Origin of the sequence: Amphibacillus sediminis NBRC 103570 (assembly GCF_001552275.1) — a bacterium.
In the GTDB taxonomy this organism is placed as follows: domain Bacteria; phylum Bacillota; class Bacilli; order Bacillales; family Amphibacillaceae; genus Amphibacillus_B; species Amphibacillus_B sediminis.
In genome coordinates, this window is sequence record NZ_BCQW01000017.1 from 1 (window position 1) to 57,671 (window position 57,671).

Here is a 57,671-nt window from a genome sequence, read left to right on the forward strand (position 1 = left end):
CAATTTGGGAGTTCTAAAATCAGTTTGTGCCTCAAGCTCTGCCACGAAGTCATTAAAGATGTTTCGTACATCCTTTTCATTAACGCCAATTTCATCTGCAACGCTGGTGAAAGTCCTTCCAAGACTGGCTTCTTGAATCCAATTTTTAAGCCTATTAGTAACAGATCGATAGCCATCCATATCTGGTGAACTTTTAAAGAATGTTTCATTGCACTCTCGACATTTATAACGTTGGCGTTTCACATAAATACCAACACGTTTAGCGTGCATTGGCAAGTCATAGAACAGCTGTTTTTTCTATCCGTGTTTATATAAATTTGCAATAGTACCACATTTTTGACAGTGTGAGGGTGGGGAAGAATTATTTTCAACCAGAAATCGGTAATCATCCTCATTCTCCCACATATCCAAAATATTAAGTTTCTGGATGTTAAGCATATTGTCTAACATTTCTATTTCCTTTCTTTGCGTAACAACATACAAAAGCAGTCTAATAGCTTAGCCAATAATTCCCTGGTCAGTGAAGAATGTAATATTCATTCTAATGCTTCCTGTATATACTTATATAATTCGGCATCCATCCCAAACTGCAAACCATTATTAGGGTTTTCTGCATGGAATTTTTCAGTTTGTTTTCTTAAATCTTGGTCATGCCCTATGAATGAGTAAACAATGTCAGCCCATTTTTTTGCCAATGCTTGTACCTTACTACTCTTAGGCGGTGTTCCATTTTCTTTTTCCAATTGTATTCTTTCCAAAATCATTTTAAATTCTTGTTCTATTTCTTTTAAAATACCTTCATCATATTGATCATAATAATGTTTCATCATGTCTAATTGCTCTTTTGTAAAGTATTTTTCTTGATACATTTTCATTGCTCCTAATAGTTTTGTTAATTCCTCTACGGACATTATTTTTTTACTACGAATTGTTTTTAAAGCACTCTCTAATTCATATAGTAGATTTTGTTGAACTTTTATATCTCTTTTTATACGTGTTATTTGGGTTTCAATAATATTTGTGGCAAAACCTTTTTCTTTGTTCGTAATGACAGACTTTATATCATCTAAAGATAACCCAATTTGTTTTAATGCTAAGATCTGGTGTAGTTTTGACAAATCCGATTTTGTGTAAAGCCGGTGTCCAGACTCTGTATATTGTGAAGGAGAAAACAAATCAATTTGATCATAATATCTTAAAGTTCTTATCGTTAAGCCTGTTAATGATGCGATCTCTCCTACTTTCCAGTATTCTTTCATACAGTATTCACCCTTATAAAATGTATTAACATTTACTTCAAAAGTGCTTGGATTTCATTATAATTGAAGCAATATGTCCTTCCACAAATTTGACAAGTTGTATCAATAGCCTCTTGATTATAAATTGCTTGTTTTAATTCACCCTCACTTAAAGAATGCAGCATCCCGTAGAACATTTCTTTGGAGCATCCACAGAAAAATTGGATAGGGCTATATCCTATAACTTTAACATCCTTAAATAGCTCACTTAGCTTTTCTTCAATATTGTTTTTGCTATATTTATTCAAACTGGTAAAGAACTCTCGATTTATATTAACCGTGTGTTTTACTTCATCAATAAGGTCAGGCATAGCACCAGGAAGTAATTGAGCATATATAGCATTACTGAATCGAAAACAGCTGTCATTTCCAAATCTAATATTGGCTTCTATATATGTTTGAATTTGCTCACTCTGAATAAAATAATGTGAAATGTCACCATCAATGTTTTGGTATGGCATATCAGTTATGCCAGTAAATTGATTCATAGCCGATCCTTTTATCACACGAATAGTTCCTTTATGACCAATAAGGCGATCAAGCGATATTTTATTAATATAATCAGCAGGGGCTTTCAATAATTCTCCGTTGAGATAACCACGGACATTTCCTTTTGCATCTGCATCGGCAAAAACTTTATATTTGGGGTCACTCATTGTCATTTGGAGACTTATTCTTTGATTCCCTTTTAAAGCTCCTGTAATTATGCTTACTACTGAAATGGTTTTTCCTAATGTAAGTTTAAGAATATTGTTTGTTTCTTTGTTAAGGCTAAGAATTTCATTAATTAATTTTGTATTATCAACAAAAAACAAACGAACTTGATTGTCATAAATTAGTGTCTTAACAATTGTGTTTTCCATTTTACTTTTCCTTTCTATTATTCATTGCTAAGTACACTATAAAACATAACCTTACGTAAGGTTCAAGACCAAATAAAAATTTCATGTATCTTTGATTTCCACATGATTATCCGATTTAGGTATTTTTAACATCAAATTAGAATTGTTGTTTTCCACACGAAAATCCGAATACCCGATTTTAATAATATTAGGTATTTATAATATGAAAGCTAAAGAGCGATTTTTCTTAGAAAAATCGCTCTTACTTTTTTTATTCATTTCTGACCAAAGTTTAGAGGTTATTTTAAGTAGTTACCAATCGCAACTCTTATCATTGTGGACCACGCTCACCTCTCTAAAATGACAGTCTTCTTCTAACTTGACACCTTTAGATTAACTGATAAAGTGAAACTTCATTTAGGTGGTTTTTTTTCCATCTCCCTCTGAACGTCAGTTGAACCAATCGGGCCGTTACTGGCTGTTGGATCTCCCATTTAGCCATGACGTGGTCACTTATTTCTTGAAGTGGGAGTCTTACAAAAGCCCTTCGATGGGGCGAGTAATCGCAGCCCCAGCCAGTTACTCTGCGATAAAGTGAAACTTCGTTCAGAGGGGCGTTTCCCATCCCCCTTCTGAACGTTAGTTGATCCAATCGGGCCGTTACTGGCTGTTGGATCTCCCCCTTAGACATGACGTGGTCACTTATTTCTTGAAGTGGGAGTCTTATAGACAGTTACTCTGTGATAAATTGATTGACACGCTCCATCACTTCTTGTTCTATTAAGCTGAGCTTTTCTTTCGCTTCTTGCTCTGTCTGACCTTTAACTGCAAAATAGAACTTCACCTTTGGTTCTGTACCAGAGGGACGTACGCAGAACCACGAATGATCAGCTAAGAAATATTTCAAGACATTTGCTTTTGGAAGGGTAATCGCTTCACTAGAATCTGTGACCATATTAAAGCGTTCACTTGTTTGATAATCTTCGATCGTTACAACCTGTTGCCCTGCAACCGTAACTGGCGGATTTGTTTGAAAATCAGTGAGAAGCTCTTTAATCTGCTCAGCACCAGCTTTACCTTTTAAAGTTAACGACTGTAAAGACTCATAATAAAAACCGTATTTCTCAAATACCGCTTGTAGACCTTGATAAAGGGTCTTTCCTTGCCCTTTATAATAGGCTGCTACTTCTGCTGCAAGCATACTAGCTTGGACTGCATCCTTATCACGGACAAAATCCCCAACTAAATAACCGTAGCTTTCTTCATAGCCAAATAAGAAACGGTTTGCTCCGGTTTCTTCAAATTCTTTAATTTTTTCACCAATGAATTTAAAGCCCGTTAAAGTATCAATGGTTTCAAGTCCATGTGCACGAGCAATATCACGTCCAATTTCGCTTGTCACAATTGTTTTCAGTACCGTTGCATTACGGGCAAGGGTTCCGTTGGCTTTTTTCGTCTCAATTAAATAGTCAAGCATTAATGCACCGACCTGATTACCTGTTAGAACGCGATAATTACCTTGGTCATCCTTGGTAGCTACTCCGACACGGTCTGCGTCAGGATCTGTACCAATTAAAATATCAGCATTTGTTTGTTCACCTTGCTTAATTGCTAGTGCAAATGCTTCATGTTCTTCAGGGTTTGGAGAAGTGACCGTACGAAAGGTTGGATCAGGCTGTTCTTGCTCCGGTACAACATCGACATGCTTAAAGCCCATCCCCTTTAACGCTTTCCTAACAGGGACATTCCCCGTTCCATGTAAAGGCGTATAAATAATTTTCATTTGATCGGTGACAGCTTCTATAACAGATGGCTGTTGAACGATGGTCTTTAGTTTTTCTTGATAAGCCTGATCAACTTCTGCCCCAATCATTTCTATTAGGCCATCTGCTTTTAACTGTTCTTCGTCACCAACACTAACTTCTAACTCATTGTCAACTTGATTCACTTTAGCTATGATCTCTGCAGCCATTTGAAGTGGAACTTGCCCGCCATCATGATTATAGACTTTGAAGCCATTGTATTCGGGAGGATTATGGCTTGCAGTAACCATAATACCACTAAAGGCTTGTAGATATCTGACCGCAAATGATAATTCAGGTGTAGAGCGTAACGATTCAAAGACATAGGCTTTAATACCATGACCTGCCAATGTTTTAGCCGCCTCCATTGCGAACAATGGTGATTTAAAGCGGGAGTCATAAGCAATGGCTACACCACCTTGTTTAGCCGCTTGTCCTTGATCAAGAATATATTGAGCTAAGCCTTCTGCAGCCTTACGAATCGTATAAATATTCATCCGGTTGGAACCCGGACCCAATTCTCCTCGCATCCCGCCCGTGCCGAATTCTAAATTCTTATAAAAGCAATCCTCTAGCTTTTTAGGATCAGATGCTAGTTCTGTTAATTGTTCACGTAACTCTTGATCTAACTCAGCAAAGTTAGCCCATCTTTCATATGTACAACCCCAATTCATTTTATCGCCTCCACTTTAACACTATCGTTTCTTATCTTTAACATTATAACAAATTAATCGCTTTTAATGGATGAAAACAATAATTTTTTCAAATATAGGCTATAGAAGATTAACGAAACAACTTTCAATACAATAAAGTGAAACTTCGTTCAGTGGGGGGGCGACGCATAGGATGTGCTCGTGCAGACGTTGCAACACGACGTCGCGAACTTAGTCAGTTTCCTCTCTCCCACACCGGACGTTAGTTGAACCAATCAGGCCATTACTGGCTGTTGGATCTCCCACTTAGATATGACGTGTTCACTTATTTCTTGTAGGGGGAGTCTTACAGGTACAGACAGTTACACTGCGATAAACGGTGAGATGGCATTAAATAAGCCTTAGCGTATTTGTCTGCCCAGATTTTATCAGTTTTCACTCGATAAATTTTCCACTGGAAATATAGCGTCCATTGAAGGCTTTATCTTTATTCAGCTGGGGTTTTACCCACACTTATCTGAAGACAACTAGGCATGGATCTCACCACTTATCGAAGTGGGGACTTCTACTGAAAAAAGTTAAAACCAGACTAAGAAGTAGGGAATGTCACTTGTCGATGACATTCCCAATCTTAGTTTTTTATCCTAGCGTTCGTTTTAATATCCGGACACCATATCCCTCTATTTCTAGCTCACTATCTATTTCCTTCCCCCGGATGATATCAAAGTAATTTGGCTGATCAAGTAAAACCTTTTGTGATTGATTATTGAAGTTCAGCAAGAAGACAAAGTCATCGTGATCAGTGGAACGGATCTGTGCCGTTACACCAGTTGGCAAATCTTGTTCAATAACCTTCTTTAAGCCGATCTGTTTAGCTAACGCTCGATAAAAATCACGATTGAAATCAAGTTTTTGTCGAGCCGCCATATAGTAAGCTTTTCCTTTACCGAAGTGATTCACTGTTAATGCCGGACGTCCAGCATAGAAATCTGCCTGGTAGCTTGCTAATACTTCTGCGCCTTCTAAATGAATAAGATCACACAAATCACGTACTTGGTAAGAACCTGATAACCCAAGTTGGTTATTGGAAGTAAATTCAATCAGATTTGCTTCATGATCATAAAGGGCATCGATCTCCTCAGACCAAATACCAAGTGTTTGACGAAGCGGACCTGGAAAACCATTTAAAAAACATAAATCTGTTTCATTAACAATACCAGACCAGTATGTGGTGACAAAGGTTCCCCCCACTTCAACAAACTGCTCAATACGCTCACCCACACCTTCTCGTACCATATAAAGCATTGGAGCGATCACCAGCTTATAGCGTGAAAAGTCTCGGTCCATTCCAATGACATCCACGGGTATCCCTTGCTCCCAAAAGGCTTGGTAATGCTCTCTTACAGTTCGCTCATAATGTACACCTATATTTCTAGGTCCTTGAGCATCCTTGATCGCCCAGCGGTTTTCTGTATCAAAAATAATCGCAACTTCCGATTGCACCGACGCTCCTGGAAGATCTGATAACTTCGCTAATATCTCACCAACGTTTGCCACATCTTGAAATACCCGAGTATGTTCATGTCCAACATGATCAACTACGGCACCATGAAATTTTTCACTTGAACCACGACTTTTCCGCCATTGGAAATACTGAACAGAATCTGATCCATGCGCAACGGCTTGGAGCGAGGAAAGTGCGTGCATGCCCGGCTTTTTCAGTTTACTAATCGCTTGCCAATTGGTCAGACTTGGTGTACTCTCCATTAATAAGAACGGCTGTCCACCCTTGAGCGATCTAAACCAATCATGATTCATGGCCGTGCGAGCCGCAACCTCATACTCGTCCTCTGCCATATGCCATGTTGGATAGGAGTCCCATGACACAATATCCAAATGTGGCGCAAATTTTTCATAATCTAACCCTTCAAACAGTTCCATGAAATTCGCAATAACTGGAAGGTCTGGGTTGTGTGCCTTTAGTGGCTTAATTTCATGCTGAAAAAAGTCAATGGTTTGGTCGGTCACAAAACGTTTCCAATCTAGGTTTTGACCATGCACCATCATTTCACCATGAGGCGCAGGGGATTCGACCTGCGACCAACTTGTATACGTATGACTCCAAAAAGTCGTCCACCAAGCCTTATTTAACTGATCCAAGGTTTGATACTTGTTTTTGAGCCAGTTGCGAAACGCCTCCTGACAATATGGACAATGGCATTCCCCACCATACTCATTTGAAATATGCCAGCCAATTACTCCTGGGTGTTGACTATAGCGTTCTGCCAGCTTAGTATTAATGATTTCTGTTTTTTCACGATAGACAGGTGAAGTATAACAATGGTTATGGCGCATTCCATGTAAATTTCGCACCCGATTTTTTTCAATACGTAGTACTTCAGGATATTTTTCTGACATCCATGCTGGTCTAGCTCCTGTTGGTGTAGCTAAAAATACATAAATCCCCTCACCATAAAGTCGATCGATAACATGATCCAACCACTCAAACTGAAAGCGACCTTCTTCAGGTTCTAATTTAGCCCATGAAAAAATGCCAACCGACATCACATTACAATTTGCTAGCTTCATCAAACGTAAGTCTTCTTCAAAAACACTAGGATCATCAAGCCATTGTTCAGGATTATAATCAGCTCCATGTAATAACTTTGGGAGCTTATTCGTTACTGGTTTAAACATTCTTCTCATCCTCACATCATATGATTTAGATTCAAAATTCAATAAAATGTTAAGTATCACGAACCATTATGGGTTCATTCTTATAATACTCACGTTGCTAAAGGCATACGCCCCAAATCTTTAGCAATCTAAAAAACGAGCAAAACATTAGATAAAGTCTAACTTTTTAGACAACATTTTAAGATCCTCCCTTTATTAAATTAATTTAACTTAATAATAATTTAATTATAAAGCGATTACATAATAATGGCTACCTAAAATGAAACTTCGTTCAGTGGGGGGCGACGCATAAGATGTACTCGTGCAGACGTTGTGACACGAGGTCGCGAACTTTTGCTTTCAAACGAATCCCAACCTTTTATGATTAATCTATTAAATTTATTATAATTAATTCACTAAAAAGTTTAAAGAACCAGCCTTAGACATAGGTCGCCTTTAACTTATCTTTGACCATTTACTCTTATAAGGAAATTTTCTTAATTAGAAATTCTCGCTAACAAGCTAGTATTATCCACTCAATTGTTTTACAATAGTAATGATAACAGTGTTAACAATCAAAAGGAGCGATTGTGCGTGTCAAGTAACCATTTAAAAGATGAAATGAAAATTTTTAGTCTGAGTTCAAATAGACCTTTGGCTGAGGAAATTGCCCAAAACTTAGGTGTTGAACTTGGAAAATGTACGATTAAAACGTTCAGTGATGGAGAAATTCAAATCAATATTGAAGAAAGTGTACGTGGCTACGACACCTACATCATTCAATCGACTAATGATCCATCTGATCAGCATATTATGGAATTATTAATTATGTTAGATGCCTTTAAACGAGCATCTGCTAAAACAATAAATGTTGTCATCCCTTATTATGGGTACGCACGACAGGACCGAAAAACAAAGGCACGAGAGCCTATTACAGCCAAACTTATTGCGGATTTAATTGAAAAAGCTGGAGCGACTCGCGTCATGTCAATGGATCTTCATGCAACTCAAACTCAGGGCTTTTTTGATATTCCTGTCGATCAGCTTAATGCTATTCCGATTCTAGCTCGTTACTTTTCCGAGAAGAAGCTTGAGGACGTCGTCGTTGTAGCACCAGATCATGGAAGTGTTAAACGAGCTCGTCAATTTGCCGATCGTATCCATGCTCCAATTGCCATTCTTGATCGACGTGGGCCTCGAGAGTTAGATACCTCACATTTGTCGGTTGTAGGGGAAATAGAAAATAAAGTAGCTATTTTAATTGATGACATCATTGATACTGGTCGCCGTATTTCAACTGGAGCAAAAGCATTGATAGAAAATGGTGCCAATGAAGTATATGCAGCCTGCACTCATCCCGTTCTATCTGGCATCGCCATTGAATATATCAATGAATCCCCAATCAAAGAATTAATTGTGACGAATACTATTTTGATTGGACAAGAAAAATGGAGTGATAAAATCACCCCACTAAGTACTGCTCCACTTTTCAGTGATGCAATTATCCGCGTCCATCGTGAAGAGCCTGTCAGTCCACTATTCAACTAGTACTTTTATCGGTCTATCTAGGTCAAAGAATCCTCAGGTAGCAGGTGAGCCGGTGCTGTTTTCAGCACCGGTTTTCATTAATAGACGTGTTCCCTTATTTCTTGAAGTGGGAGTCTCACAGCAGTTACACTGTGATAAAAATAGGATACCCGTTAATAAACGAATATCCTGAGTAAGCTATTCTTCTATTTTATTCTAGCTCTTCTAGCAAGATCTTCATTCCAGCTTTACTTAAAATGACCTTTCCATCACATAATACGTAATTGTCATCACTTATTTCACCAGTGACCATACATTCCTTGACTGGTTTAAATTTCCGCAAGACAATTCGTTCTCCATCAATAAAAATCTCTAGCGGGTCTTTGGTTGCAATATCAAGTGATGTACGCAATTCTTTTGGTAGTACAATTCTACCCAAATGATCAGTTTTTCGGACAATACCAGTACTTTTCATGATATGCACTACTCCCTACTATATTTTATTTTAATTATTTACAGCATACCATAATCGGAAGCTTTTGGCATATAATATGGTTAAATAAAATAGAGTTTACCTATATTATAAAGTGAAACTTGTTCAGTGGGGGTTTTACAGCCAATTACACTGCGATAAAAAGACTAGGCCTGTCATCTCTCTCTTCTCTGCCCCGTGTTACTCTACATCTAAAGAAAAACCAAAGCATGAAATGCTTTGGCTTGAATGTTTTCAGTTATACTTAGACTACTTGAAAGCTTATCCATGTTTCAAAGGCTTGTTTCGGTTCAACAATAATCAGCTCATCTTGACGTTCCATTTCGCCTGTCTTCGCCGTCCATGGCTCAATACAAACAAATTCTTTGTCTAGTTCGGTCCACAATACTGTATAGTGAAAGTCCTTCGCCATTTCAATATGAACATCCATATCATCTAATTTGGCGTCAACATCTGTTCGTTTATTTTCTAGCACTACTGATTCGGATAACCTCTTTAAGTCGATCTTACCTGAGAAATCTTTTGTCATACCATCATTATAATCATAATAAGTAGTAGTACCTGTATCAATGGAGACAACTTTCGACTGGGCTTTAAAATATGGATGTAATCCCGGGTAAATTGGCATTGGGTGATTTCCAACATTACGGTACGTTTGATAAATAAGCAATTGGTTATTCTTGAGGGTATATGTAAAAATAACCTCAAAATCAAAAGGATAGGCTTCTTTCGTGCCAATGCTGCTTTCAAATAATATAGAAATAAATGCTTTATCTTCACCTGCATAGGTTTCGATAACTTCCCAAGGGTGAATACGCGCAAGCCCATGATTGGGCATGTGATATTGTTTATTTTCCCAATGATACTGGCCATCCGGTAATTGTCCAGAAATCGGAAATAGAATCGGAATACCGCCTCGAATATTTTGCTTACGGTCATATAAGGTTTCTTCATTTAAATATAGCTTTTCTTCCCCTTGCGTACCATACCCAATAATAATCCCACCACGTTCAGGACATACAGTAATCCACGACGTTTCATCTTGATTGCTTAGTTGATACATCGTAAACATTTGTTTCTCAAAGGTTTCAATTTTATACATAAGCTAGATATCCCCTTAACGATTTTTGTTCATATCTTTTTCTATCTGTACAGTAGTCTAAGCAAGACCTAACATTTTATTTATCAATTGTTAGATCAACACACGCTGTTACTATTATACTAAAAATCGTTAGGCTTGAATATCTATTTTTAAAAATTTGTCGAAGTTAGACGATAACAAGCACCACTAAATTTAATAATCTGTTCATAATTTGCCTTAATGACAAGTTCTGCCAGCTTTGCTTCATTCCCCTGTTTAAAAACGAAATATTTCCCGTCAGTTACTAGCTCCGTTGGATTAGATTTTTCAAGCTGAAAAATAGTTGACCAATGTGAAACAGTTGCAACCGGGTCTGGCACTTGGAAAACAGCCTTATGCATGGATAGATTACCTGCAGGATGCTCAGAAATAATTCTCTCATTCTTTAAACGTTCTCTACGCTCATGATCACTCTCTGACCATTGAATGACAAAAGGATACGGCAATCCTTGAAAATCACCCGCTATCGTCATCATTTTCCATTCAATTAAATGGCCATTTCCATCATAGCGTTTACCGGCCATAATGGGGGAAACCTGGATATCTTGATTCAATAGCTGTTGTCGGACCACTTCAATATCATCTGTACGAAGTGCTAAGCGACTTAACCCTTCATGATCAGGTAATAATCGCACGGCATCTAAGACAACTTGATTTGGATCCTTAATCGCTTCCGCTCTCTCTCTATCTTCTATCGCTAGAAATTCTAAATAGGTTAGATCAAAATAACTTAATACATTATAGGTACCCCAGTGCTTATGTGAACCACCAAAAAAAGCTGTAATGTTATGTTGGTTAAAGACGCCCCGGGCGTGCTCCAAATCATTGACATAATGGACAGTATGATCCCAAACTAGCTTACTCATTGTATCTCCCCCTATTCATTTGCAAGCTCTGTTGTACGCTGAACTGCCTTCAACACACTTCGCTGAAGACCAGCAGCAAAATCTGAACGATTTAATTCATGTAGAGCATTTATTCCCACTCCTGCTGGAGAATTGTTAATATCTAAAAGCTGGCGTGGATGCTTATCTGTCCGCTTAAGCATCTCAACTGCACCGACCATATTTTCTAATGCAAGCTCCCATGCTAATGAACGAGGTAAACCTGCCAGGACCCCTGCATCAGCAAGTGATTCAATAAAATAATAGATGTAATTAGGTCCTGCTACACCATAACCTGTAAATACATCAATTAAGCGTTCTTCGATGTACTTTACTTTACCGAATCCTGTTAAAAATGATTCAACATCAGCTATTTCGGCCTTTGCATTTAATGCCACCCCACTAAAACCAAACCCAGTGTCCGTTAGTGTATTCGGAATAACTCTGATAATCGGATACGCTTCATTTAACCAGGCCTCAAACTGCTCAATCGTAACTCCAGCGACGATTGACAGTATAGGAACTGTTGTTGGAGCAATTGCTTTAATCGATTGACAAACTCCAACTAAATCATCTTGAGGTCGAACACCAATAATAATTAGCTCTGCTTTTTCCAAAGAGTTTTGTAAATCTTGGCTAGCATGAATCTGGTACGTTTCATTTAAATAACGTACGCGTTCTTGATTAATGTCTGTTACGGAAATGGCGTCACTTGAATAAAGCTTATTGTTTAGTAAAGCCCGAATAATTGCCTCAACCATCTGACCGCCACCAATAAAGTGAATTTGTTTATTCATCATCCCACTCCTTTTTATCGTTCTTTATTTATGATAGAAATTGTTCAAAACTTACCAAACGATTAAGAACAGATTTCCCTGTCGCCCTGTTTTGGTTTCCAATGCTTAGAATCCATACATGTTGAATCAACACAGTTAACCTTTAAAAAACTTTTTAAACACATATATATAGAATTAAAAATCAGTAGGATGTTGGGCATCACTACTGATTTTTGTCTTTTAGTTATTCTCCCATGCTTCTGGAAGAATAAAGCCATCATACTTAGATTCACCTTTGATGTACGCCTCAAATTCTGGTGACTCGTAAGCCTCTTTTAAATCTTGGGCCCATTGCTGATCAAGGTTCTCGGCTAAAATAGAAACAATAATCCGATGCTCCTCAGGTGTATTCTCAATTGCTAAACCATCAGCAATCCGCATGTCAGCTTCTGCAATATAATTACCATTAATAACACCGAAATCAACATCTTCTAATGAAACTAAAATTTGGGCTGGATCAAGCACTTTAAATTCAATTTCATAATCTGCTGATGAAACACTATTTAGGTTAAAGTTGGTCGTACCAGCATCTTCAGCTACGGTTACCCAACCTAAGTCTTCTAAAATACGAACCGCACGTTCTTGATTAACCGGATCGTTAGGTAAAGCCACGGTTGAGCCATCTTCTACCGCATCTAAAGAGTCATGACGCACGGAATGGAGTGATTGTGGTGCACCTGGAGCAAAGGTAAGTGAAACCATTTCAATTCCTAGCTCTTCATTAATCCCTTCCATATAAGCTGTACTTTGGAAAACACTAGCGTCAATTGCCCCTTCTGCCATTGCCGGGTTTACCTGCATGTTTTGTGAGAAAACACGAATATCAACATCGTAGCCTTTTTCCTCTAAAATCGGTAAGATCCCTTCACGGAATTGTTCTTCATATGTTCCTACACCAAATCCAACTGTAATGGTATCTGTTTCGTTGTCATTTCCACATGCGGCTAGTATGGTTAACAATACCATAAAAAATAAAGCTAATATACGTTTCATTGTTTTATCCCCCTTAAATTATGTGTCTACAGAACGGCAAATGAGAAGCGAACAAGTCGTGCATCAGAACGTATACCTTTAGCTATGCAAGTTGCGTACTGAAAAACGACGCTTACCATTTGAACTTCATTGAACTTTTTTTAAACGTAATCAATACTTTCTCTTAATGCCTTTAGAGCACTTGCTGATGCATTCGGTGATACAGCGCAATTCGGCACGAGTAAAAATGGTTGATTTTTCATTTCAGCTAAGGCTAGCTTAGCTTGTTTTTTGATTAGTGAGTCATCGGTTGATGATTCAAAGATATGGTGACTGACTCCTGCTACTTTTACTTTATCTAGCTGTACTGATAGTTCTGGATTACCAGTTGCATCTGGATCCCAGCTAATTCCTTCAACCGGATAATCATTAAAGCGTACAGGATCGCCATGAGCTCCACACGTATGCAAAATTCGCCCCTTCTTCTTAAATGCCTGCAAGACCATCATGTCGTAAGGTCTTGAAAATTCATTAAATTGTTCAACCGTAAACAGTTCAGGATGTGCCGTTCCTGTAGTAGCATAAAATAGCCCATCTACTCCTAAATGCTCCAATCTTTGTACATAGTCAGCTAAAGTTACAGCAATGTTGTATAAAGCAAAATGAATATCACTGCGATGGTTGACTAGCCAAGCATTAAAATCAATCGTTGCTTGACTTCCTGGCATGGTCTTATCTGAATAAGGCATAAGACCCGCTAAGAACATAAGGACCGTTAACGGTGAAAAAAGTGTCTGTACCAAAGGTGTATCGTTTAATTGACGACGAAGCTGTTTGACTACTTCGAATTGTTCCTGAAAAGGGGCCGATACATCTACATGAACGGCAGTGACTTGCTTTAAATCACTGGAGTGTTCAATAACAGCTTTAAGCTGACTTGGGAATACCCATTCATAATTAGTATAATCATATTGATTACCAAAGGCTTCAGCAAGATAGGTGGCACGTGGATTAATTTTGATCCAATCCCAATCATATTGTTTGGCAAAGGCAATGGTTACATTCACTAAATCAGTAGCGGTATGCTCATGCTCTAAAAAATGGTGCCAACCACTGACAATGGGGCGATCAGCTTTGTGCCCGGTCATTATTTGGCTGAAGCGCTCTTTTTTGGTTAAAGTCATATCGATCACTTCCTTCTTTACTAACTTCTTCGGATTAGTCGTGCTAATTTATTCCCCGTTGACTGGATCACCTGTACGAAAATAACAAGAATAATAACGGTAGAAATCATCGCAAAATTGTCATAGCGTTGATAGCCGTAAATAATAGCTATATCACCAATACCACCGCCACCAACAGCACCAGCCATTGCTGTTGCACCAATTAACGAGATGGTCGCAGTTGTTAGAGATAAGATAAGTGAACCGAATGCTTCTGGTAGTAAAAAGTAGCGAATAATTTGCAAAGGAGTCGCCCCCATTGATTCAGCAGCTTCAATAATCCCTGACCCTACTTCTAGTAAGGAATTCTCAACTAATCGAGCAATAAAAGGTGTAATATAAATAATTAATGGGACAATTGCAGCAGTTGTTCCAATCGCTGTTCCTACTAACTGACGTGTAAACGGCATAATTGCAACGATTAGGATAATAAATGGCACGGAACGAATCAGGTTAATAATAGGGTTCAAAACAGCATAGAGAATCGGTACTGGAATAATACCTCCACGTTGCGTAACAACAAGTATAATGCCGAGTATTGCACCAATAATTGTACCAACTAGCAGTGACATTCCAACCATATAAAGTGTATCCTGAATACCATCAAGAAATTGTTGTAATGTAATATTCGTTTCAAACACCGACGCTTACCTCCTCAATTCGAACCCCATGTTGTTCAAGGTTAGCGATAACTTTTTCTCGTTTACTTTCTTCACCATCGAAATGAAGATACCAAATAGCTAAGTTTGTATCTTGAATTTCAGTCATATCCATGAATTCGATTGTTATTTGTATTTGATCATCCCGAATCAATTGAACTAAGATCGGTGGCATAGCCTCCGTCCCGACCATTTCAAGCTTGAGCAATCGATCAATACCTTTATCAGTCAATCTTTGCTTAATCTTTTCAGGTAATTCTGTCTTGACTACGGTTTGGACAAAGTTTTTAGTCGTTTTATGCTTAGGATGACCAAACACCTCAAGTACTGACCCCTGTTCTATAATCTCTCCCTGTTCCATGACCGCTACCTTGTTACAAATTTTTTGAATAACGGACATTTCATGTGTAATTAGCAGAATCGTAATTCCATATTTCTCATTTACGCGTTTTAACAAATCAAGGATCGACTGAGTTGTTTGTGGGTCTAGAGCAGATGTGGCTTCATCACATAACAGGATTTTTGGATTTGAAGCAAGTGCTCGAGCGATCCCCACCCGTTGCTTTTGACCTCCCGACAGTTCGTTCGGATAATGACTTGCTTTATCCTTAAGCCCAACAAAATCAAGCAATTCAGTAACACGTTGCTTGATTTCTTGTTTAGACCTTTTCGATAAAATTAAAGGCATCGCAACATTTTGAAAAATGGTTTTGGATTCAAGTAAATTAAAATGTTGAAAGATCATGCCGATTTCCTTTTTAATTTGGCGTAATGCTTTAGCAGATTGCTTCGCCAAATACTTTCCGTCAACAATGACATCCCCTTTTGTTGGACGTTCCAAATAATTGACTAATCGGACTAGCGTACTCTTACCGGCTCCACTATATCCGATCACACCAAAGATATCGCCTTTATCTATCTTTAAGTTAATTCCTTTAAGCGCATGAACTTCACTTTTCTTTTTCTCGTATACTTTATGAATGTCTTGTAGCTCAATCATCAGCATTCCCCCCCTTTTACCAAAGCCTAATATAGAGTTATTCAATCGGATTAATAAACTATATACTAAATTATAAAACATAAAAGCGCAAGAAAAATAGTTTATTTATGTTGTTCAAAAAGTTGCCATATTAGCGAGCAAGCCATGATCATTTGGTAACTACTTAGAACAACGCCCTCTTTAGTTATCGCATATAAAATAACTTACCACAATAATTTAGCTTATCCGTCATAGTTAGCTTTTATGTAATCGAGTCTGACTGCTAGTTTTTAAACATGACTCGGACACAGATGCAAAGATGTGACAGGGCAAGCCTAAGCTTGCCCAATCCAGGTATTTTCACTTGAATTATTTGTCTAATTTCTCTGTGACCATTATCCCCAAACTTCTTTAGCGATCTCAACAACATGTTTTAGTTTATTCCACTGTTCTTCCTCTGTAAGAATATTTCCATGATGAGTGGAAGCAAAGCCACATTGAGGGCTTAAGCAAAGCTGATCTAGCGGAAGATATTTCGCTGCATCTTGGATACGTTTTTTAATAATTTCCTTGTCCTCCAATTCAGCATGCTTAGAGGTAATTAAACCTAGGACAACTTTAGCTCCATTATTCGGAACATGCTTTAAAGGTTCAAAATCCCCTGATCTTTCATCATCATATTCTAAGAAGAAACCATCTACCTTCTCCTTAGCAAATACAACCGGAGCAATCAACTGATAGCTTCCTCCAAATGCGTACGTTGATTGATAATTACCACGACAAATATGAGTCGTAACTGTTAAATCTGCTGGTTTATCAGCTAAGACTTCATTAACCACATGTAAGGCCAATTCAATTAAATATCCACGTGAATATGGACCACTGTCATGATCAATTTCTGGAGATGTCAAGGCAGCTAAATAAACATCATCTATTTGCAAGTACCGAACTCCCGCATCATAAAAAGCTTGAATCGCATCACGATAAGCTAGAATGATATCCTTGGCATAGGCTTCATAATTTGGATAGATTTCCGAATTAATAATATCGGGATGAAACAATTGATTAGGACTTGGAATGGTTTGTTTGGCGATAGCTCTACCATCAACAATAGCATTAAATTCTTTAAAATCTTTAATAAAAGGATGATCTGGATTAAAAGAGATTTTTCCTACATTACGTACATTATAAGGTTCGGTTTCAACTCCTTTGAAGAAGTAACCATGATCAGGGACATAGCCTTCTAAACCATTTAAGCTTTCTAAGAAATCAATATGCCACCAGTCACGACGAAATTCTCCATCTGTTACTACCTCTAACCCTGCCTCAATTTGTTTATCAACAATACGAATGATTTCTTCTGTCTCGATCTCACGTCGCTCGATTAAGCTAATCTTGCCTTCTTTATAGTCTTGGCGTGCTTGCTTTAAACGATCAGGTCTTAATAAACTCCCAACGTGGTCTGCATGAAATGGCTTAACTTGATTAACTGTCATTCTAAATCTCCACCTTTGCTATTATTCATTTTTGAAAAACTTTGAGTCAAATCAGCAATCAGATCATTGACATTCTCAATTCCTACTGAAAAACGTAATAATTGTCCATCAATGCCTCGTGCTACGCGTTCTGCTTCTGGGATGTCAGCGTGTGTTTGTGTCGCTGGGTAGGTGATAAAGCTTTCCACTCCACCTAAGCTTTCAGCAAAGCTGATCAGTTTAAGCTGTTTAAGGAAAGGAGCAACCCAGCTGCTCTCTTGCAATCGAAATGACACCATCGCCCCCTTGCCTGGATAAATAACCTCTTGAACATGATCTTGGTCGGCCAAAAATGCGGCCAAGTGCTGTGCATTTTTTTGTTGTGCCCGTATACGTAATGGCAAAGTTTTGATTCCTCTAATCACGAGCCACGCATCAAAGGGACCCAGTGTTGCGCCAATATTATTATGTAAATCGGCTAAGCGCTCAGCGATTTGTTTTGATTTAGCAACAACAAGGCCAGCAAGAACATCATTGTGTCCAGCTAAATATTTTGTCGCACTATGAACAACGATATCTGCCCCTAAGCGTAATGGCTGTTGTAGGTAAGGCGTGTAGAATGTATTATCAACAATCACAATAAGATCGTTAGCTTTAGCAATTTGACAAACCTCGGTAAGATCAATCTCTTCTAATAAAGGATTGGTCGGGGTTTCTAAAAAGATTGCTTTTGTCTCTGGTCTGATCATTTGCTTAATCGATCTTAAGTCTTGAAAATCAGCATAGCTGACTTCTAACTGGTAGTGCTCATGGGCATGTGCCAACAAACGGTATGTTCCACCATAAATATCATAAGGCAGTAAAATGTGATCACCTGACTTAAATAGCGATAAAACAAGCTGAATAGCCGCCATCCCTGAACTACAGGCAAAGCCTGCCACCCCATGCTCTAAAGCAGCAATACCCTCTTCTAAAATAGACCTTGTCGGGTTTTTAGTACGTGTATATTCATATCCCGTTGACTGCCCTAATTCATTGTGACGATATGCCGTTGATAGATGAATAGGTGGGCTAATTGCACCAGTGGTATCGTCTTGTTTATTTCCTAGTTGCACATAAACACTTTCAGGCTGTAAAACCATCGTTCTCACCTCTACTTTTTATTTAGTTATCTATTAGAGGTTGTTCAAACGTCACAAAATAATAAACTGCTTTTTCACTACCTGGATAGACAGGTTCTAGCATGCTGTCTACCCTGCTTACTCTTATTTAGCAACTATTTGAACACACACTATTAGAATCAATAAAGTGAAACTTCGTTCAGTGGGGGGTCGACGCATAGGATGTGCGTGCAGACGCCGCGACACGACGTCGCGAACTTAGTCAACTTCCTCTCTCCCCCACTGAACGTTAGTTGAACCAATCGAACCGTTACTGGCTGTTGGATCACCCACTTAGACATGACGTGTTCCCTTATTTCTTGAAGGGGAAGTCCTACAAAAGCCCTTCGATGGGGCGAGTAATCGCAGCCCCAGGCAGTTACATTGCAATAAAAAAGACCTTCTAAGAAGAAGGTCTTGAATGAAATCAAAGCTTCCTCTTATCTTCAAGGCTTTTATACCTAGTGGAATTAGCACCTTACCTTTAACAAGGCGGTTGCTGAGATTTCATCGGGCCATTCCCTCCATCTCTCTTGATAAGAACACGTTATAAAATTTTCAGAAAAGTCTAACTTGAAGTTATTCTATTATAAATAATTCGAAAATGCAATACTTATTTTTAACTACTTCCGAATTTCTTGCATTCATTTAATCATTTAACAGGCTATTTAGAAACTTCATCGGCAGGTGGAAGCGCATATTTTGTAATTGTAGTTCTTCTGAATCATGATCATGATTGTCACTCTCTTTAATTTCAATCATTTCCAAATGCAGATTCTCCATTTTTTGGTCTAATTGGTAAGCAATTGAGGCGGCATCTGCCAATTCATTTTTTATCCGTTCAGGAATCTCTTTATTATATTTATAATAGATTTTATGCTCTAAGCTTGCCCAGAAATCCATTGCAATTGTTCTGATTTGGAGCTCGACTAAGACATGCTCCACACCATCAGACATATTGATAGGGACCAATATGATCATGTGTAAGCTTCGATAGCCGTTTCCTTTTGGGTTCTTGATATAATCTTTTTCTTTGACTAGGGTAATGTCACTCTGTTCTACCAGCATTTGTCGTAAAAGATAAATATCCGATTCAAAGGCACAGCTAATTCTTAAACCAGCAATATCATGAATATGTTGCTTAATGCTCTTTAAGTTAAGGGGGATACCTTTTTTAATCGCCTTTTTCATAATACTTTCGGGAGATTTAATCCGGGACGTAATATGTTCAATCGGGTTGTAATCATGAATATACTGGAATTCCTGCTTTAATATGTCGACTTTTGTATTCATCTCTTCTAAAGCAAATTTGTAGCACATTAAAAAGCGCATGAACTCTCTTTTTTGAGACTTGAAGTTAAGTTTTTCTAATTTTAATTGATCTACCATTACGCTTCTCCTTATTGGCTATTTTTTCGTTACATCATTATTTTATCACAGCGCTTTCATAAATAAAAAAAAGACGCTACCTGAAAATGAATAATAAAGGTTCCTTTAAGCACATTGAAGCGGGAGTCTTACAAAAGCCCTTTGATGGGGCGAGTAATCGCAGCCCCAGCCAGTTACACTGCGATAAAAGAAGCTAACGGTTATGGAGCTTCGTTCGTATGTCAAATATGTTTCGCTAAGTGTGTCACAGCAAGTGTAATCCCTTTAATACCTCCCCCTGTTCCCTATGTTTGAAATGACAAAATAGATGATATTTTATCAAGCATTTTTGGCAATGCTGATGTTAGCTAAAAATAATAGCTCTTAATAAAGTAAAACTTCGTTCAGTGGCGGTTTCGCCCCATAGGATGTGCTCGTGCAACATTGAGACACGACGTCGCGAACTTAGTCAGCTTCCTCTCTCCCCCACTGAACATTAGTTGAATCAATCGGGCCGTTACTAGCTGTTGGATCTCCCACTTAGACATGACGTGTTCCCTTATTTCTTGAACTGGGAGGCTTATAAAAGTCCTTCGATGGCGCGAGTAATCCAGCCCAGCCGGTTACACTGCGATAAAACAAGATAGGAGATTGAGTTGCATTATTCAAGTAAACTGTTCATAATTAGAATTAATTAATGTGAAAGAAGGTTGATTATGAAGAAAGAACATCACTTTACATTAGGTGAAGAAATTGCCAATGCAATTACACATGGGATTGGGATCTTGTTAAGTATAGCTGGGTTAGTCCTGCTCATTGTTTTTGCCTCATTACAGGGGTCTGCTTGGCATGTGATAAGCTTTACCATTTTTGGCATAACCATGGTGTTTCTTTATACATCATCGACACTGTTGCACAGCTTACCACCTGGAAAAGCTAAGCATGTTTTTGAAATTCTCGATCACTCGTCGATCTATTTTTTCATTGCTGGTAGCTATACACCCTTTTTGTTAATTGTCGTACGTGGATCACTTGGTTGGACATTATTCGGCGTAGTATGGGCTATTGCTATTGGTGGAACGATCTTTAAAGTGTTTTTTGTGAAACGATTTATCATTTTCTCCACTGTTCTCTATGTCGTAATGGGCTGGCTGATTGTCTTTAGCTGGGATACATTAACATCTGCCATCGCTAAGGAAGGAATCGTTTTACTAGCTGTTGGTGGAATGCTCTATACCTTAGGAACAATATTTTACGTCTGGCGTGGCTTTAAGTTCCATCATATGATCTGGCATCTGTTTGTTTTAGGTGGAACCATCACCCATTTTTTCTCAGTTATTCTCTATGTGCTGCCAATTTCAATATAGGTTTAACTTCATTCAGTAGACATTTATCGAGCTTTGCTCGATAAGATCTGGACGCTAATCCGCTAGGGCACATTTGATATAGCGAAACTTCGTTCAGTGGGGATTTTGATACATAGGATCTGCTCGTGCAGATGTTTCGACACGATGTCGCCAACTTAATCAGCTTCCTCCCCCCCACTGAACGTTAGTTGAACCAATCATGTTAGAGCTAGCAACCAATCGGTGTATCTGACTGGTTACTAGCTCTGTTTAGATTTATTTTCCACTAAGCTGGTCATTAATCAAATGATTAATCCCAATCGTTCTCTCCACTTCTAAAACAAAAGCAATCCCTTTTCCAGGCTGATCAAGACCAACAGCTTGATTAATTTCCTTTAAAACACCTGGTGTCTTCTCACGTTCAATTAGTGTTAAAATCACTTCTTTTTCTGGTTCAATCATAATATTAAACAGCTTGGCTTTTTCATGAATTCCCGTTCCACGACCGTGAATGACAGTTCCGCCATCAGCTCCCGCTCTTTTAGTTGCATCAACAACTTCCTCGGAATCGCCATTGTTTACAATCGTAATAATTAAATCATGGTTAACCATCTTAGGATCAGTCATTGGGTCTATCTCTCCTTTCCTGCTACAGTCTGCGATTTCAGCTCCAGTTAAGTGTACAATACCCATTACTTTTTTTATATCGATCACAATAGCAATACCTGGTGTTTTATGATCAAGTTGCGCAGTCGATTCAATTGCTGTCAAAACATCAAAATATATCTCTTCTGAAACAATCGTAAAAATTACTTCCCGCTCACGTTCAACCGGAATACCAAAGATACGCTTCTTTTCTTTTAATTTAAGTCCTGTCGCAGGTATAATGGTACCACCTCTTGCTCCAGCTAACCTCGAGGCATGCACAACCTGGCTTGCTTTATTTTTCTTAACAATGGTAATAATTAATTTATGATCTTGAATGCGCTCGAACATCATTCTTCCCCTCACTTTTCTGAAACAATTTACCGAGTATTAGTACCGATAGAATTGGGGCTAATGCTACTAGGGCAATCATTCCAAAACCATCTGTTAATGGATCACGTCCCTCTGTTACACTAGCAAGTCCGACAAACATGGCCAGCATAAAGGTTGCAATCATAGGTCCAGTAACGATACCACCAGAGTCAAAGGCAATCGCAGTAAATAGCTTACTGGAACCTCTAGCTAAATAAAATGCAAGCAAGTAGCCTGGCAGTACAAAATACCAAATAGAAAAACCAACTAAAACTCTAATCATCATTAACGAGATCGATAAACCGACACCGATCGAAATGGTTAAAAGTAAAGCCTTACGAGATATATAGCCAGCTGATACCTTTTCCACTTGCTGACCTAAAACGGTTAGAGCAGGCTCTGCATATGCTGTGAAAAATCCGAGAATAAACCCTATCGGGATAAGCAGCCATTTATGCTCTATCTGTCCAAGTCGTTCACCCATAATTTCGCCGACTGGCATAAAACCAATATTAACACCTTGTAAGAAGATAGCCAAGCCAGCATACGTTAAAGCAAACCCTACTAAAATATCTGCTACGCGTTTAATTTTTAACTTGAGGAAAAAGATCTGGAAAATAAAGAAGCATAGTAATAGTGGAAGTAATGCCTGAGCTACTTCGTACAATACGGTGCCAAAACCATCAAAAATATTTAGGCTCATCCAAACATCACCCCCAACAGCAGTACTGAAATAACTGGCCCAATCGAAGCAAGGGCAATAAGGCCAAAGCCATCACCAGATGTGGCTTTTCCTCTTAATACAGCTGCTGATCCTACACCAAGTGCTAAAATAAACGGAACAGTCATGGCCCCAGTTGTCGCACCACCTGCATCAAGTGAGATTGGGACAAAAGAGGGGGGCGTTAGTAATGCCAATCCAAAGATAATCAGGTAGCCAACAGACAATACTTTAATCAAGGATAGATTAAAGATCATGCGTGTCAATGCCACTGCTACAGAAATGCCGACACCTAACGAAACAAAGAGAACCAAGGTTAAGGCAGAGACAGCACCACCTGATACCAGATCTACCTGATTACTTAAAACCTGTACACCCGGTTCGGCCATTGTGACAACAAAGCCAAGCAAAAATCCAAAAATTAACATCAGCGAAATCTTTTTAGTTTTTGAAAGTGCCGATCCAATCATTTCCCCAACAGGGGTCATACCTACTTGAACACCAAGTAAAAACAAATAGATCCCGACAAATGCAATAATAGCCCCAGCACAAAATTGCATAAATACTTCTGTCGGTAATTGTACAAGCGTGAACTGTAGAATTACGATAATAAGTGTTAGGGGTAAAATAGATCTTACCACTTCAAAAAACGTCGCTTTCAATGTATCCATGTTATCTCCTCCAACTATATTCAATTATAACAATTAGCTAGCTAAAAAGCGATTAATATGGGTAGAGGAGTTCAATTTAACTTCCTTATTTGTTAAATTTAGTTATTTTATCTGATTCATCGACCTTCACATGTACATCTCAGAGCAAACTGAATGAGCACAATTGCTTACCTATAACAGGAAGCTATTTTCCCCTAAAGAATAGGCGCATGGCAATAGCCACGCACCCTTTATTCATATCAGGACTATTCGTTTAAATATCAACCTGATTTTTTATCTAATATTAATTTGACAGATTAGGATTCAATCATTTCTCTCACTTTGACCACTTCTTCATCAGGAACAATATAGTAGTAGATCCCATCAATCGTTTTACCCGTTCCCTGCACTTGATAACTATCAACGTGACGTCGTGTATCACGATATTGCTGTAATAATGATAACATATCACTAAATTCCATATTCGTTCCCATATTATTCCCAAGTATATCGGTAAATTCAACAATGCGCGTCGCGTTCGAGATCGTTGCACCTTCATTAATAATCGCGGTAATCAGATTTCGTTGTCGCTCAGCCCGACCAAAATCGCCATTTGGATCTTGCTTACGCATTCTCACATAGTTTAATGCCATTTCTCCATTTAATTCAACTGGACCAACTGGAAAATCATAACCGCCTTGACTAAACGCTAGCTCATTATTAACCGTTATAGTTCCTAATTCATCAATTAGCTCTTTAAGTCCCTCCATATTTAGACGAACAAAGAAATCAATCTCAATTCCTAGGAAATTCTCCACCGTTTCAATGGCCATATCAGGCCCACCAAACGCATAGGCATGATTAATTTTGTCTTCTGTACCACGCCCTACTAGTGTTGTCCTTGTATCACGGGGGATACTCACAATACTCATTCGATCCTCGTCTGGCTTTAATGTCATAACCATAATCGCATCAGATCTTCCGCTATCTGAAGTTTCAGCATCCAAACCTAAGAGCAAGATATTAAGGTTATCACGATTATTTAATTTTTTTTGTGTCAGATTAGAATCGATCGCTGATACCGCTTCGAACATTTTACCATCGACGTTGCCTTTTATTCCAAAATAAACATATGCAGCAAATCCACCAACTATGAGGAATAGAGATAGCAATATAATTAAAGGGGTTAAAATCCACCAATTTCGCTTTTTTCTTTTTTTCTGAGCGTTACGTCTACTCATTGACATCGTCCTATCTAAATTTAGTATTTGCATTTTAACTATCTTTAAGTATAGCAAAAAAGCCAAAATGTACAAGTATTGTAAAGGGAAATGATAATTTTAAAAAGTTTTCATTTAGAAGCGACAAGTCAAAGGTACTGCTGTTTTATAGCTACTGCTTTTAGATATAGATGGAACCAACCAATGATACTAACTCCACTTACCTATGGTTTTATAAAATCGTCAATAAGATCACCTGTCTTTTGGTGATACAAGTTTACAAAATTACGTCGATTGAGTGACAGTTTTCCATCAAGTTTACAAATCTATTAAAAAGCTCGGCATAAGGATTAATGCTGTTAACACCGGGTATGGAATAGTGTAAGACAAATTCTTAGTTTTTAGGAGGAATTGATGATGAAAAAAAGCATAAAAATTATCGGTGCAGTTGCTCTATCACTTGGATTATTAGCGGCATGCGGGGAAGATACTGATGACCAGATCGAGAATCCAAATATTCAGGATCCGGCTACCCCTCCAAATGATGATCTAGATAATGACTTAGAAGACCCAGGGATGGATATGGAACAAGACCCAGCAAATGAAAATACAAACTAGTCTACCCTTGAGACTACTCGCTACGAGTAGTCTCAAATTTATGATTATGGAGCGAATCAAATCCATCTTTCATTCATGAATTCGGTTTAACATGTGAATAATATGCTCAAAAATAGCTTCACTTACATCGATACCCGTACAGTTAAAAATGTTCTTAATATGCGCATTAGAATTAACTTCGCAAATAATCGGATTCCCATTAGCGGCGAACAATAAATCAACACCAGAAAAATCGGCCCCAACAGCCTGGGAAGCCTTTACTGCAAGGGCTTTAAAACTAGCGTCAGGCTCAGCCTCTTCCATAGTGGCTCCATTACTGACATTGGCCCGAAAGTCGCACAGAGAAATTCGTTTCATTGAAGCTACCACTTGATCTCCCACTACATGAATCCGAATGTCCTTACCGTGGCTTGACTTGATATATGCTTGATAAAGATGCGGTGTAAAGCGCAAAGCTTTGGCTGTTTTAATCAGTTCTTGTTTATTTTTGACTAAATAAACTTGTTCACCAAATGATCCGAAAGCTTCTTTAACAATGAGAGGCAAGCTAAGCTGTTCGATAATTTGATCAAGGTAGTTGATATCTAATTCCACCTGATCTGGAAATAGCATAGGTGCAAAAATAGTTTCGGGTTGAGGCAATCCATATTTCGCTAGTCTTTGATGCATCATTATTTTGTTATCACACCAAGCAATCGTCTGAGCAGAATTAAAAACAGGAATCCCCGCAAGTTGAATTTGCTCGGCAAGACGAATATCTTTGTCTAAATAAAGAACAAAATCAGGATTTTGAATCGGGCTCATTATCGCAGGTTTATTCTCTTTAATTCCAAACACTAAATCACTATTCGCTACCGCAGTTAAATGGATATCAAAATAAGCGGCTGTTTGAATATACCATTCATTTAGCTCTAGAAACTTTTGATCTAATAAACCACCATTATAAATTAACCAGCCTTTATACATAGAATGTCCACCTCAAATTCCCGTTTCCTTTATCTTACCTAGCTTGCTTGCTTTATTCAACAGTAAGAATTTTTTGTGAACTCACAACTTATTTACTACACTTTTTTTTGAATAGGACGAAATAATTATATAAGTAATGTGTTAAAAGCATGGCTAATACGAGGGAAATATGCCGAAAAAGTGGGCTGTTTGAGCATCTTTACTTAGACATGACGTGTTCCCAGTGGGAGGCTTACAAAAGCCCTTCGATGGGGCGAGTAATTGCAGCCCCAGCCAGTTACACTGAGATAAAAATCAATGACTCTTGTCCATACATTATTCGGTGACTTTTGACACAACTTCTACTAAATTTTTTTATGAAGGGATGAGCACATGTGCACAAGCTTAGAAAAATAAAATTCTTATTGCCATTTTTTATGGTTATTTTACTCGTTGTTCCATTGACTATTTCTGGTATCTTTTCTTATCAACACACAGCTATCATTGAACGTGCTATTATTGAAAAGTCCGAGTTAGAGGCACTAGGCTCACGCTATCAAAATATCTTTGCATATTTTGAATCCTTGCTAGACCAGTTGGTTGAGCAGGACGAATTTCAATTTGAAACAATCAACGTAACAGCTCATGGGGATACGGATATCTCAAGAATGCCAGCAGCTAATCAGCCAAACTTAACTTACTACTATGAGCAAACACTAACTGAATTAGCTGATGATGATGATTATGTTCTTAATTTATATATCGGGACTAGTGATGGCGCACTGTATTTAGATAGCATACCTGATGCTGATTTAACAAACTATGACCCTCGCACGAGAGATTGGTACATTCAATCTACTGAAGCAAATGGCGATACGATTTGGACCTCTCCATATATTGATGCAGCCTCTGGTGAACCCGTTATTACAATTGCTAAAGCGATTCAAGATCATCAGGGACAAGTGATCGGTGCAATTGGCTTAGACTTTGATATGGCACAATTAGTAAGATTAGTCAGAATGGACACCTTAAAGGAAACGATCATCATTACTGTTATTTCAGTTGTGGCTGGTTTAATCATTGTTTTTTTCTTTATCCGTTCATTGCTATTTAATTTAAAAACAATTAATCATGAGATGGAGCGCATTGCAGCAGGTGATTTAAGTGGAGAACCGCTAAAAATGCGTGGAAAAAATGAATTTTATACATTAGCCAATTCGGTTGATAAAATGAAACAGCAACTTGCTCAAGTGATCGATGGAATTAAAGTCGCCTCAAACAAAGTAACGGAACAAAGTGTTTTGTTAACTGAATCAGCCTATCAGGTTAAAGAGGGCAGTGAATATATTTCGACTACAATGGAGCAACTAACAGTGGGTAGTGAAACACAAGCTAATAGTAGCACTGAGTTAGCTACCGCTATGGAACGCTATCGTGGGCAGGTCGAAGCTGCAACCATTCATTCAAAAGATGTGGTAGAGCAATCTGAGCATGTTGCTCAGTTAAGTCAACAAGGGGCGAAGCAGATTAATCTATCCACTAATCAAATGCAACAAATCCATCAGCTTGTGCACAACGCTTATCAAAAAGTTAAAGGACTCGATCAAAAGTCACAAGAGATTGGTCAAATTGTTACGGTAATTAGAGAAATCGCTGAACAAACCAATTTACTGGCTTTAAATGCCGCTATTGAAGCAGCACGAGCGGGTGAAGAAGGACGGGGCTTTGCCGTTGTTGCAGATGAAGTCAGAAAGCTTGCAGATCAAGTTAATGAATCGATTGCAGAGATTTCAACGATTATTATCGATATTCAAACTGAATCTACTGAGGTTTCACAAGCACTTGAGACTGGTTATGACCAAGTTGATCAAGGCACGAAGCAAATTGAACAAACAGGCGTTAATTTTAAAAATATTGATGATTCGCTCACAGACATGGTCGATAAAATCCAACATATACTCACAGATTTAACGAAAATCCAAGCTGAAACACAACAAATGAATCAAGGCGTTGATGAAATCGCATCTGTTTCACAAGAAGCCGCCGCAGCTATTGAGCAAGCGGCCGCTTCAACCGAAGAAACCAACAGTTCAATGGAGGAAGTATCAAAAAGTGCAAAGGAACTATCGGATTTGGCCACATCTTTAGAACAAGCAGTCAAAAAGTTCACGATTTAGACCTGATCATTCAACGCGAAAAAAACTTAAACCGTGCTTGATGTAGCAATTTTTATAGATCAAGCACGGTTTAATAATGCGCACTGTTGAGGGTGACAAACTAATTTCTTTTTGCTATGATGTAAGCGGAAACATATGTATGAGCAGTTAAACAATGGGATTTGGTATTATTTTGATATGATTAATATGACACAATTAGTAAAAAAACAGATATGGGGTTATTTGCCTAGCAGGGGAAAAACTTCACAAAGTGTTATACCATATGGGGTATGAGTATACTGAATAAAAAATGTATAAAAGGAGTGTTCGAAATGACTGAACAAGTTCGCTGGGGAATCCTAAGCACAGCTGGTATTGCTCAATTTGAAGTTATACCAGCTATGATAAGATCGAACAATGCAACCGTTACGGCAATCGCTAGCCTAAGTGGACGGGCTCAAGAGGTAGCTCAACTATTTAAGATTGAAAAAGCCTTTGACAGTTACGATCAACTGCTTGATGATCCAGATATTGATGCTGTTTACATCCCACTCCCTAACCACTTACACAAAGAGTGGACGGTTAAAGCCGCAAAAAAGAAAAAGCATATCCTCTGTGAGAAACCAGGCGCTTTAACAGCTAAGGATATTGAAGAGATACAACAAGTATGTCACCAGCATCAAGTCATCTATATGGAGGGCTTTATGTATTATCTGCATCCCCAGCATCAACGCGTGCACCAGCTTATTAAAACGGGTGAAATTGGAGACATCAAGCAATTTAGAGCAAGGTTTTCCTTTCACTTAACTGATCGGGCAGATAATATTCGAATGGATCCTAGCATGGGGGGTGGAAGCCTTTATGATATAGGTTGCTATACAATTCATGCGATGAGAAATATTTTAGGAGAGGAACCAACTTCTGTTCATACAGAAGCAATCATTGATCCGACTTATCATGTAGAAACAAGTGCTGTTTCATTCTTTAATTTTTCATCTGGAATCACGGCGATTTTGGAAAGCAGCTTTGATATGTTTGGCCAAGATGAATACGAAATCATTGGAACTGAAGGACGAATAAAGGTGCCGCGTGCCTTCCGACCAGATAATCGTGGTGGAGAAGGAATAGTTGTGTTAGATAAAGGACATTTTGTTCGGAGTGAAAGCTTTTCTAACGATTTATATCGTGATGAAATTGAACACATTTCACATGCTATTTTAACGAAAAGCGAGCCTATTCTAACCATTGACAACACCTTAAATAACATGAAGGTGATCGATGCTTGCCTCGAGTCGATCTCAACTAAACAAAAAGTAGCCATTCGACGCTAGCATTTTCCCACTTTACTTTAGTTAGCGCTTTAGAATCCAAAAGGATAGATGTAGCTAAAACCCTACATCTATCCTTTCTCTAGTTTTACTATTTGATCAATACTCTAATCATACAGAATCTCAATCCAATGACTTTAAAAAAACGGATAATAAAGTAAAACTTTGTTCAGTGCGGGTTTCGACGGATAGGATGTGCTCGTGTAGACGTTGAGACACAACGTCACAAAACTTGGTCAGCTTTCTTTTTCCCCACTGAACGTTAGTTGAACCAATCGGGCCGTTACTGGCTCTTGGACCTCCCACTTAGACATGACGTGTTCCCTTATTTCTTCTAGTGGGAGTATTACAAAACCCCTTCGATGGGGCGAGTAATCGCAGCCCCATCCAGTTACACTGCGATAAAGAACTAATGAAACAAATATTATTCCGAATTGCAGGATAGGAAGACGCGACTCGATCTAAAAAACCACTTCTAATAATAGACGTGCTAAGAGAAATATCTATTCCACCTTAGCTGTTATTCATTTTAGCAAAAGTCGATTAATTAGCGTTATACTGCAAAAATTGGACTAATCCACCGACACAAAAAAGACTGTAAACAAACGGCGTTGGAAGCGTAGTTTCGTTTACAGTCTACAAAGCTGATTTTTTATTAATAATTAGGCTTATGTGTACCTTCTTCAATCTCTTTCATATAATGACATGCACCAACATGTCCTTCTTTCATATAATCCTCAGCTCGAAGCTCAGGCACATCTACTTTACATTTTTCTGTCGCGAAAGGACAGCGAGTGTGGAAACGACAACCAGAAGGAGGATCAATCGGAGATGGTACGTCTCCTTGAAGGATGATTCGTTCCTGTTTCTTTTCAGGTTCTGGATCAGGTACTGGAATAGCTGATAACAATGCCTTTGTATAAGGATGTTGAGGGTTATCAAAAATAGATTTTTTATCACCCATCTCAACAATCTTTCCTAAATACATTACAATAACACGATCTGAAATATGACGAACAACGCCTAAATCATGTGAGATAAACAAATAGGTTAAGCCAAACTCACGTTGAAGCTTTTTCATCAAGTTTATAACTTGTGCTTGAATTGAAACATCCAGTGCTGATACAGCCTCATCCGCTATAATTAATTTTGGATCAACTGAGAGCGCCCGTGCAATCCCAATACGCTGACGCTGACCTCCACTAAACTCATGAGGGAAACGATCAGCTTGGTGAGCACCCAAACCAACGACCTCCATAAGCTCAGCAATTTTGGCATCTCGTTCTGATTTAGGTACAACATTTTGTATTTGTAATGCTTCCTCTAATACTTGACGAACTGTTTGACGAGGGTTAATAGAAGCATAAGGATCCTGGAAAATAATCTGTAAATCCTTTCGTTTTGCCCGCATCTGTCTTTTGCTAAGACTAAGCAAATCCTCGCCGTTAAATTCAACCTGTCCAGATGTTGGCTCGTCTAATCTTAGAATAGCACGACCTGTTGTTGATTTACCACAGCCTGATTCACCTACAATACTAACTGTCTCACCCTCATATACAGTAAAACTAATCCCATCTACGGCTTTTACATTATTGATTGTTCGACCAAGCATGCCCCCTTTAATTGGGAAATATTGCTTTAGGTCAGTAACCTTAAGAAGTTCTTTCGCCATTAACGTTCACCTCCGGTTCTCCATCCCATTCGTCTGTATAAATCCAACAGCGAATTTGATTGCCATCTTCACTTTCTTCCAAGTCAGGTAAGCGCTCACGGCATATTTCACTCGCAAATGGACAGCGTGGGGCAAAGCGACAGCCTTTAGGCATATCGGCTGGACTCGGAACCGAGCCTTTGATGACTTGTAATTCCTCGTCTTCTAAATCAATATCGTGACGTGGCAACGAATTAAGCAATCCTACCGTATAAGGATGTTTTGGATGTTTGAACAAATCTTTTACAGCGGCATACTCTACCACTTTCCCCATGTACATAACCGCTACATAGTCACATGTTTCTGCTACTACACCCAGATCGTGTGTAATCATAATAATGGACATACCTAAGCGATTTTGTAGATCTTTCATTAACTCAAGTATTTGCGCTTGGATAGTTACATCTAATGCTGTTGTCGGTTCGTCAGCAATCAGTAATTCAGGGTCACATGCTAACGCCATTGCAATCATTACGCGTTGACGCATCCCACCAGATAATTCATGGGGATACTGCTTAACACGTCGCTCTGGAGAAGGTATCCCAACTAGCTTAAGCATTTCCACTGAACGAAGCATAGCCTCTTTCTTACTCATTTTTTGGTGAATTTGGAACGATTCACTAATTTGTTGTCCGACTGTATAAACCGGATTTAATGACGTCATCGGTTCCTGAAAAATCATTGAAATTTCATTCCCACGAATTTGACGCATTTGAGCTTCTGTTTTATCGAGAAGGTTCTCACCTTTAAAGATAACCTCTCCACCTTTAACCTTACCGGGGTTCTGGATTAAGCGTAAAATGGAAAGGGATGTAATACTTTTTCCTGAACCTGATTCACCTACGATACCTAATGTTTTCCCTTTTGGTACGGCAAAGTTTACACCATCTACAGCTTTAACTTCAAATTTGTCTGTGAAGAATGATGTCTGCAGATTGCGGATTTCTAGAATCGGTTCTTCTATCAATGTATCAGTTGCTTTCGTCATTGGTTATCACACCTTTCCTTTAAAATATTTAATTCAGGTCAATTCGTTTATTTAAATAACGATAGGCAATGTCTACAATAATGTTCACGACGACAAACAGAACGGATAAAACCAATATTCCACCTTGAACGATTGGAAAGTCCCGGGATCGAATGGAATCAACGATTAACCGACCAATCCCATTAATCGCAAATACGGATTCTGTGATCACAGCACCGCCTAATAAGCTACCGAATTGTAAACCGACAACAGTCACAACTGGGATAAGCGCGTTTTTCAATGCATGACGATAGACCACAACCTGTTCCTTTACCCCTTTGGCACGAGCGGTACGAATATAGTCCTGATCAATGACCTCAAGCATACTTGAACGCGTCATTCTAGCAATAATCGCTGCACCAGCAGTTCCTAATGTAATGATAGGTAAAACCATTTGTGACCAAGTTCCCCATCCAGATGCCGCAAACAAATCTGAGTTAATTGCTACATAACGAATTAACATTAGCCCAAGCCAGAAGGCAGGCATCGATAAACCAAATAAAGCAATAATCATAACAAATGTATCAATAAACGTATATCGGCGTACAGCTGAAATGACCCCAGCAATTAGACCAATAAAAACTGAGAGTACCGTACTATAAAAAGCGAGTTCAACTGTGTTACCTAAACGGAGAGCTATCTCTCCAGACACTTCACGTCCACTTCGAATAGAATTTCCTAAATCCCCCTGGATAATACCTTTTAAATAATCAAAATATTGAATAGGTAATGGATCATTCAAGCCTAAGCGCTCACGCATTAATTCAATTTGCTCCGGGGATGCACTTTCTCCAGCCATGATCTGCGCAGGATCACCAGGAATGAGGTGCATCAAACTAAATGTTAAAATAGTGACACCGATGATAACGGGAATCGTCTGCAGTAGACGTCGTACTATAAATGTTAACAATGTGCTGTACCTCTTTTCTAGTTTTTCATTTTTGGATCTAGTGCATCACGCAAACCATCACCAAATATATTAAATGCTAATACAACAACCACAATAGCTAAACCTGGAATAGCAGCAACATGACCCGCATCATACATATAATTACGGCCATCACTGAGCATAGCTCCCCATTCCGGCATAGGTGGCTGAGCCCCCATCCCAATAAAAGAAAGCCCACTCGCGGTTAAAATTGAGGTTGCAATACTTAATGTTGCCTGAACAATAATTGGTGAAGTAACATTCGGCAAAATATGCTTAAAGATAATTCTAAAGTCATTAGCCCCTAAGGCCTTTACCGCATCAATATACTCAAGCTTTCGAACAGCTAACGTTGACCCGCGAACAATCCGTGCAAAAACTGGAATTGAAAAGATCCCAACTGATATGATAACGTTTTGTAAGCTACCACCTAATACACTTACAATCGCTAACGCAAGTAAGATACCTGGAAAAGCTAATAAAACATCCATTATTCTCATAATAATGGCATCGAGTTTACCACCATAGTAGCCGGAAATAATACCTAAAGTCACACCAACAATGAGTCCAATCGTGACGGAAAAAAATCCAACGTATAGGGTAATCCCCATCCCATTAATGATTCTACTAAATATGTCTCGGCCATATTGATCCGTTCCAAACCAATGTTCTGCCGATGGGCCATTTAACTTGTTTGCTAGATTTTGAACATTTGGTGAATGCGGCACTAAGTGTGGTCCAATCAATGCAGTTAAGATAAAGAATAAGATAAGTGCCCCACCAATTACGGCTGGTTTATTTCTAATAAACTTCTTCCAAAACGTTTTCATCTTGACAACGTTAGGATTTACCGTTGTTTGTGGTAATGCGTTACCATTGTTAATTTCTTCGTTCATAAGCTAATGTCCTTTCTATCATAAAAGTGAAATTTTTTACAAAATCGCTTATATTGTTCAATTTTTTAGGTGATGAATTACTAACAAGTAATTATAGCATTAATACTCTATAATACAACATTAAAATTATAGGTTAGCTGGATATTGCTAACAATATCAGAATAGTATTAATCCTAACACAAAACGGCATAAAAGAGTTTCTTCCTATAGTATAGGACTATCACCAACTTAAATATTAGTTAATATTTATATAATACAATCTACTATTTTGTCACAGTAAACTACAATTTGCAACAAAAGAACGAAATATCGGAAAATTAAATTTAATAGTAATATTTTGAATTTTATAACAGATGGCTAGTTATTAAGTATTATACATTTAATAGAATAATAATGTATACTGATGAAAGAATATAAATTTATAAATTTTTTAGATAATTTAGACTTGTTTTATTTTTTGATATAGTGTATATTATAAACAGTTTTCACCATATAGACTATAAAAAGGGGAGTGTTTTTTTGATGAAACAATTGAAAAAATCGTTTCTGTTGCTGCTATTATTAGTTGCATCTGTTCTATTTATTGCAGCTTGTGGTGGTTCAGATGACGATCAGGCAGAAGATCCAGATGCAGAAGATAATGACAATACTGAAGAAACGATTAAAGAAGGCGGCGATCTTGTAATCGCTAACTTATCTGATGTGGTATCACTTGACCCCCATGGGAATAATGATACACCTTCCTCTAATGTCCGTTCTAATATCTATGAGACATTAGTAACACATGACCAAGACATGGAGCTACAACCAGGCTTAGCTCATGATTGGGAAATGACCGGTGACCTAACTTGGGAATTTTATTTAGAAGAAGGCGTTAAGTTCCATGACGGTGCTGATTTTACTGCTGATGTTGTAAAAGCGAATATCGAGCGTATTCAAGATGATGCGATTGCTTCTCCACGTGCATTTTTATATGACATGGTTACAGAAATCAATGTAATAGACGACTATACGGTTGAATTTGTTACAGAATATCCATTTGCACCACTTCCAGCTCACTTAGCTCACGATGCTGGTGGTATGATCTCGCCAAATTTAATCGATGCAGATTATACAGCTATGGAAGAAGATGAAGCAGAACCAGGTAGTGTAATTAATGAAGGTCCTGTCGGTACTGGCCCATTTGTTTTCCAGTCCTGGACACCAGGTGAAGAAGTCGTGCTTCAAAAAAATGCAGATTACCATGGCGATCCTGCCCATCTAGACTCCGTAACATTTAAGGTTGTACCTGAAGATGCAACACGTATTGCTGAATTAGAGACTGGTGCATCACATATTGCCGATCCATTAAGTCCATCTGACGTTTCTCGTGTTGAGGCAGCTGATGGTATGTTTGTTAATATTCAACCATCTGTTTCACTTTCATACATTGGCTTTAACGTACAGAAAGAACCATTTGATGATGTAAGAGTTCGTCAAGCGATCTCTATGGCTATCGATAAAGATGGTATTATTAATGGTATTTATGATGGCTATGGTGTTCCAGCTATCGGACCATTAGCACCAACTGTATTTGGTTATGATGATAGTGTATCTGGTCTTGAATATGATGTTGAGAAAGCTAAAGAGCTACTTGCAGAGGCTGGATATGCTGATGGGTTCTCAACAACCATTTGGACGAATGATAACCGTGAACGTATGGACGCTGCTATTTATGTTCAAGCAGAGCTTGAAAAAATCGGTGTTGATGTTGAAATAGAGGTTCTCGAGTGGGGTGCTTACTTAGAAAATACTGCTGCTGGTGAGCATGACATGTTCGTACTTGGTTGGAGTACTGTAACTGGAGATGCTGACTATGGTATGTTTGCACTGTTCCATAGTAGTATGTTCGGTGAGCCAGGCAACCGTTCATTCCTTGCTAATGATAAATTAGATGACCTCTTGACTCAAGCTCGTCAGACTTCTGATTCAGATGAACGTTTAGATCTATACCGTCAAGCACAAGAAGTTCTTGTTGATGAAGCGCCAATGCTTTATCTTCACCACCAAGAATACTTGCTAGCTATTAGAGATGAAGTCAAAGGCTTCTGGCAACATCCAACTCAAATCTTAATGCTTAAAGATGTATGGTTAGATCAATAATATAAAAAAACCATATCCTGAGTAGTCAGGATATGGTTTTTTAGTTTTAACTTCTTCAGCAGAAATCTTTCATTTCTATAAGTCATGTGATGAATGCTCCATTCAGATGGGGTTCAAGAGCTAAAGCGCCTGAAAATGCCATTGATATTCAGGGGAAATTTATTGAAGCTTCACTCGATAAAGTGAAACTTCGTTCAGCGGGGGTTTGACGCATAGGTTGTGCTCGTGCAGACGTTGCGAACTTAGTCAGGTTCCTTTCTCCCCACTGAACGTTAGTTGAACGAATCGGGCCGTTACTAGCTGTTGGATCTCCCGCTTAGACATGACGTGTTCCCTTATTTCTTGAAGGGAGAGGCTTACAAAAGCTCTTCGATGGGCGAGTAATCGCAGCCCCAGTACTGCGATAAATAAAGGTGAAATGAATCTTTCTTATGTCATTACGGAAAGACCCATCTAACGGTTAATTGAATTGATAATTTGGATAAAAAAACGCGGTGTATGAATACATACACCACATTTGACTTGTTAAATAAGATCATTAAAAATATGATAAAGCTGTTCATTAATGTTGCGACCAGCTGCAAAAATTTCATTAAAGCTATGATAAGTAATCTGGTTATTTTCGATACCTAAGGCTACACCTGTAATTTCTTGTTTAATCAACTCAATTACATGATGACCTAGGCGACTAGTAAAGACACGATCAAAGGCTGAAGGTGTCCCGCCACGTTGAATGTGTCCTAGTACTGTTGGACGTGTATCTAAACCGCATTTCTCCTTCAACACCTTAGCCACATCTACCGCGTTACCTGCACCCTCAGCTACAATCACAATACTATGGGATTTTCCTCGTTCAAAACCTGCCTTTAAATCTTTAGCAATCTTATCAAGGTCAGCCTCTACTTCTGGGATAATAATAGCATCCACCCCACTTGCAATTCCCGCTTGTAAAGCAATATCTCCACAACTTCGCCCCATGGCTTCAATGACACTAACGCGTTCATGGCTGCTCATTGTATCACGTAAATTCCCAATCGCATCAGTGACAACATTTAATGTCGTATCGAAACCAATCGTATAATCGGTTAACGGAATATCATTATCAATGGTTCCTGGTAAACCAAATGTTTTAATTCCTTTATTTTGTAAGGCTTGAGCTCCGCGATAACTCCCATCACCACCAATAACGACAACATAATCAATCGCTCGTGACTGTAAATGTTTAATCGCTTGATCTTGTCCCTCAGGTGTCTTAAATGCTTCCGAACGTGCTGACTGCAAAAAGGTTCCACCCCGATATAAGATATCACTGACTTCTTTAGAGCCTAACTCTATAAAATCATTATCCATTAAACCCTTAAATCCTCTACGCACACCTAACATTTCAAAGCCATTGGCAAGTCCAGTTCTTACAACTGCACGAATGGCACTATTCATTCCTTGAGAATCACCACCAGAGGTCAATACCGCTATCTTTGGCAATTTGTACACCTTCCCTTACTGGTCAATTTGTTTTTATTTATAAATCTATTTTGTTATTATAACATAAAGTGAAACTTCGTTCAGTGGGGGTTTCGTCACATAAGATATGCTCGTGCAGATAGCAAAATAACCCGTACAAAATAGGGAACTTGCTGCTTAAAAATAACAAACATGCATGAGCCACTTGGTCCATGCATGTTACGATCATGATTTGCTCACTATCCGTTTATTATAACGCCACCGTTGACATGGATGACTTGGCCAGTCACATAGCTCGAATCCTCACTCGCTAAATACACATAAGCTGGCGCAAGCTCGTGTGGTTGGCCTGGTCTTCCCATCGGATTATCAGAGCCAAACTCACTCACTTTTTTGGCGTCAAAGCTAGCAGGAATGAGTGGGGTCCAAATGGGACCAGGTGCAACACCATTGACACGTATTTGCTTATCAACGAGTGAACCAGCTAAAGACCTCGTAAATGCGGTGATTGCACCTTTTGTGCTTGAGTAATCGATTAAGCTTGGATTACCAGCATAGGCAGTAATCGATGTCGTATTTATAATCGCACTTCCTGCGTTTAGATGAGGCAAAGCAGCACGAGTCAGATAAAAATATGAGAAGATGTTCGTTCTAAATGTTTTTTCTAGCTGCTCATCTGTAATTTCCGTTAAGGATTGCTTAGGATATTGGACAGCTGCATTATTAACCAATATATTAAGTTGACCGAAATGATTGATCGTTTCTTGTACTACTTTTTCACAAAAATCGGATTGACCAATATCTCCACTAACTAGGTAGCAACGTTGCCCTTCTGCTTCGACTAAAGATTTTGTTTGTTTAGCATCCTCGTGTTCATCTAGATAAACAATGACAACATCTGCACCTTCTTTGGCATCATAAAGACTAACCGCTCGTCCAATACCACTATCACCACCGGTGATTATTGCTACTTTTCCTTTGAGTTTTTCACTCGCCCGGTAATTTTCATTTTCATAAATCGGTAATGGTGTCATCTTTGACTCAAGCCCTGGCTGTCGTTCCTGATGCTGTTCTGGTTGAATTTTTTTCTTCTCCACTCTAAAACCTCCATAATAATTTGGTTATTGTTTATTTACCCGATTTATTTTAAAATATACCTTCAATATTATGGGAGACTTCAGAATATAGTGAAACTTCGTTCAGTGGGGGTTCGACGTATAGGATGTCCTCGTGCAGACGTTGCGACACGACGTCGCGAACTTAGTCTTCTGCTCTCCCCCACTGAACGAGTTGAACCAATCGGGCTGCTACTAAGCTGTTGAATCTCCCACTTAGAAATAACATGTTCCCTTATTTCTTAAAGTGGGAGTCTAACAAAAGCCTTTCGATGGGGCGAGTAATCGCGCCCCATCCAGTTACACTGCGATAAGGATAAGATCTGAGGAATTAACCCGATAGACCAAACGAGCCCTCACCGATGATACAGGCTATTGGAAGAGTCTGCTTCATTTTTCAAGAACGGACGAGGCGTTGCCAGTTCAGCATCAAAAGCGTAAGATAATGACTAGCTTCTCCTACTATTAAGCACCACAATTAAAGACAATATCCAAGCATAAGCCCACCCCATGTCCTATTACGGAACGGAAACTAACTACATGGAATTAGTGCATTTGATACATTAAACATTAGCTAGCGATATTTTCCGTTTCAAACGGATAGCTTGCTCAGGGTAATCGGTAATAATACCTTCAACACCTTTTAACAAAGCCTGTTGGATTTGTTCTGGAATATTAACCGTCCAAACTCTCAGTTGATCAGGATTAATCGAATTAAGAGCTGGTGCAAATAATAATGACTGCTCGACATGTAATTTAGATAATTGAAACGTAGAAATATAATCCTGAAGCTTCGGTACTGATTGATGTAAAAGCCAAGCGATTTGCGCATGTGGATCAAGCTCTTTAATACGCATTAAGGTTGGTAAATGAAAACATGAATAGACAAATTCTAGTTTATCCAGATAGGGTTTTACTGTGTGAAGTAAAATTTCTTCAATATGATGATAAGTAACTAGTATGGTTTTAAGTTCAATATTGACTACCTTCTTTTCAGGAAGAAGCTCAAGTACCTCTTGCAAAGTGGGGATCCGTTCCTGTTCCCAGCTTGTTTGATAGTAATCAAATGATTGAAAATTTGATGATAGTTTAAATGATTTAAGCTGGTCCATCGTATAGTCCTTAATTAGGCCAGTTCCGTTTGTTGTTCGATCAACTGATTCATCATGAATAACAGCCAACTGATGATCTTTAGTTAAATGCACATCGATCTCAATCCCATCGACACCAGCTGCTATTGCTTCACTAATACTCAATAACGTATTTTCGGGGTAGTAGCCTTTGCTCCCCCGGTGTCCAAATATTTTAGTCATCATCATTCACCTCTAATCTAATATTTGCGTCCAGATTTATCGAGCTTCGTTCAATAACTTTCCCCTGAAAATCTGTGCCATCCGCCGGAGGCTTTAACTTGATTCAGCCGGGGGTTGTACCCCGCTGAATGGAAGACAAATAGGTATTGATCTCACCACCTATCGCAGTGGGAGACTTCTGCTTGAGTGAAGTTAAGTGGGTTAAAAAAGAGAAAGTGCTGATAACACCTTCTCTAATTGATTTTATTCACCTCGCGCACGGTTGGCTTGTTCAATAGCCGCATTCATTTGATCCACCACTGCTTGGTAAGCGGTGTCTACATCTCCACCATTATAGACTGTCTCAAGAGCTGACTCAGTAATACGACGAGCTTCAGGGATCATATCCATTAAAGCCCCTTCTGTTGCAACTGATGAGGTTGTAGATTGAAGCTGATCAACAGTTACCTTTAATTGTGGCATTTCTTGATAAGCATCTTGAACCACTTGTTCCTCATATGCAGCTGGGTTAATGGCAAAATAACCAGTTCCAACATGCCAAGCTGCTTGAACCTCAGGAGTCTGTAAATATTTCATAAAATCCCAAGCTGCGAGCTGTTCAGCTTCTTCCTTACCATTCATCATCCATAGGCTTGCACCACCAATGACAACGCCATTGCGCTCTTTGTTCTCTGGGTAAGGCAAAAAGGCGACCCCTACTTCAAACGGAGCACTATCCACTACACTACGAACATTAGCTGATGAAGCTAAGAACATCGCTACATCCTCAGCCATAAATCCTGCAACCATATTATCGCCATTCGTCCCATAGTTTGCAAATGTATCATCCGCAATCATACGCTCTACCCATTCAAAAATAGATTTCCCTTCTTCCTCTGTAAAGCCTATTTCAGTGGGGGTATCGGTACGTCCATTATCATTATTCATTAACAAGGCTCCTTGATTAGCCAATAACTGCTCATAAAGCCAACCATAAGCTTGCAAAGCAAAACCTTTCATATCAGGATTTTCTGCCATAATGGTTCGACCTGCTGCTTCAATCTCTTCAAAGGTTGCTGGAGGATTATCTGGGTCTAACCCTGCTGCCTCAAAAGCATCTTTATTATAATACATGACTGGTGTAGAGGAATTGAATGGCATTGAATAAAATTGATCATCTACTCGGTAATAATTAATAATATTTTCTTCTAGCTGTCCCATATCATAACCATCCTGATCAATAAACGTTTGGATCGGTTCTATTCCTCCACTGTTAATCATCGATTTAGTTCCAATTTCAAAAACTTGCATCATAGTTGGTGCATTCTCTGTTCCCGCAATACTGTTAAATTTCGTTAATGCCTCATCGTAAGTCCCCTGATATTCGGCCTTAACAATAACCTGATCCTGTGCTTCATTATAACTTGCAACAATTTGATCTAAAGCTTCTTGGAGAGCGCCCCCCATCGCATGCCAAAATATTACCTCTACAGGCTCATCACTTACCGTGTTTTCTTCTGTATCACTACCTGGATTCTCTTGTTGTTCTGCATCTTGACTTGCATCAGCTTCCTGACAACCAACTGCAATAAATAAAGCAGCCAATAAAATAAGTAAAACTTTTTTCATTAAACTTGACACCCCTTATTTTTTATTAATTGACTATTTTAAAGCACCTTCTGTCAAACCTTGTTGTAATTTCTTTTGCCCTAAAAATAGTAGAATTAACGTAGGAATAACGACAATAATAGCACCAGCCATAATGATTCCCCACTCGTTTAATTGTTCTTGGGATTGTAACTGTCTTAAGCCAAATTGAACGGTTCTGTACCGATCATCGGTTGTCGCTAATAATGGCCATAGGTACATATTCCAAGATGTTAAAAAACCATACACAGCTAACGTTAATAAACTTGTTTTGGCGACTGGAAGGACGACGGTTAAAAAAAATTTGAAGTCACCAATACCAGCAATTTCACTTGCTTCCTTTAGCTCCTTTGGAATCTGTTTGAAATTTTGTCTTAATAGGAATGTCCCAAAGGCCATTGCAAAGAAAGGAACTGCTAATCCCTGATAACTATTAATCCAATTTAAATCACGAATGGTATGGAAGTTAGGAATAATCGATGCTTCAAACGGAACCATCATGGTTGCAATAAAGATGAAAAAGATTAAATCTCGCCCTTTGAAATCAATAAATACAAAGGCATAGGCTGATAAACTTGCAACGATAAGCTGACCCAACATAATTAACAACGAGGCCACTAGACTATTCAGCAAATATCGCATTAACGGGAAGCGTTGAAAAACCTCGAGGTAGTTTTCAAAGGAAAGTGAGCTCGGTATGATTTGCCCGGTCATAATCTCTTGACTCGTCATAAAGCTCATCATCAAAGCAATAAAGGTCGGAGCAAAGACAATGCAAGCTGTTAAAGTTAATAATAGATAAAGTAAGACTTTGCGTTTAACTGACATTGTCATTGATAATGTACCTTCCTTTCTCCTAGCTTGAATTGAATAAGTGTCAATAGCAAAATAACGATAAATAAGAAAATAGCTTGCGCACTAGCTGGTCCGAATTGATAGTTCATAAACGCTTCTTGATAGATGGAATAGACAATTAATTGTGTTTCATTCTGTGGACCACCACGTGTTAGCATATCAATTTGGCCAAATGTTTGAAAAGCATTAATAAATGTGACCGTAATAACAAAGAATAAGGTAGGTGAAAGCATCGGGAGTGTAATGCGTCTGAGTTGATAGAAATAGCTTGCACCGTCTATATCAGCACTCTCATATAGGTAACGATCTATGGATTGGAGACCACCTAACATAATTAGAAAGGTAAAGCCAAGGTTCATCCAAATGGTTGAGATCGATACAGCCAAAAGGGCCCATTGAGGATCAGTCAGCCAGCCTATCGAATTAAACCCAAGTGCTTGTAAAATTTGATTGAGCCAGCCTATCGTCGGGTGAAAAAGAAACATCCAAAAAACAGAGGCAGCAGCTACTGATATACCCATTGTCGAGGCATACATCGTTCTAAAGATTCCGATCCCTTTTAATTTTTCATTAGCGAGAATGGCTAGAAATAAGCTAACAAGTATCGTTCCAGGTACAGTGTAAAGTACAAATAGAAACGTAGCACGTAAACTCTTTAAGAAAATGGGGGAGGTAAATAGGTTAAGATAGTTTTCCCAGCCAACAAATACGGTCGGATCACCACTGCCATCTGTTAGAAAAAAGCTTAAATAAATGGTTCGTCCCAAAGGATAAAATAAAAATAAAGAAAATAATACAATCGATGGCATCAGAAATAGCATGCCTTTTAAGAAACGAACGAGCTTTTGCTTTTTAACCGCTTTAAATACGTCGATCTGTTTTTCATCGCTTAATATCACAGCTGTATCTTTCATAGAGCAACAACCTCTAACTGACTTTTATTTAAAGGAGCTTGCATGAGTTGACCTGACTGACTATCATAAAAGCTAATATGCTTGGTTAACAGCTTTAGTGGTACACGTTGCCCTACTTCTAGCATCCATTGGCCAAGCCATTTAGCCGTCCATAGCTGTGTTCCCACTTCAAAGGTGAGCAAGGTTTCATGACCAAGATGCTCAACATTAATAATCTCCAAAAATAAGTTCGCCTCTTCAGGCTTTGCATAAAGTAAATGCTCTGGTCGCACCCCAACAGTTATTCCCTTACGCTTAATAACCTGAGGAATTTCTGCTACATTCAACGGTAAGTTAACTGTATCTTCAATGATTAAATGTTGATTGTCTATCATTGCTTGACCCATGTTCATTTTTGGCGAACCAATAAAGGATGCGACAAATAGATTAGCTGGCTCATTATAGAGCTCAATAGGCTTGCCAATTTGTTGGATCTGCCCATCATTTAATACCATTATCCGATCACCCATTGTCATCGCTTCAACTTGATCGTGGGTAACATAAATCATGGTTAAACCTAATTTCTTTTGTAAACGTCTGATTTCAATCCGCATGTGAGCACGTAATTTGGCATCCAAATTAGATAAAGGCTCATCCATTAGACAGAGTGGTGCTTCACTGACGACAGAACGAGCTAAGGCGACACGTTGTCTTTGACCACCTGATAGCTGTTTAGGTTTTCGTGTTAATAAGTCAGTTAACCCCATCATTTCTGCCGTTTCTTTTAAGCGCCTTTGCTGTTCTGCTTTATCCACTTTCTTAGCACGTAAACCAAAAAGAATATTCTGTTCTACTGTTAAATGAGGGTATAGAGCATAATTCTGAAAAACCATGGAAAGGTTACGATCTTTTGGGGGTAAATGATTGACTATCTTATTGTTCATTCGTATAGTCCCAGATGTAATCGACTCTAATCCCGCTATCATACGGAGTAATGTACTCTTACCAGAACCAGATGGACCAACCAAGACAAAAAATTCCCCTTCTTCAATGCTTAAATCAATATCTGTTAGCACAGCTTCTGCTTTATCATAAGATTTAGACACCCCTATTAATTCAACTGGATGCACGATCATAACCTCCTTGTGAATGATAGCTCACAAACAATGTATCACAATAACTTTTAAAAATGAGATAATTAACCAAAACAATACAGATCCTTTACATTTACCAAAATATACATTAATAAATGGTTATAAATTTACATTCACCTAGTAAAGATCGCTAAATCCTGGCTTAATTTGTGCTGAGCCAGCAAACCTTTAGTGACAGTATCAAATGGGGAGTGTTGAAACTTAAGATTTGAGCATCAAAATAAGGTGAAACTTTGTTCAGTGGGGGGCGACGCATAGGATGTGCTCGTGCGGACGTTGCGACACGACGTCGCGAACTAAGTCAACTTCCTCTATCACCACACTGAACGTTAGTTGAACGAATCGGGCCGTTACTGGCTGTTGGATCTCCCTCTTAAACATGACGTGTTCCCTTATTTCTTCAAGCGGAAGTCTTACAAAAGCCCTTCGATGGGGCGAGTAATCGCAGCCCAGCCAGTTATACTGCGATAAAAGGAGCTAGCTCATATTTTCAAATGGTTTCGTAAGCTTTTTTACAATCATTCAGTCAATGAGTAATCTTTCTATCCTCTCCCTATAATAGTGATGGTGTTTTCCGTTACAAGTTACAAAAGCATGGATAAATGGGGACTAACTATCACACACTATATTGATCTATTTTGACAAAGGAAAGGATGACTCATATGGAAGCAACTTGGACATCTATTATCCCTTTTTTGCTTGTCATACCGATAGCCATTTATACTCGCCAAGTTCTCCCTGGCCTGATTATGGGATTATTAGCTGGTTCATTTTTAGCTGCTCCTCATCCCATTGAAGGTATGCAAGCGATGATTACGTATTTGGTTCAAGCGCTAATCGATGAGAATAATATAAAAATTATCCTGTTTCTGTATGTTTTTTCAGGATTAATTGGAATGATTGAGTATACGGGGGGAATTAAAGGCTTTGTCGAAAAGGCTGCAGAGCGTATTTCCACTAAACGGCAAGCATTATTATTAACATACATTTCTACTATAGGAACCTTTAGTGCACCAACCTTTAGATTTGTTACCATTGCTCCTATTATGAAAGCATTGTTACAAAAAGTAAAAATGTCAACCAAAGAGTTAGGCTTTGTTATTGAAACAACAGCAACACCTGTCATTGTTCTAATTCCAGTAGCAACTGCCTTTGTAGGTTATATGGTGTCGGTTATTCAGGTTGCCACAAGCTCAAGTGGTATACGTGTTGATCCTTATCGCTTGTTTATTCAGAGTATCCCATTTAATTTCTTTGCTATTGTTATTATTTTATTAGGCATTTACTTAAGTTTTTTTCGTCACAAAAAAATTAATACCGAAGAAGTAGAGACAATAAAACAAGAAATCCATGCTTGTCAATCAGATGAGGATGAAAGACCAAGTAAACCACTTAATTTATTTGTCCCGATCGTTTTGGTCATAGGTTTAACTATTTTTTTAACATGGTGGGACGGAGCACAACAAGGCTATTCATTTTTTGAGGCCTTTATTAATGCGGATGTATTAGAGGCGATGGTGGTGGGACTTCTGATCACCTTTTTATTAACCACTGGCTTTTATTTATGCCAACACTTTAAAATGGCTGATCTAATTAAGCATTTTATTGATGGAGGGAATGAATTAATGAATGTCATTGTGCTCCTGTCCATCATTTGGGGGTTATCATCTGTTACCAGCGACTTAGGTTTCACCGAGTTCATCACATCCTATACCGACTGGATTCCCCACTCTATGGTCGCACCACTGCTTTTCGTATTCGGTGCAGCCATCTCCTATTTTATTGGGTCAGCATGGGGAACTTGGGGGATCCTAATGCCTTTAGGTATCTCAATGGCAGCCACCGCTAATGTTTCATTATCTTTAATTGTGGGTACCGTATTTGCCAGTGGCTCATTTGGTGCTTTTGCTTCCCCTCTAAGTGATGATACCAACACTTTAGCAAATATTTTAGGGCTCACCGTTATGGATTATGCCAAATTCAAATTACATCCCGCCTTAATTGCTGCATCGATCACGACGGTTCTTTATTTTATTGCTGGATTATTTTTGTAAGTAGTTAGAAAGACTAAATCTTTTTCAACTTCTTATCTATATTTTTATCTAGATAATATGAAAAAAAGGGAAAGTTGGAGGGGAGTGATTTTGAGCGCCATTCATCCCCTACTTTACTTGATTTAGAAGTAGGGGATTTCTGACGATATACGTAAAAAGCTAAGCATCATAATTTTCTTAACTAAAAAATTACGCGGTTGTGAATTTTCTGATTTTAGTTGAGTTCTCACTTTTTATTGATTCTAAAATATTTTTGCTAATATTAGCTTACACTTTTTTCAACAATAGAAATTGGTCCGATATCTGCTTCGGATCAATCGGGTGACTAAATAAATAGCCTTGACCATAATCACACTGCTCTGAAATGAGAATTTCAGCTTGCTCTTGTGTTTCAACACCTTCAGCTACAATTGCCATGTTTAAATTTTTACCTAGGTTAATAATGGTTTTAACAATCGCTAAGCTTCTTGAATCATGCATCGTGCTAATCAATGATTGATCAATTTTTATTGTATCAATTGGCAACTCTTTTAGGATATGCAAAGAAGAGTACCCTGTTCCAAAGTCGTCGATTGATAGTTTGATGCCAAGTTGCTTTAAATGATTTAAAACGAACGCTGATTGCTTAATATTTTGCATAATGCTTTCTGTAATTTCTAATTCTAAACTGCTTGGACTAAGACCTGTATCTAGCCAAATTTGTTTAATAATCGCTACCAAGTCTTGTTGTTCGATTTGCTTCGCTGAAACATTAACAGAAACACACATATCGGTATAGCCTTGCTTTTGCCACTTTAACGTCTGTTTAGCCGCTTCCCATAATGCCCACTCCCCTATTGACTGAATGAGTCCTGTCTCCTCAGCAATTGGAATAAATTGATTTGGCAAAACCAAACCTAACTCTGGATGCTCCCATCTTAAAAGTGCCTCAACGCCGTATAGTGAATTAGTTGATAGTTTAACTTTCGGCTGATAAATTAACTTTAGCTGGTTGCGATTAATCGCATGTTTTAATTCTGATTCGATCATAAATTTTTTGATTAGATCTTCATTCAAGCTTTGATTGAAAAAAACATAATCGTTTTTGCCACTTTCCTTTGCACTGTACATGGCTGCATCAGCATATTTAAATAAAGTCTTGCTCTCAATTGCATCATCAGGAAAGATAGCAATGCCAATACTTGGTGTAATAATAAGCTCGTGATGCTCCATATAAAAGCTAGGCTGGAACAAATCACGTAACCTATCCGCTAGCTGGCTTACTTGCTTACGCGTCCTTCCTAGCAATATTAGGACAAATTCATCTCCACCGATCCGATACATCTCGACACCTTGATCAGACAACTGTTTTAACCGATTTGCTGCTTTTTGTAACAACTGATCACCCACCTGATGTCCCAGTGAATCATTTACATTTTTGAAACGATCCAAATCTAGCACTAATAGACCTACAGGCTGATTAAAACGACCTGCTTTAGCTAATAAATGCTCAAACTCCTCAGTAAAGCTTGTTCGATTTTTAAGCCCTGTTAATGGATCATAGTAGGCTAGCGTTTGATATTGTTTAATAAGCTGACTATGACGCCGCACTACTTTAAGCTGATAAATGATCAAGGTGGCTATGATCAAGCTAAAACCGATACTTAGTGCATTTAATTGAAAGGCATAGCTATAAAGTGTTAGTAACCATAAGCTCAACATAATCAGATAAGGGAAGGACGTATCCGCCTTGGTAAAAAAATGAATAACTTTCCAATTAAGCTCAACAGGTTGCTTTGTTGCAAAATAACCACCAGCGACAATAAACAACATAGCGGTTAGCCAAACGACATCTATGTAACTACCAACCTGATATTTATCCTCCATGATTTGATAAGTATATAATGCATCACCGATAATCTGCGTAAAAAAGCCAAACGTTAAAAAGATGATGGCCACCTTTTCCTTTAAATGGATCGATAAATAAAATAACACCGTATTAGCACCCAATATCGAAATGCCGGCAATCGGGTAAATGATGATATAATGAGGTAAATTTAATCTTTGTTCAACCATTGTTAATGCTGGCTCGATAAAAAAGTAACATATAAATGAAACAGCGAATATAACAACGGCAACGATAGTAAAAATATGTTGTCCATCTGATCGTTTGTCCTGAATGGCTTTAATCCGATAAATGATCCCAATAAAAAAGCACAAATAACCTAATAGCCATAATAATAATGACAAGGGGGTAGAGCTGACTGTTCCTGTGGTCAATAAATGAAACAACCAAACAAGAGAGGAACACATATAAAAGAAAGAACCGACTAAAATGAGTAACCAAAAATAAGCTTGCTCGCCTTTTGTAGTTCGTGTGGTTCTACACAGTTGGATGATAATAAATAAGCTCGCTATAATAGGTGCTGCAATCCCAATAAATGTACGGATCCAGTCAAGATCCTGTACAAAAAATAAGATAATACTATAACTAAGCGTCATACTAACGATCATAAGTAGCATTTTTTTAATCGACATGTCTATTCCTCCATAGCCAAATCCAACAGTACCGGTCGAAATGGATTGGCTTATGGTACCTTGATCACTTTTTTTCCATATTCGATAAGTCTGTTCTTTTCCTCAATAAGATTGTAGCACAGATGGTAACAGCATTTAGCCCCATTTAGCGCCCCAAACCTTCATCTCTTTAATAATCTTATGTAAGTCCTGTCCCTTTTCAGTCAGTGTGTATTCAACCTTTGCTGGTACAGTTGGATATACTTTACGTTTAAGGATATCGTGATCCTCCATATGACGTAATGCATTTGTTAGTGATTTTGGACTGACATCATGAATAGCTCGCTGTAATTGACTAAAACGCTTGGTCCCAGTAAACAATTCACGTAAAATTAAAAAAGACCACTTTGATGCAAGCACATTTAACGCTTTTTCAATTGAACAATCGATGACGACAATTTCACCTGTTTGTGAAATTACCTTTTCCATGCTATATCAACTCCTTTTCTTAATTATTATACTATAAAAAAGTAAGCAACTAACTGAAAGTTAATTATATTTAAAAAAATTCACGCCTTCACGATTAAAAATGGTTCATTTACAATAAAATTAGTTCTATACATTAACATGGCATCGAATAGTTAGTAGGAATGAAGTAAATCGTTCAGTGGGGAAGCGACGCATAGGATCCGCTCGTGCAGACGTTGCCGACACGACATCGCGAGCTTAGTCAGCTTCCTCTCTCCCACACTGAACGTTAGTTTACTGGCTGTTGGATTTCCCACTTAGACATGACCTGTTCACTTATTTTTGAAGTGGGAGGCTTACAAAAGCCCCTCGATGGGGCGATTAATCGCAGCCCCAGCCAGTTACACTGCGATAAAGTGAAATTGATCATCTAGTCCGTTCACATGCTTTTCCTGCTAGGAAATCTGCGTATGTCATTGTCAGCTTCATGTTGGACGAGTTGACAAACCATAATATACGTGAGGTTTATCGAAAATGGTGAGCCATGTTGATGAGTATAACGATATTAAAAAGGAGTCGATTGGATGAAGTACAGACGTTTAGGCCGATCTGGTTTAAAAGTAAGTGAAATTAGCTTAGGTAGCTGGTTAACCTATGGTAAAACTGTTGAAGATAATCTCGCTGAGCAAACGATTCATAAAGCTTATGAATTGGGCATTAACTTCTTTGATTCTGCAAATGTTTATGAGCATGGTGAAGGAGAGCGTGTCATGTCAACAGCGCTTCGTTCATATCCCCGTGAATCTTACGTCTTAACAACCAAAGCCTTTTGGCCAATGGGAGACGGCCCAAATGATCGTGGTCTATCACGTAAGCATGTAACCGAACAACTTAATGCGAGCCTTAAACGGATGAAAGTAGATTATGTTGATATTTTTTATTGTCATCGTTATGATCCTGAAACTCCAGTAGATGAAACATTACGTACCATTGACGACTTTATTCGCCAAGGTAAAATTTTATATGCTGGGGTAAGTGAGTGGACAGCTGCTCAAATTGAAGAAGCCGTTGGAGTTGCTGATAAATATCTTCTCGATCGTATTGTTGTTAATCAACCACAATATAATATGCTTAATCGTTATATTGAAAAAGAGGTTATCCCTGTTAGTGAAAAATACGGTATTGGACAAGTCGTCTTTTCACCACTGGCGCAAGGCGTGTTAACAGGGAAATATAATGGCCAGAATATCCCTAAGGATAGTCGAGCAGCTCAGTCCTCGATTAATCACTTTATTAACAATTGGTTACAAGACGATGTTCTAGCACGAGTGGGTCAGTTAAGTAAGGTTGCTAATGAGCTAAATATTTCATTACCTACACTTGCTCTCGCTTGGATATTACGTCAGCCTAATATTGCGAGTGCCTTAATTGGAGCTAGTCGTCCAAGTCAAGTTGAGGAAAATGTTAAAGCAACTGAGGTTGTACTAGATGAGCAGGTCATAAGCCGGATTGAAGATATCCTAGCTAACTAAAAGTAACAACACCAAACTAGTCGCAAAATTTATCTGTCTACACTTGTTTAGAGGAAGAAAATCCGATATAGCCCACTATTATATTGGCACTTCAGTCAAGGAACCGACATGGTCTAAGCTTACTATGTTGGTTTCTTTGACTTAAAGTGTCATTCAAAGAGACGCTTATTTAATTCTCCTTATTCAGTGAACCGAAAGTTCTCCAAACTTTTTGCAAAAGAAAAGGTTTCCCGCTCGGATTTAGGATAATATTCAAAGAATTGTTCGACTACCGCAATGTAACTGGTGGCCATTAGACTTCCACTTCAAGAAATAAGGGAACACGTCATTTTTAAGTGGGAGATCCAATAGCCAGTAACGGCCCGATTCGTTCAACTAACGTTCAGTGAGGAGAGAAAAAGCTGACTTAGTTCGCAACGTCTGCACGAGCAAATCCTATGCGTCGAAACCCCTTCTGAACGAAGTTTCACTTTATTTTCAAAATAAAACAGGATGTGCTATCTTCAAAGTGGCTTAAAAATATTATCATTTTCAGCAATTATTGTTGATCAACTGATCTGGTATTCATACGGTTAGAAAATTTAAGAACGATAGAAAGATGACGAGCTCCTGGTTAACTTAGCCCTAATCAAGATTTTTTACATGGATTCTAACTTTAAAGCATAAACTAATATTACTGAAAAGCTGACTTTTTTATTAGGACAGTCTATCTGGGATACCTGTCCTTTTAGCCATTGTCATAATTAAATTTAAGGAGGTGTTCACAATCGAACAGCTGACCTATTTTCCAAGTGTACACACTGCCAAGGGGTATCGTGACCTAATAACAAGTAACCTAGAAGGTGTAAAGCACGTTTTGTTTTTAGAAGGCGCAACTCATAAAGATCGGCAGCAATGCATGCATTATTTCATTGAAAAGTGGCAGAACGATGGTGAACAATTTGAAGTCTTACTTAATGGGTTAGACCGAACGAACATGACAGGTGTTATTAATCGGCAGCTTAGCTCTGCTATTATTGATCGTACCAATCATCCTGATTATTCCTTAGAAAATACAGGGAGATCAGAACAATTAATCGACTTAACGATTTTTACGAAAGCTACTGATTTACCAAATAACAGCACCGAAAAAATTAAATATAGGAACGACAAAGAACAAGCATTACAATCTGCTTACAAATCTTTTGCTACAGGATTAGATATCCATGATCAATTAGAAAAAATCTATATTGAGAGAATGGATTTTCAGACCGCTAATCTGATCACTACGGAACTCATTGATCAAATATTTTCACATAAAAGTAATCAAGCTACTGATGCTGTAACTCGACATCGCTTTTTAGGTGCTTCTACAGCAACAGGCGTTTATGATTATATCGAGACTTTAACCAATCAGTTAAACAAACGCTACTTTATTAAAGGAAGAGCTGGCACAGGCAAATCAACGATGTTAAAACAGATTATCGCCAAAGCTGAGTCTTTAAATTATCAAGTGGAAGCTTATCATTGCGGATTCGACCCTGATAGCTATGATATGGTCATTATTCGTGAATTGAGTACGGCCATATTTGACAGCACAAGTCCGCACCTTTATCAGCCAAGCCGACATCGCGATGAGCTTATCGATCTTTATCAAACTTGTGTTGAACCAGGCACAGATGAAAAATATCAAACAGAAATTGATGCATTGACTGTGCAGTATAAATCTTATATTCATGAAGGCATGCGCTATTTAGCTCAAGCTAAAGAAGCTGAGCAAAAGCTTGATGCTTTGACTCAAGCAATAGCTGATCACAATAAGCTGATTACAGAGCTCGATGGTCTGTTAAAACAATAGTCGCATGCTAGCAGCCGTCATCACGTTGACTAACTATCATTTATGGATCGTATAATTAAGATATCCTCTAAATAATAAATCAATGATATACTGCAAACCAATAAACGATTTCTGCTCCACGCCAAAATGATAGCCTAAATCTGAGGTAGTGTAATAAAGATGATAGGTTGATAATTCTGCTAAGTGATTATTTTTAAAGCTTGTAATCGAAAGGGTTGGAATCTGTCTGATCGATAGTGCTTTTAGTTCATGAATAATATTTTCTACGTCACCACTAAGCGAAATAAAGATGATTAAATCGGTAGGTTTTATTCGAGAAATCGCGATATTTAATTCTGTAGCGGCTGGAATAATGTAGAGAGTCTTTTCACAAGACACGAGATAACGTGACAATTCTTCTAATGCGTTACGTTGGCCCCAGCCTGTCGCAAAACCGTATAATGTCTCAGCTTGATCAATTGCACGATAAATCGGGGTTTTATCAATTTTGTGAAATAATTTTTCAGTCAGCTTAATATCTTTTTGACTTAATTGGAAAAAATCATCAACCGTCATAGATTCTTTCACCTCATGTTTTAGACTGAATTTGAATTCACTATATCCACTAAACCCAAGCTTTTGTGTTAATCTTAAGATAGATGATTTCGATGTCGCACATTTCTTGGAGAGCTCATTAATGGTCATGGTCGCACATTGATCAAGGTGGCTCAACACATAATCCAACACATAAAAGTCATTGTTAGATAATTGGTCATAATATTTGTTAATAAGATCTTTAAGCACACTATCATCTCCTTTACTTCTAAGTATAGCGTGTTATAGGAAATGATTCACTTCGTATTTGAGAAAGTGATGGATTTCTAGAGCAGACCTAGCATCTAGCTTTGCGGAAGTAATTCGAGAAAAGGGACTTGACCGTGATGATCAAGTCCCTTTGCATTAGCTTAATTCTGGCCAATACCCCTGATTTGCTTCAATTAAATCGTCTAAAATTTGTTTAGCAATTCGGGCATTTGGTACAGTACGTGATAAGGTTATTGCCTGCCAAAGCTTTTGATATGAACCTTCTTGCCATGCTTCTACAACAAGCTTTTCAACTGCGACCTGCTGCTCCATCAATCCTTTTTGAAAACGAGGGATGCGACCTTGCACAATTGGTTCAGGTCCATTCGAACCAACAATACAAGGAACCTCAACCATTGCTGTCGGATCAAAATTTTCAATTGCTCCTTTGTTTTCAACAATTAGTAGCATTCGTTCCTGTGTATTAAAGGCAATAGCTCTTGCCAAATCTACGATATAGGAAGCATGTTCATCTATCTCAAGCTCAGAGCCCTCTGTTGTTTGATTTTTGGCAATACGGTTACATTCGGAAAAAACAAACTTTTCTCTACCATCCATCACTTGATTGGCTCGTGTATAATCTGGCTGACTATGTTCTACCTCATCTTGTGGATAGAAATAATATTTTAAGTAAGTATTAGGTAATGTCTCTGGGTCAAGTGCATAGACATCCTTCACTTTTTCAAAAGTTGCTCTCCAGCTCTCATCGACATGTTGACCACTATCATCAAAATTAATGGCATAGCCGTGCTGCTTAACATGTGCCCTTAATGCTGGCATTAGATCAACACCATTTTGATCTCGAATTGCTGTCCACCAGCCAAAGTGATTTAAACCATAATAATTGACGGTCATTTCCTTTCTTGATTGTAGTCCAAGAATGTTAGCCATTAAATTCTCAATGGCAATCGGCATATCACAAATATTTAAGACCTTTGAGTTTGGTCGTAACACTCGTGTTGCTTCAGCAACGATAGCTGCTGGATTCGAATAGTTAAGCATCCAGGCATCAGGTGAATATGTCTCCATATAATCAATTAAATCTAATACACCTCCAATTGAGCGCATCCCATAGGCAATTCCTCCTGGACCACAAGTTTCCTGACCGACGACACCATACTTAAGTGGGATTTTTTCATCTTTTTCACGCATCGCATATTTTCCCACTCGAATATGTGCCATGACAAAATCAATGTCTGTAAAGGCCTCTTTTGGATTTGTCGTTGCCAAAAACTCAATGTCAGATGCTTTTTCATTAATAATGACCTGACAAGCATCCGCAATTTGTTGTTGACGTGCTTGATCATTATCATACAACTTTATTTGTCGAATTGGGAGTTGGTCTAGATTTTCTAAGAGCATTAGAATAATACCTGGTGTAAACGTACTCCCCCCACCTGCTATGGTAATTGAAAATTTTTTCATGTTAAATCGCCCCTTGTTTATTATTTTTAATCAAATGCATCTTGGCGTATTTGCGCCAAGCTTTTATTGAGCTTCGCTCGATAAATTTCTGCTATTATGATGCAGAATCCTTTAATAGGTTTTCAAACTGCTCTCGGACTTGTGAAACGGATAAGCCGACAATTACTTGGAATGCGTGTTTATTCCTAACAACTCCATGAGCCCCACCTTCTTTAAATACCGTATCTTCTGCGACTAAGCTCGGATCCTTAACACGAACACGTAGGCGAGTGGCACAGTTGTTAACCGAATCGATATTACTCGCACCACCTAAAGCTTCAAAAAAGGCTTGAGCTTGGGCCAGATATTGACTACTGGCTTGTCGACCTTCAGCAATATCCGCTTTTTTAGCCTTATAATCTGCTTTACGGTAAAGCTTCGGTCCTTCATCATCACTACGCCCCGGTGTGATGAAATTAAATTTCAAAATAAGAAAGCGAAAGACGAAGAAATAAATGGCTGTAAAAATCAGTCCAATTCCAATTTGAACAAGATAAGTACCACCATGACTACCGAATAATGGAATCCAGTTCTTTGAAGCGATCTCAATTAAACCGCCTCCCATATCTCCGACCACACCAAAAGTATACATCGTGGCTGCCATTGTTGCGGCTAGTATGGCATGAACAAAAAACAATACCGGAGCCACAAATAAGAAAGTAAATTCTAACGGCTCGGTAATACCAGCAAGTACAGCCGTTAAAGTTGCGGGTATGACTAAAGCAGCCACTTTCTTTCGATTTTCTTTTTTTGCTGTAAAGTAGAAGGCTAGCGCGATACCTGGCGCGGCGAATAATTTAGAATTACCATGTAAGGCAAAGCCGCCGGCAGGAAAAAGCTCTTTTAGTGAATGACTGGAACTAGCAAACTCAGACAAATTTTCCATAAATGCCGTAACAATACCACCTTCAACGACAGCTGGTCCAAATACAAATGGAGTATATACAAAATGATGCAAGCCTGTCGGAATTAAAATCCGCTCCAAGAACGTATATAACCAAACACCTAATGTTCCTGAAGAGACCATAAGATGTTGCATCGATTCGATACCTGATTGAATAACTGGCCATATCCAAGCAACTAGTACTGCAATAGGTATCATCACAAAAAAGCCAATAATAACAACAAATGATGAGCCTTGAAAAATACCAAGCCATTCGGGTAGCTTCGTTTCAAAGTAGCGATTATGAATCCAAACCACTAATGCGGATATTAAAATAGCGCCAATAATACCTGTATCAAGCGTTTTAATTCCAGCAATCAGCTTTAATCCACTCGTACCCCCAGCCTCAGCCATAAAATCAACCCCGAATGTAGGGCCAAAATGTGCTAAGAGTGCAGATAAGAAATAATTAAAGGTTAAATAAAGGACAACTGCCTCCATTACAGCACGAGCATTAGACATCTTCGCTAATCCAAGCGCGATACCTATCACAAATAAAAGTTCCATCTGATTAAATACGGTCCATGCTCCGTCCTCGACAACACGCCATATCGCATGCCAAGTTGTCCCTTCGTTTGCTATTGAACCAACGATATCTGGATTATTAAGCATTAACGAAAGTGCCACCATAATACCTGAGAAGGCAAACAATAAAACGGGGGTAAACATTGCACCACCAAACCGCTGAAGCTTCTCCTGCATATTCATTCACCTCTTTTTTGTTATTTTTCTATCAGTTACATTTTAAACAGACGATGTAAAGGGTTACAATAGCGATCAAGTAGTTAGGAACCAAATCCAAAGATAGACACTTTTCTCAAGCAACGGGAATTTTCTCAGCCCTTATAATTGTGGTACTTTAAGCTTAAAGACAGTTGTTCATTAGCACTCTGTATTTGTTAGAAATAACAGCTAACCTGGCCT

At 38.5% G+C, this 57,671-nt stretch carries 46 protein-coding genes and 1 riboswitch; of the genes, 9 read left to right on the forward strand and 37 right to left on the reverse strand.

The features are described from left to right. The 5 genes from ASE01S_RS10640 to ASE01S_RS10665 all read right to left on the reverse strand — a co-directional run. Nucleotides 1-288 (reverse strand): helix-turn-helix domain-containing protein (locus ASE01S_RS10640; RefSeq protein WP_304504047.1); only part of this gene is annotated, 288 nt, incomplete at its 3' end. Between the two features lie 248 nt (nt 289-536). Next, nucleotides 537-1,259: a MerR family transcriptional regulator gene (locus ASE01S_RS10645; RefSeq protein ID WP_083512112.1), complete on the reverse strand. Its 723-nt coding sequence runs from the start codon at nt 1,257-1,259 to the stop codon at nt 537-539. A gap of 32 nt (nt 1,260-1,291) precedes the next feature. Then, on the reverse strand, nt 1,292-2,161 hold the full coding sequence (locus tag ASE01S_RS10650) for an Hsp33 family molecular chaperone HslO (protein WP_067841913.1): 870 nt from the start codon (nt 2,159-2,161) through the stop codon (nt 1,292-1,294). Nucleotides 2,162-2,873: 712 nt separating this feature from the next. Further along, the gene (locus tag ASE01S_RS10660; RefSeq protein ID WP_067841917.1) at nt 2,874-4,616 is read right to left on the reverse strand and encodes a phospho-sugar mutase; all 1,743 of its coding nucleotides are present in this window, start codon (nt 4,614-4,616) and stop codon (nt 2,874-2,876) included. Between the two features lie 618 nt (nt 4,617-5,234). Beyond that, nucleotides 5,235-7,301 carry a beta-galactosidase gene (locus ASE01S_RS10665; protein WP_067841923.1) on the reverse strand — a complete coding sequence of 689 codons (2,067 nt, stop codon included), beginning with the start codon at nt 7,299-7,301 and terminating at the stop codon, nt 5,235-5,237. A 564-nt stretch (nt 7,302-7,865) separates the two neighbouring features. Between ASE01S_RS10665 and ASE01S_RS10670 the strand changes: the two genes are divergently transcribed. Continuing rightward, entirely contained in the window at nt 7,866-8,819 is a 954-nt protein-coding gene (locus ASE01S_RS10670) for a ribose-phosphate diphosphokinase (protein WP_067841925.1), read from the forward strand. Between the two features lie 190 nt (nt 8,820-9,009). On the opposite strand, the gene ASE01S_RS10675 is transcribed toward ASE01S_RS10670, so the two are convergent. The 11 genes from ASE01S_RS10675 to ASE01S_RS10725 form a co-directional block, all read right to left on the reverse strand. Beyond that, on the reverse strand, nt 9,010-9,273 hold the full coding sequence (locus ASE01S_RS10675; protein WP_067841928.1) for an AbrB/MazE/SpoVT family DNA-binding domain-containing protein: 264 nt from the start codon (nt 9,271-9,273) through the stop codon (nt 9,010-9,012). Between the two features lie 262 nt (nt 9,274-9,535). Then, on the reverse strand, nt 9,536-10,393 hold the full coding sequence (locus ASE01S_RS10680) for an aldose epimerase family protein (RefSeq protein WP_067841930.1): 858 nt from the start codon (nt 10,391-10,393) through the stop codon (nt 9,536-9,538). 149 nt (nt 10,394-10,542) lie between these two features. After that, nucleotides 10,543-11,298, reverse strand: a complete 756-nt coding sequence (locus tag ASE01S_RS10685) for a VOC family protein (protein ID WP_067841931.1) — start codon at nt 11,296-11,298, stop codon at nt 10,543-10,545. An 11-nt stretch (nt 11,299-11,309) separates the two neighbouring features. After that, nucleotides 11,310-12,113 (reverse strand): pyrroline-5-carboxylate reductase family protein, encoded by an 804-nt coding sequence (locus tag ASE01S_RS10690; protein ID WP_067841936.1) that lies wholly within the window; start codon nt 12,111-12,113, stop codon nt 11,310-11,312. Nucleotides 12,114-12,332: 219 nt separating this feature from the next. Continuing rightward, complete coding sequence (locus ASE01S_RS10695; protein ID WP_067841938.1) at nt 12,333-13,145, reverse strand: MetQ/NlpA family ABC transporter substrate-binding protein; 813 nt, start codon at nt 13,143-13,145, stop codon at nt 12,333-12,335. Between the two features lie 140 nt (nt 13,146-13,285). Continuing rightward, a complete protein-coding gene (locus ASE01S_RS10700) occupies nt 13,286-14,308 on the reverse strand; it encodes a uroporphyrinogen decarboxylase family protein (protein WP_067841940.1) in 1,023 nt (340 codons plus the stop codon). 20 nt (nt 14,309-14,328) lie between these two features. Then, nucleotides 14,329-14,928 (reverse strand): methionine ABC transporter permease, encoded by a 600-nt coding sequence (locus ASE01S_RS10705; protein WP_373277948.1) that lies wholly within the window; start codon nt 14,926-14,928, stop codon nt 14,329-14,331. Nucleotides 14,929-14,980: 52 nt separating this feature from the next. Then, a complete protein-coding gene (locus tag ASE01S_RS10710; protein ID WP_067841944.1) occupies nt 14,981-16,006 on the reverse strand; it encodes a methionine ABC transporter ATP-binding protein in 1,026 nt (341 codons plus the stop codon). Nucleotides 16,007-16,380: 374 nt separating this feature from the next. After that, nucleotides 16,381-17,481, reverse strand: coding sequence for a 5-methyltetrahydropteroyltriglutamate--homocysteine S-methyltransferase (locus ASE01S_RS10715; protein WP_067841946.1), 1,101 nt, complete (start codon nt 17,479-17,481; stop codon nt 16,381-16,383). Then, on the reverse strand, nt 17,478-18,602 hold the full coding sequence (locus ASE01S_RS10720) for a methionine biosynthesis PLP-dependent protein (protein WP_067841948.1): 1,125 nt from the start codon (nt 18,600-18,602) through the stop codon (nt 17,478-17,480). Before ASE01S_RS10720 ends, ASE01S_RS10715 begins: the two co-directional genes overlap by 4 nt. Before the next feature lie 455 nt (nt 18,603-19,057). Continuing rightward, nucleotides 19,058-19,163: riboswitch (SAM riboswitch) on the reverse strand. Nucleotides 19,164-19,268: 105 nt separating this feature from the next. Beyond that, nucleotides 19,269-20,009, reverse strand: a complete 741-nt coding sequence (locus ASE01S_RS10725; RefSeq protein ID WP_067841950.1) for a GTP pyrophosphokinase — start codon at nt 20,007-20,009, stop codon at nt 19,269-19,271. 695 nt (nt 20,010-20,704) lie between these two features. On the opposite strand from ASE01S_RS10725, the gene trhA reads away from it, so the two are divergent. Beyond that, nucleotides 20,705-21,355 (forward strand): PAQR family membrane homeostasis protein TrhA, encoded by a 651-nt coding sequence (gene trhA / locus ASE01S_RS10730; RefSeq protein WP_067841952.1) that lies wholly within the window; start codon nt 20,705-20,707, stop codon nt 21,353-21,355. A gap of 255 nt (nt 21,356-21,610) precedes the next feature. On the opposite strand, the gene ASE01S_RS10735 is transcribed toward trhA, so the two are convergent. The 4 genes from ASE01S_RS10735 to ASE01S_RS10750 form a co-directional block, all read right to left on the reverse strand. Then, nucleotides 21,611-22,330: a P-II family nitrogen regulator gene (locus ASE01S_RS10735; RefSeq protein WP_067841954.1), complete on the reverse strand. Its 720-nt coding sequence runs from the start codon at nt 22,328-22,330 to the stop codon at nt 21,611-21,613. Further along, nucleotides 22,305-23,054: a DUF1538 domain-containing protein gene (locus ASE01S_RS10740; RefSeq protein ID WP_067841956.1), complete on the reverse strand. Its 750-nt coding sequence runs from the start codon at nt 23,052-23,054 to the stop codon at nt 22,305-22,307. Before ASE01S_RS10740 ends, ASE01S_RS10735 begins: the two co-directional genes overlap by 26 nt. Further along, nucleotides 23,051-23,743: a DUF1538 domain-containing protein gene (locus ASE01S_RS10745; protein WP_067841958.1), complete on the reverse strand. Its 693-nt coding sequence runs from the start codon at nt 23,741-23,743 to the stop codon at nt 23,051-23,053. The genes ASE01S_RS10740 and ASE01S_RS10745 overlap by 4 nt, the downstream gene beginning before the upstream one ends. Before the next feature lie 296 nt (nt 23,744-24,039). After that, entirely contained in the window at nt 24,040-24,963 is a 924-nt protein-coding gene (locus ASE01S_RS10750) for an LCP family glycopolymer transferase (RefSeq protein WP_067841960.1), read from the reverse strand. Between the two features lie 396 nt (nt 24,964-25,359). On the opposite strand from ASE01S_RS10750, the gene ASE01S_RS10755 reads away from it, so the two are divergent. Next, nucleotides 25,360-25,560 carry a hypothetical protein gene (locus ASE01S_RS10755; RefSeq protein ID WP_067841962.1) on the forward strand — a complete coding sequence of 67 codons (201 nt, stop codon included), beginning with the start codon at nt 25,360-25,362 and terminating at the stop codon, nt 25,558-25,560. Nucleotides 25,561-25,629: 69 nt separating this feature from the next. On the opposite strand, the gene ASE01S_RS10760 is transcribed toward ASE01S_RS10755, so the two are convergent. Next, nucleotides 25,630-26,526: an ATP-grasp domain-containing protein gene (locus tag ASE01S_RS10760; RefSeq protein ID WP_067841964.1), complete on the reverse strand. Its 897-nt coding sequence runs from the start codon at nt 26,524-26,526 to the stop codon at nt 25,630-25,632. A 374-nt stretch (nt 26,527-26,900) separates the two neighbouring features. Here ASE01S_RS10760 and ASE01S_RS10765 point away from each other — a divergent pair, with 374 nt between their 5' ends. Together ASE01S_RS10765 and ASE01S_RS10770 are read left to right on the forward strand one after the other, a co-directional pair. After that, nucleotides 26,901-28,682 (forward strand): methyl-accepting chemotaxis protein, encoded by a 1,782-nt coding sequence (locus tag ASE01S_RS10765; protein ID WP_067841966.1) that lies wholly within the window; start codon nt 26,901-26,903, stop codon nt 28,680-28,682. Nucleotides 28,683-28,993: 311 nt separating this feature from the next. Continuing rightward, the gene (locus ASE01S_RS10770) at nt 28,994-29,992 is read left to right on the forward strand and encodes a Gfo/Idh/MocA family protein (RefSeq protein ID WP_067841968.1); all 999 of its coding nucleotides are present in this window, start codon (nt 28,994-28,996) and stop codon (nt 29,990-29,992) included. Nucleotides 29,993-30,644: 652 nt separating this feature from the next. Here ASE01S_RS10770 and ASE01S_RS10775 read toward each other — a convergent pair. The 4 genes from ASE01S_RS10775 to ASE01S_RS10790 are packed head-to-tail and all read right to left on the reverse strand — an operon-like array spanning nt 30,645 to nt 34,551. Continuing rightward, nucleotides 30,645-31,661 carry an ABC transporter ATP-binding protein gene (locus ASE01S_RS10775; protein WP_067841969.1) on the reverse strand — a complete coding sequence of 339 codons (1,017 nt, stop codon included), beginning with the start codon at nt 31,659-31,661 and terminating at the stop codon, nt 30,645-30,647. Then, nucleotides 31,642-32,688, reverse strand: a complete 1,047-nt coding sequence (locus tag ASE01S_RS10780; protein WP_067841970.1) for an ABC transporter ATP-binding protein — start codon at nt 32,686-32,688, stop codon at nt 31,642-31,644. Before ASE01S_RS10780 ends, ASE01S_RS10775 begins: the two co-directional genes overlap by 20 nt. 28 nt (nt 32,689-32,716) lie before the next feature. After that, nucleotides 32,717-33,637, reverse strand: a complete 921-nt coding sequence (locus ASE01S_RS10785) for an ABC transporter permease (RefSeq protein WP_067841971.1) — start codon at nt 33,635-33,637, stop codon at nt 32,717-32,719. A gap of 17 nt (nt 33,638-33,654) precedes the next feature. After that, nucleotides 33,655-34,551 (reverse strand): ABC transporter permease, encoded by an 897-nt coding sequence (locus ASE01S_RS10790; protein WP_067841973.1) that lies wholly within the window; start codon nt 34,549-34,551, stop codon nt 33,655-33,657. Between the two features lie 522 nt (nt 34,552-35,073). Here ASE01S_RS10790 and ASE01S_RS10795 point away from each other — a divergent pair. Beyond that, complete coding sequence (locus ASE01S_RS10795) at nt 35,074-36,693, forward strand: glutathione ABC transporter substrate-binding protein (RefSeq protein ID WP_067841975.1); 1,620 nt, start codon at nt 35,074-35,076, stop codon at nt 36,691-36,693. A 525-nt stretch (nt 36,694-37,218) separates the two neighbouring features. On the opposite strand, the gene pfkA is transcribed toward ASE01S_RS10795, so the two are convergent. The 7 genes from pfkA to ASE01S_RS10830 all read right to left on the reverse strand — a co-directional run bounded on the left by pfkA (nt 37,219) and on the right by ASE01S_RS10830 (nt 45,086). Further along, a complete protein-coding gene (gene pfkA / locus ASE01S_RS10800; RefSeq protein ID WP_067841977.1) occupies nt 37,219-38,175 on the reverse strand; it encodes a 6-phosphofructokinase in 957 nt (318 codons plus the stop codon). Between the two features lie 218 nt (nt 38,176-38,393). After that, nucleotides 38,394-39,251 carry an SDR family oxidoreductase gene (locus ASE01S_RS10805; protein WP_067841978.1) on the reverse strand — a complete coding sequence of 286 codons (858 nt, stop codon included), beginning with the start codon at nt 39,249-39,251 and terminating at the stop codon, nt 38,394-38,396. A 581-nt stretch (nt 39,252-39,832) separates the two neighbouring features. Continuing rightward, entirely contained in the window at nt 39,833-40,582 is a 750-nt protein-coding gene (locus ASE01S_RS10810; protein WP_067841979.1) for a glycerophosphodiester phosphodiesterase family protein, read from the reverse strand. Nucleotides 40,583-40,825: 243 nt separating this feature from the next. Further along, nucleotides 40,826-42,190 (reverse strand): ABC transporter substrate-binding protein, encoded by a 1,365-nt coding sequence (locus tag ASE01S_RS10815; protein WP_067841980.1) that lies wholly within the window; start codon nt 42,188-42,190, stop codon nt 40,826-40,828. A 33-nt stretch (nt 42,191-42,223) separates the two neighbouring features. After that, entirely contained in the window at nt 42,224-43,036 is an 813-nt protein-coding gene (locus ASE01S_RS10820) for a carbohydrate ABC transporter permease (protein WP_373277949.1), read from the reverse strand. 2 nt (nt 43,037-43,038) lie between these two features. Then, entirely contained in the window at nt 43,039-43,977 is a 939-nt protein-coding gene (locus ASE01S_RS10825; protein ID WP_067841984.1) for a carbohydrate ABC transporter permease, read from the reverse strand. Further along, nucleotides 43,974-45,086, reverse strand: a complete 1,113-nt coding sequence (locus ASE01S_RS10830) for an ABC transporter ATP-binding protein (protein WP_157065199.1) — start codon at nt 45,084-45,086, stop codon at nt 43,974-43,976. The genes ASE01S_RS10825 and ASE01S_RS10830 overlap by 4 nt, the downstream gene beginning before the upstream one ends. 686 nt (nt 45,087-45,772) lie before the next feature. Here ASE01S_RS10830 and ASE01S_RS10835 point away from each other — a divergent pair. Then, nucleotides 45,773-47,164 (forward strand): Na+/H+ antiporter NhaC family protein, encoded by a 1,392-nt coding sequence (locus tag ASE01S_RS10835; protein WP_067841988.1) that lies wholly within the window; start codon nt 45,773-45,775, stop codon nt 47,162-47,164. A 267-nt stretch (nt 47,165-47,431) separates the two neighbouring features. Here ASE01S_RS10835 and ASE01S_RS10840 read toward each other — a convergent pair whose 3' ends face one another. Next, nucleotides 47,432-49,681, reverse strand: a complete 2,250-nt coding sequence (locus tag ASE01S_RS10840; protein WP_067841989.1) for a putative bifunctional diguanylate cyclase/phosphodiesterase — start codon at nt 49,679-49,681, stop codon at nt 47,432-47,434. A gap of 135 nt (nt 49,682-49,816) precedes the next feature. Continuing rightward, nucleotides 49,817-50,149: a winged helix-turn-helix transcriptional regulator gene (locus tag ASE01S_RS10845; protein ID WP_067841990.1), complete on the reverse strand. Its 333-nt coding sequence runs from the start codon at nt 50,147-50,149 to the stop codon at nt 49,817-49,819. A 563-nt stretch (nt 50,150-50,712) separates the two neighbouring features. On the opposite strand from ASE01S_RS10845, the gene ASE01S_RS10850 reads away from it, so the two are divergent. Then, on the forward strand, nt 50,713-51,660 hold the full coding sequence (locus ASE01S_RS10850) for an aldo/keto reductase family protein (RefSeq protein WP_067841992.1): 948 nt from the start codon (nt 50,713-50,715) through the stop codon (nt 51,658-51,660). An 856-nt stretch (nt 51,661-52,516) separates the two neighbouring features. Continuing rightward, entirely contained in the window at nt 52,517-53,497 is a 981-nt protein-coding gene (locus ASE01S_RS10855) for a hypothetical protein (protein WP_157065200.1), read from the forward strand. A gap of 36 nt (nt 53,498-53,533) precedes the next feature. Here the strand turns inward: ASE01S_RS10855 and ASE01S_RS10860 are convergent, their stop codons facing one another. The 3 genes from ASE01S_RS10860 to ASE01S_RS10870 all read right to left on the reverse strand — a co-directional run bounded on the left by ASE01S_RS10860 (nt 53,534) and on the right by ASE01S_RS10870 (nt 57,449). After that, nucleotides 53,534-54,280 carry a MurR/RpiR family transcriptional regulator gene (locus ASE01S_RS10860; RefSeq protein ID WP_067841994.1) on the reverse strand — a complete coding sequence of 249 codons (747 nt, stop codon included), beginning with the start codon at nt 54,278-54,280 and terminating at the stop codon, nt 53,534-53,536. 156 nt (nt 54,281-54,436) lie between these two features. After that, the gene (locus ASE01S_RS10865; protein ID WP_067841996.1) at nt 54,437-55,765 is read right to left on the reverse strand and encodes a 6-phospho-alpha-glucosidase; all 1,329 of its coding nucleotides are present in this window, start codon (nt 55,763-55,765) and stop codon (nt 54,437-54,439) included. 94 nt (nt 55,766-55,859) lie between these two features. After that, on the reverse strand, nt 55,860-57,449 hold the full coding sequence (locus tag ASE01S_RS10870; protein WP_067841998.1) for an alpha-glucoside-specific PTS transporter subunit IIBC: 1,590 nt from the start codon (nt 57,447-57,449) through the stop codon (nt 55,860-55,862). Between the last annotated feature and the right edge of the window lie 222 nt (nt 57,450-57,671).

Coding starts and splice junctions, on each gene's coding strand:
- ASE01S_RS10645 (WP_083512112.1), bottom strand. CDS start 1,259: ATGAAAGAATACTGGAAAGTAGGAGAGATCGCATCATTAACAGGCTTA.
- ASE01S_RS10650 (WP_067841913.1), bottom strand. CDS start 2,161: ATGGAAAACACAATTGTTAAGACACTAATTTATGACAATCAAGTTCGT.
- ASE01S_RS10660 (WP_067841917.1), bottom strand. CDS start 4,616: ATGAATTGGGGTTGTACATATGAAAGATGGGCTAACTTTGCTGAGTTA.
- ASE01S_RS10665 (WP_067841923.1), bottom strand. CDS start 7,301: ATGAGAAGAATGTTTAAACCAGTAACGAATAAGCTCCCAAAGTTATTA.
- ASE01S_RS10675 (WP_067841928.1), bottom strand. CDS start 9,273: ATGAAAAGTACTGGTATTGTCCGAAAAACTGATCATTTGGGTAGAATT.
- ASE01S_RS10680 (WP_067841930.1), bottom strand. CDS start 10,393: ATGTATAAAATTGAAACCTTTGAGAAACAAATGTTTACGATGTATCAA.
- ASE01S_RS10685 (WP_067841931.1), bottom strand. CDS start 11,298: ATGAGTAAGCTAGTTTGGGATCATACTGTCCATTATGTCAATGATTTG.
- ASE01S_RS10690 (WP_067841936.1), bottom strand. CDS start 12,113: ATGAATAAACAAATTCACTTTATTGGTGGCGGTCAGATGGTTGAGGCA.
- ASE01S_RS10695 (WP_067841938.1), bottom strand. CDS start 13,145: ATGAAACGTATATTAGCTTTATTTTTTATGGTATTGTTAACCATACTA.
- ASE01S_RS10700 (WP_067841940.1), bottom strand. CDS start 14,308: ATGACTTTAACCAAAAAAGAGCGCTTCAGCCAAATAATGACCGGGCAC.
- ASE01S_RS10705 (WP_373277948.1), bottom strand. CDS start 14,928: ATGGTTGGAATGTCACTGCTAGTTGGTACAATTATTGGTGCAATACTC.
- ASE01S_RS10710 (WP_067841944.1), bottom strand. CDS start 16,006: ATGATTGAGCTACAAGACATTCATAAAGTATACGAGAAAAAGAAAAGT.
- ASE01S_RS10715 (WP_067841946.1), bottom strand. CDS start 17,481: ATGACAGTTAATCAAGTTAAGCCATTTCATGCAGACCACGTTGGGAGT.
- ASE01S_RS10720 (WP_067841948.1), bottom strand. CDS start 18,602: ATGGTTTTACAGCCTGAAAGTGTTTATGTGCAACTAGGAAATAAACAA.
- ASE01S_RS10725 (WP_067841950.1), bottom strand. CDS start 20,009: ATGGTAGATCAATTAAAATTAGAAAAACTTAACTTCAAGTCTCAAAAA.
- trhA (WP_067841952.1), top strand. CDS start 20,705: ATGAAGAAAGAACATCACTTTACATTAGGTGAAGAAATTGCCAATGCA.
- ASE01S_RS10735 (WP_067841954.1), bottom strand. CDS start 22,330: ATGTTCGAGCGCATTCAAGATCATAAATTAATTATTACCATTGTTAAG.
- ASE01S_RS10740 (WP_067841956.1), bottom strand. CDS start 23,054: ATGAGCCTAAATATTTTTGATGGTTTTGGCACCGTATTGTACGAAGTA.
- ASE01S_RS10745 (WP_067841958.1), bottom strand. CDS start 23,743: ATGGATACATTGAAAGCGACGTTTTTTGAAGTGGTAAGATCTATTTTA.
- ASE01S_RS10750 (WP_067841960.1), bottom strand. CDS start 24,963: ATGAGTAGACGTAACGCTCAGAAAAAAAGAAAAAAGCGAAATTGGTGG.
- ASE01S_RS10755 (WP_067841962.1), top strand. CDS start 25,360: ATGAAAAAAAGCATAAAAATTATCGGTGCAGTTGCTCTATCACTTGGA.
- ASE01S_RS10760 (WP_067841964.1), bottom strand. CDS start 26,526: ATGTATAAAGGCTGGTTAATTTATAATGGTGGTTTATTAGATCAAAAG.
- ASE01S_RS10770 (WP_067841968.1), top strand. CDS start 28,994: ATGACTGAACAAGTTCGCTGGGGAATCCTAAGCACAGCTGGTATTGCT.
- ASE01S_RS10775 (WP_067841969.1), bottom strand. CDS start 31,661: ATGGCGAAAGAACTTCTTAAGGTTACTGACCTAAAGCAATATTTCCCA.
- ASE01S_RS10780 (WP_067841970.1), bottom strand. CDS start 32,688: ATGACGAAAGCAACTGATACATTGATAGAAGAACCGATTCTAGAAATC.
- ASE01S_RS10790 (WP_067841973.1), bottom strand. CDS start 34,551: ATGAACGAAGAAATTAACAATGGTAACGCATTACCACAAACAACGGTA.
- ASE01S_RS10795 (WP_067841975.1), top strand. CDS start 35,074: ATGAAACAATTGAAAAAATCGTTTCTGTTGCTGCTATTATTAGTTGCA.
- ASE01S_RS10810 (WP_067841979.1), bottom strand. CDS start 40,582: ATGACTAAAATATTTGGACACCGGGGGAGCAAAGGCTACTACCCCGAA.
- ASE01S_RS10815 (WP_067841980.1), bottom strand. CDS start 42,190: ATGAAAAAAGTTTTACTTATTTTATTGGCTGCTTTATTTATTGCAGTT.
- ASE01S_RS10820 (WP_373277949.1), bottom strand. CDS start 43,036: ATGTCAGTTAAACGCAAAGTCTTACTTTATCTATTATTAACTTTAACA.
- ASE01S_RS10825 (WP_067841984.1), bottom strand. CDS start 43,977: ATGAAAGATACAGCTGTGATATTAAGCGATGAAAAACAGATCGACGTA.
- ASE01S_RS10835 (WP_067841988.1), top strand. CDS start 45,773: ATGGAAGCAACTTGGACATCTATTATCCCTTTTTTGCTTGTCATACCG.
- ASE01S_RS10840 (WP_067841989.1), bottom strand. CDS start 49,681: ATGTCGATTAAAAAAATGCTACTTATGATCGTTAGTATGACGCTTAGT.
- ASE01S_RS10845 (WP_067841990.1), bottom strand. CDS start 50,149: ATGGAAAAGGTAATTTCACAAACAGGTGAAATTGTCGTCATCGATTGT.
- ASE01S_RS10850 (WP_067841992.1), top strand. CDS start 50,713: ATGAAGTACAGACGTTTAGGCCGATCTGGTTTAAAAGTAAGTGAAATT.
- ASE01S_RS10865 (WP_067841996.1), bottom strand. CDS start 55,765: ATGAAAAAATTTTCAATTACCATAGCAGGTGGGGGGAGTACGTTTACA.
- ASE01S_RS10870 (WP_067841998.1), bottom strand. CDS start 57,449: ATGCAGGAGAAGCTTCAGCGGTTTGGTGGTGCAATGTTTACCCCCGTT.